This window comes from Colwellia sp. MB02u-10 (genome assembly GCF_014077185.1).
In the GTDB taxonomy this organism is placed as follows: Bacteria; Pseudomonadota; Gammaproteobacteria; order Enterobacterales; family Alteromonadaceae; genus Cognaticolwellia.
This window is the reverse complement of the sequence record NZ_JACGVK010000133.1, coordinates 57,672-115,342: the sequence shown is the minus strand read 5'-3', so window position 1 is coordinate 115,342 and position 57,671 is coordinate 57,672. Positions and strand designations below refer to the sequence as shown.

Annotated in this window: 53 protein-coding genes (1 of these 53 only partly in view); 39 read left to right on the top strand and 14 right to left on the bottom strand. The window is 40.4% G+C overall.

Annotated elements, in window-relative coordinates; genetic code table 11:
* Positions 1-174 precede the first annotated feature (174 nt).
* On the top strand, positions 175-702 hold the full coding sequence (locus tag H4J59_RS15415) for a hypothetical protein (RefSeq protein ID WP_182240833.1): 528 nt from the start codon (positions 175-177) through the stop codon (positions 700-702).
* 195 nt (positions 703-897) lie between these two features.
* Entirely contained in the window at positions 898-1,152 is a 255-nt protein-coding gene (locus H4J59_RS15410) for a PGPGW domain-containing protein (protein WP_182240831.1), read from the top strand.
* Positions 1,153-1,258: 106 nt separating this feature from the next.
* On the opposite strand, the gene H4J59_RS15405 is transcribed toward H4J59_RS15410, so the two are convergent.
* Positions 1,259-1,975 carry a DUF3581 family protein gene (locus tag H4J59_RS15405; protein WP_182240829.1) on the bottom strand — a complete coding sequence of 239 codons (717 nt, stop codon included), beginning with the start codon at positions 1,973-1,975 and terminating at the stop codon, positions 1,259-1,261.
* Between the two features lie 121 nt (positions 1,976-2,096).
* Entirely contained in the window at positions 2,097-2,357 is a 261-nt protein-coding gene (locus tag H4J59_RS15400; RefSeq protein WP_182240827.1) for a GIY-YIG nuclease family protein, read from the bottom strand.
* 172 nt (positions 2,358-2,529) lie between these two features.
* Between H4J59_RS15400 and H4J59_RS15395 the strand changes: the two genes are divergently transcribed.
* The 5 genes from H4J59_RS15395 (at position 2,530) to H4J59_RS15375 (ending at position 7,557) form a co-directional block, all read left to right on the top strand.
* Positions 2,530-3,330 (top strand): DUF2797 domain-containing protein, encoded by an 801-nt coding sequence (locus H4J59_RS15395; RefSeq protein ID WP_404852028.1) that lies wholly within the window; start codon positions 2,530-2,532, stop codon positions 3,328-3,330.
* Between the two features lie 113 nt (positions 3,331-3,443).
* Positions 3,444-4,292: an HDOD domain-containing protein gene (locus H4J59_RS15390; protein ID WP_182240823.1), complete on the top strand. Its 849-nt coding sequence runs from the start codon at positions 3,444-3,446 to the stop codon at positions 4,290-4,292.
* Between the two features lie 521 nt (positions 4,293-4,813).
* On the top strand, positions 4,814-5,152 hold the full coding sequence (locus H4J59_RS15385) for a P-II family nitrogen regulator (protein WP_182136611.1): 339 nt from the start codon (positions 4,814-4,816) through the stop codon (positions 5,150-5,152).
* A gap of 10 nt (positions 5,153-5,162) precedes the next feature.
* Positions 5,163-6,428 (top strand): ammonium transporter, encoded by a 1,266-nt coding sequence (locus H4J59_RS15380; RefSeq protein WP_182240821.1) that lies wholly within the window; start codon positions 5,163-5,165, stop codon positions 6,426-6,428.
* A gap of 205 nt (positions 6,429-6,633) precedes the next feature.
* Positions 6,634-7,557: a Dyp-type peroxidase gene (locus H4J59_RS15375; protein WP_182240819.1), complete on the top strand. Its 924-nt coding sequence runs from the start codon at positions 6,634-6,636 to the stop codon at positions 7,555-7,557.
* A gap of 104 nt (positions 7,558-7,661) precedes the next feature.
* Here the strand turns inward: H4J59_RS15375 and argR are convergent, their stop codons facing one another.
* Positions 7,662-8,135, bottom strand: a complete 474-nt coding sequence (argR, locus tag H4J59_RS15370; protein ID WP_182136608.1) for a transcriptional regulator ArgR — start codon at positions 8,133-8,135, stop codon at positions 7,662-7,664.
* Between the two features lie 589 nt (positions 8,136-8,724).
* On the opposite strand from argR, the gene mdh reads away from it, so the two are divergent.
* The 21 genes from mdh to lpxC all read left to right on the top strand — a co-directional run bounded on the left by mdh (position 8,725) and on the right by lpxC (position 32,918).
* Positions 8,725-9,660: a malate dehydrogenase gene (mdh, locus tag H4J59_RS15365; protein ID WP_182136607.1), complete on the top strand. Its 936-nt coding sequence runs from the start codon at positions 8,725-8,727 to the stop codon at positions 9,658-9,660.
* 337 nt (positions 9,661-9,997) lie between these two features.
* Positions 9,998-10,477, top strand: coding sequence for a YcxB family protein (locus H4J59_RS15360; RefSeq protein ID WP_182240817.1), 480 nt, complete (start codon positions 9,998-10,000; stop codon positions 10,475-10,477).
* Positions 10,478-10,674: 197 nt separating this feature from the next.
* Complete coding sequence (locus H4J59_RS15355; RefSeq protein WP_310733208.1) at positions 10,675-11,676, top strand: extracellular solute-binding protein; 1,002 nt, start codon at positions 10,675-10,677, stop codon at positions 11,674-11,676.
* Between the two features lie 24 nt (positions 11,677-11,700).
* The gene (locus H4J59_RS15350; RefSeq protein WP_310733207.1) at positions 11,701-13,329 is read left to right on the top strand and encodes an iron ABC transporter permease; all 1,629 of its coding nucleotides are present in this window, start codon (positions 11,701-11,703) and stop codon (positions 13,327-13,329) included.
* Positions 13,326-14,426 (top strand): ABC transporter ATP-binding protein, encoded by a 1,101-nt coding sequence (locus tag H4J59_RS15345; protein ID WP_182240813.1) that lies wholly within the window; start codon positions 13,326-13,328, stop codon positions 14,424-14,426. The genes H4J59_RS15350 and H4J59_RS15345 overlap by 4 nt, the downstream gene beginning before the upstream one ends.
* A gap of 311 nt (positions 14,427-14,737) precedes the next feature.
* Entirely contained in the window at positions 14,738-15,196 is a 459-nt protein-coding gene (gene mraZ / locus H4J59_RS15340; RefSeq protein ID WP_182183959.1) for a division/cell wall cluster transcriptional repressor MraZ, read from the top strand.
* A gap of 50 nt (positions 15,197-15,246) precedes the next feature.
* Positions 15,247-16,188, top strand: a complete 942-nt coding sequence (gene rsmH / locus H4J59_RS15335; protein ID WP_182240811.1) for a 16S rRNA (cytosine(1402)-N(4))-methyltransferase RsmH — start codon at positions 15,247-15,249, stop codon at positions 16,186-16,188.
* A 15-nt stretch (positions 16,189-16,203) separates the two neighbouring features.
* The gene (gene ftsL / locus H4J59_RS15330; RefSeq protein ID WP_182240809.1) at positions 16,204-16,518 is read left to right on the top strand and encodes a cell division protein FtsL; all 315 of its coding nucleotides are present in this window, start codon (positions 16,204-16,206) and stop codon (positions 16,516-16,518) included.
* A gap of 15 nt (positions 16,519-16,533) precedes the next feature.
* Complete coding sequence (locus tag H4J59_RS15325) at positions 16,534-18,297, top strand: penicillin-binding transpeptidase domain-containing protein (protein WP_182240807.1); 1,764 nt, start codon at positions 16,534-16,536, stop codon at positions 18,295-18,297.
* Entirely contained in the window at positions 18,290-19,903 is a 1,614-nt protein-coding gene (locus H4J59_RS15320; RefSeq protein WP_182240805.1) for a UDP-N-acetylmuramoyl-L-alanyl-D-glutamate--2,6-diaminopimelate ligase, read from the top strand. The genes H4J59_RS15325 and H4J59_RS15320 overlap by 8 nt, the downstream gene beginning before the upstream one ends.
* On the top strand, positions 19,900-21,300 hold the full coding sequence (murF, locus tag H4J59_RS15315) for a UDP-N-acetylmuramoyl-tripeptide--D-alanyl-D-alanine ligase (RefSeq protein WP_182240803.1): 1,401 nt from the start codon (positions 19,900-19,902) through the stop codon (positions 21,298-21,300). Before H4J59_RS15320 ends, murF begins: the two co-directional genes overlap by 4 nt.
* Complete coding sequence (mraY, locus tag H4J59_RS15310; RefSeq protein WP_182136598.1) at positions 21,300-22,382, top strand: phospho-N-acetylmuramoyl-pentapeptide-transferase; 1,083 nt, start codon at positions 21,300-21,302, stop codon at positions 22,380-22,382. The genes murF and mraY overlap by 1 nt, the downstream gene beginning before the upstream one ends.
* A 10-nt stretch (positions 22,383-22,392) precedes the next feature.
* Positions 22,393-23,787, top strand: a complete 1,395-nt coding sequence (gene murD, locus H4J59_RS15305; protein WP_310733205.1) for a UDP-N-acetylmuramoyl-L-alanine--D-glutamate ligase — start codon at positions 22,393-22,395, stop codon at positions 23,785-23,787.
* The gene (gene ftsW / locus H4J59_RS15300) at positions 23,787-25,049 is read left to right on the top strand and encodes a cell division protein FtsW (protein ID WP_182240801.1); all 1,263 of its coding nucleotides are present in this window, start codon (positions 23,787-23,789) and stop codon (positions 25,047-25,049) included. Before murD ends, ftsW begins: the two co-directional genes overlap by 1 nt.
* Positions 25,042-26,148, top strand: coding sequence for an undecaprenyldiphospho-muramoylpentapeptide beta-N-acetylglucosaminyltransferase (murG, locus tag H4J59_RS15295; RefSeq protein ID WP_182240799.1), 1,107 nt, complete (start codon positions 25,042-25,044; stop codon positions 26,146-26,148). Before ftsW ends, murG begins: the two co-directional genes overlap by 8 nt.
* A gap of 74 nt (positions 26,149-26,222) precedes the next feature.
* On the top strand, positions 26,223-27,629 hold the full coding sequence (murC, locus tag H4J59_RS15290; protein WP_259369560.1) for a UDP-N-acetylmuramate--L-alanine ligase: 1,407 nt from the start codon (positions 26,223-26,225) through the stop codon (positions 27,627-27,629).
* The gene (locus tag H4J59_RS15285; RefSeq protein WP_182240797.1) at positions 27,626-28,564 is read left to right on the top strand and encodes a D-alanine--D-alanine ligase; all 939 of its coding nucleotides are present in this window, start codon (positions 27,626-27,628) and stop codon (positions 28,562-28,564) included. The genes murC and H4J59_RS15285 overlap by 4 nt, the downstream gene beginning before the upstream one ends.
* A 15-nt stretch (positions 28,565-28,579) precedes the next feature.
* Positions 28,580-29,347: a cell division protein FtsQ/DivIB gene (locus tag H4J59_RS15280; protein ID WP_259369554.1), complete on the top strand. Its 768-nt coding sequence runs from the start codon at positions 28,580-28,582 to the stop codon at positions 29,345-29,347.
* Positions 29,348-29,352: 5 nt separating this feature from the next.
* Entirely contained in the window at positions 29,353-30,588 is a 1,236-nt protein-coding gene (gene ftsA, locus H4J59_RS15275; RefSeq protein WP_182240793.1) for a cell division protein FtsA, read from the top strand.
* A gap of 112 nt (positions 30,589-30,700) precedes the next feature.
* Complete coding sequence (ftsZ, locus tag H4J59_RS15270; RefSeq protein WP_182234188.1) at positions 30,701-31,864, top strand: cell division protein FtsZ; 1,164 nt, start codon at positions 30,701-30,703, stop codon at positions 31,862-31,864.
* A 136-nt stretch (positions 31,865-32,000) separates the two neighbouring features.
* Complete coding sequence (lpxC, locus tag H4J59_RS15265) at positions 32,001-32,918, top strand: UDP-3-O-acyl-N-acetylglucosamine deacetylase (protein WP_182240791.1); 918 nt, start codon at positions 32,001-32,003, stop codon at positions 32,916-32,918.
* A 616-nt stretch (positions 32,919-33,534) separates the two neighbouring features.
* Here lpxC and H4J59_RS15260 read toward each other — a convergent pair.
* Positions 33,535-33,996: a DUF721 domain-containing protein gene (locus tag H4J59_RS15260; protein WP_182240789.1), complete on the bottom strand. Its 462-nt coding sequence runs from the start codon at positions 33,994-33,996 to the stop codon at positions 33,535-33,537.
* A gap of 76 nt (positions 33,997-34,072) precedes the next feature.
* Between H4J59_RS15260 and H4J59_RS15255 the strand changes: the two genes are divergently transcribed.
* The 4 genes from H4J59_RS15255 to mutT all read left to right on the top strand — a co-directional run bounded on the left by H4J59_RS15255 (position 34,073) and on the right by mutT (position 38,551).
* Positions 34,073-34,795, top strand: coding sequence for a M23 family metallopeptidase (locus H4J59_RS15255; RefSeq protein WP_259369553.1), 723 nt, complete (start codon positions 34,073-34,075; stop codon positions 34,793-34,795).
* Positions 34,796-34,817: 22 nt separating this feature from the next.
* Positions 34,818-34,922: a hypothetical protein gene (locus H4J59_RS19505; RefSeq protein ID WP_259369559.1), complete on the top strand. Its 105-nt coding sequence runs from the start codon at positions 34,818-34,820 to the stop codon at positions 34,920-34,922.
* A gap of 139 nt (positions 34,923-35,061) precedes the next feature.
* Positions 35,062-37,740, top strand: a complete 2,679-nt coding sequence (gene secA, locus H4J59_RS15250) for a preprotein translocase subunit SecA (RefSeq protein ID WP_182240787.1) — start codon at positions 35,062-35,064, stop codon at positions 37,738-37,740.
* A 415-nt stretch (positions 37,741-38,155) separates the two neighbouring features.
* Complete coding sequence (gene mutT, locus H4J59_RS15245) at positions 38,156-38,551, top strand: 8-oxo-dGTP diphosphatase MutT (protein ID WP_182240785.1); 396 nt, start codon at positions 38,156-38,158, stop codon at positions 38,549-38,551.
* Between the two features lie 224 nt (positions 38,552-38,775).
* Here the strand turns inward: mutT and yacG are convergent, their stop codons facing one another.
* The 10 genes from yacG to H4J59_RS15195 all read right to left on the bottom strand — a co-directional run bounded on the left by yacG (position 38,776) and on the right by H4J59_RS15195 (position 47,728).
* Positions 38,776-39,012 (bottom strand): DNA gyrase inhibitor YacG, encoded by a 237-nt coding sequence (gene yacG / locus H4J59_RS15240; RefSeq protein WP_182136586.1) that lies wholly within the window; start codon positions 39,010-39,012, stop codon positions 38,776-38,778.
* A 173-nt stretch (positions 39,013-39,185) separates the two neighbouring features.
* On the bottom strand, positions 39,186-39,935 hold the full coding sequence (zapD, locus tag H4J59_RS15235; protein WP_182240783.1) for a cell division protein ZapD: 750 nt from the start codon (positions 39,933-39,935) through the stop codon (positions 39,186-39,188).
* A 100-nt stretch (positions 39,936-40,035) separates the two neighbouring features.
* Positions 40,036-40,665, bottom strand: a complete 630-nt coding sequence (gene coaE, locus H4J59_RS15230) for a dephospho-CoA kinase (protein ID WP_182240781.1) — start codon at positions 40,663-40,665, stop codon at positions 40,036-40,038.
* Between the two features lie 161 nt (positions 40,666-40,826).
* On the bottom strand, positions 40,827-41,708 hold the full coding sequence (locus tag H4J59_RS15225) for an A24 family peptidase (protein WP_310733204.1): 882 nt from the start codon (positions 41,706-41,708) through the stop codon (positions 40,827-40,829).
* Between the two features lie 145 nt (positions 41,709-41,853).
* Positions 41,854-43,110: a type II secretion system F family protein gene (locus tag H4J59_RS15220; RefSeq protein WP_182240779.1), complete on the bottom strand. Its 1,257-nt coding sequence runs from the start codon at positions 43,108-43,110 to the stop codon at positions 41,854-41,856.
* A 210-nt stretch (positions 43,111-43,320) separates the two neighbouring features.
* Positions 43,321-45,027: a type IV-A pilus assembly ATPase PilB gene (gene pilB / locus H4J59_RS15215; RefSeq protein WP_182240777.1), complete on the bottom strand. Its 1,707-nt coding sequence runs from the start codon at positions 45,025-45,027 to the stop codon at positions 43,321-43,323.
* 53 nt (positions 45,028-45,080) lie between these two features.
* Positions 45,081-45,512, bottom strand: coding sequence for a prepilin-type N-terminal cleavage/methylation domain-containing protein (locus H4J59_RS15210; protein WP_182240775.1), 432 nt, complete (start codon positions 45,510-45,512; stop codon positions 45,081-45,083).
* A 106-nt stretch (positions 45,513-45,618) separates the two neighbouring features.
* Positions 45,619-46,047 carry a prepilin-type N-terminal cleavage/methylation domain-containing protein gene (locus tag H4J59_RS15205; RefSeq protein WP_220469849.1) on the bottom strand — a complete coding sequence of 143 codons (429 nt, stop codon included), beginning with the start codon at positions 46,045-46,047 and terminating at the stop codon, positions 45,619-45,621.
* Between the two features lie 271 nt (positions 46,048-46,318).
* Entirely contained in the window at positions 46,319-47,206 is an 888-nt protein-coding gene (gene nadC, locus H4J59_RS15200; RefSeq protein WP_182240773.1) for a carboxylating nicotinate-nucleotide diphosphorylase, read from the bottom strand.
* Positions 47,207-47,728, bottom strand: a complete 522-nt coding sequence (locus tag H4J59_RS15195) for a TIGR02281 family clan AA aspartic protease (RefSeq protein WP_182240771.1) — start codon at positions 47,726-47,728, stop codon at positions 47,207-47,209.
* A 97-nt stretch (positions 47,729-47,825) separates the two neighbouring features.
* On the opposite strand from H4J59_RS15195, the gene ampD reads away from it, so the two are divergent.
* The 7 genes from ampD to H4J59_RS15160 all read left to right on the top strand — a co-directional run.
* The gene (gene ampD, locus H4J59_RS15190) at positions 47,826-48,407 is read left to right on the top strand and encodes a 1,6-anhydro-N-acetylmuramyl-L-alanine amidase AmpD (RefSeq protein ID WP_220469848.1); all 582 of its coding nucleotides are present in this window, start codon (positions 47,826-47,828) and stop codon (positions 48,405-48,407) included.
* 404 nt (positions 48,408-48,811) lie between these two features.
* Positions 48,812-49,687: a beta-lactamase regulator AmpE gene (gene ampE, locus H4J59_RS15185; protein ID WP_182240769.1), complete on the top strand. Its 876-nt coding sequence runs from the start codon at positions 48,812-48,814 to the stop codon at positions 49,685-49,687.
* A 425-nt stretch (positions 49,688-50,112) separates the two neighbouring features.
* Positions 50,113-50,883: a pyruvate dehydrogenase complex transcriptional repressor PdhR gene (pdhR, locus tag H4J59_RS15180; protein ID WP_182240890.1), complete on the top strand. Its 771-nt coding sequence runs from the start codon at positions 50,113-50,115 to the stop codon at positions 50,881-50,883.
* A 148-nt stretch (positions 50,884-51,031) separates the two neighbouring features.
* A complete protein-coding gene (gene aceE, locus H4J59_RS15175) occupies positions 51,032-53,707 on the top strand; it encodes a pyruvate dehydrogenase (acetyl-transferring), homodimeric type (protein WP_182240767.1) in 2,676 nt (891 codons plus the stop codon).
* Positions 53,708-53,732: 25 nt separating this feature from the next.
* Complete coding sequence (gene aceF / locus H4J59_RS15170) at positions 53,733-55,403, top strand: dihydrolipoyllysine-residue acetyltransferase (RefSeq protein ID WP_182240765.1); 1,671 nt, start codon at positions 53,733-53,735, stop codon at positions 55,401-55,403.
* A gap of 241 nt (positions 55,404-55,644) precedes the next feature.
* Entirely contained in the window at positions 55,645-57,075 is a 1,431-nt protein-coding gene (gene lpdA / locus H4J59_RS15165; protein WP_182240763.1) for a dihydrolipoyl dehydrogenase, read from the top strand.
* Between the two features lie 153 nt (positions 57,076-57,228).
* A protein-coding gene (locus H4J59_RS15160) for a S9 family peptidase (protein ID WP_182240761.1) crosses the window boundary here: on the top strand, positions 57,229-57,671 show its 5' portion. It continues 1,510 nt past the right edge of the window; only the first 443 of its 1,953 coding nucleotides appear in the window; its start codon is at positions 57,229-57,231; its stop codon lies off the right edge, out of view.

Below are 57,671 nucleotides of genomic sequence, written 5' to 3'. Positions count from 1 at the left end.
TCTTGGGAAGTTTTAAAGAGAGTATAGAAGCATTTCAGCATTTAGGGCTATTCGTTTGCTTACTTACTTAAAAAATACTTAAACAATACATTAGGAAAACAATTATTTAAGGTCGAAATTTCTTCAATATTGACTACACTTTTGCATAAAATAGAATTTAATGGATGATAGTCGATGAAACGGATAATGTTTTCTAGCCTAATGTTGATGCTTTTATGCGCTTCATTTTCGGCGACAGCGGGGAAAAAACACTGCCAAGACTATCGTCAAAAACTCGATAATATTCAAGCGCAACAACGCCAAGCCAATACACATAAACGCAGTCATAGTTTGTCGAGCAAAGAAGCTAAAGCACGCGATAGATGGTGGCGCTGTGAAACCGGTAAACTTAAAGTTAAGTCCAAATCCAAATCCAAGCGAGAGAAGAAATCAAAGCAAAAGCTAGCTAGTAAGAAAGCGAAAAATAAAAGCCGTAGTCAATCCGCCGCCCTTAAGCTATACAAAAATAGTAAAGCTTTAGTGCCTTTTGCTAGCAATAACCCTCTAGTGATGCGTTCGAAGTATCAAGGTGAACAGTTGCAGGCTTGGCTGGTATTTTATCAACCAGCGAAAAAGTGTGCTCGACCAAAATCTATACAAGATTTTGCTAAATGTATTGAAGACAAGCGTAGCCAACAAACTGCATTTGAAAAAAGCTATTAAGCTTGTGTTTGTAGTATTCACTAATTGGTTGTCTTTTACACCACTTGGGTATCATGACTTTAAGGTGTTTTGAATTTAGTTATTTGATAACTAATGATAATTATTTTTGGAACGGCTTTTGCTCTTAACTTGTTAAGTAGGATTGTTAAATAGACTTGTTAAATAGACAAGTTAACAGTAAAGAGGGCGCAAAGTATGCAAAAAAATATAGGGTTAAAAACAAAGCGCATCGCAAGCATTATGCTAGGTTTTTTATGCTTATTGCTCGGTATGGTCTTTATCTTACTGCCTGGCCCTGCGGTGATTTTTATACCGCTGGGTTTAGCGATGTTGAGTTTGGAATACCCGTGGGCAAAAATAGGATTAAAAAAAAGCCAAGGCTACTTTCGTCAAGCGGCAGTAAAAACAGATCAAGGTTTGTCTTGGTTGGGGAGGAAATTACGTTGTTAATCGCTGCTGAGATGTGATTGTAACCGCTTACATAGTGCTTAATTTAAGCGCTAATGGTGGTGAGTCATTAGCGCTAATCTTAATGACTCACTTTTATTATATAGCGTTAACTTTGTTGGGCGATATACTGGGCTTTAGTATTATTATATTGCGTGACAATACTATCAATGGTCTCTTGGCAGTAGTCTCGCAAGCCACTTAGTAGCATAAACTTTTTACCGTGGCCGATGATTTTTTCTTGTGAAACTAAATCAAATGATAAACAGGCTTTACCGCGTTTGCCTTCTATCGCTAAAGTGGTTGAAGATAAACGCAAGGTGATATCTTGAAAATCAAGATTATCCAGTTTAATAGACATACTTTCATACATAACCATAGGGCGAGTTGGGTTGATCATCACCTTATTTTTTTGCATTAAGTCGACCAGAATATGTGGAAAAGTATGTCCTGAAAATTCAACATAAGCGCGCGTTAACGCTTCAATCGATTGGCTGTTTTTTGTGTGATTACCGGCAACCGAGATATTCAAATATTCTTTTTGCTTATCGTCAGTAATACGCGCGGTTGTGCTGATTTCTGTTGGAATATTTAAGGTAGTTGCATCTGTGACCATACCAGAAAATCTAAAGCTCATTTCTTGGTGCAATCCTGCGCGCTCTAATATTAATGAAAACAGTAAGTCACCTGGAACACAAAAGCGTTTAGCGTTTATGTCATGTAGAGGATTAAAGTCGTCAGCAATTTGTTTAGCAAAATCACTCGCCTGTTGACGTGTGAAACTAATTTTATCATCCGAAATCCGGCAATAATTCTCTAAAAACATGGAGTCTTGTCATCACTTTAAGCTATTGAAATCGGTGCTATTCTATCAGTATGCTTAGTCAAAATCGAAGTTTATTAATATTTAACGGACAAAGCAGACCAGTAAAAGTAGAGCCTTTAAGCTACAGTTGCAGCGAATAGCTATAAACGACTTGTTCTTTATTCTGCTTGTTAAGTTGCTTAAGTTGATACTCGCGACGACTTGCTTGCTGTCGATTTGGTTGAGATTCAGCGTAAGCTAAAGTTACCGGACGGCGAGCTCGAGTATATTTTGCCGCTTTTTTGTTACATTCGTTGTGCTCAAGTACCCGTCGTTCAAGTGAGGTGGTAATACCTGCATAAAGGCTATTGTCGGCACAACGAAGAAAATAAACGTACCACATAGTAATAAAGTCTGATTAGAGAGCTAATAATTCATTCTCGCAATTTTATTGTTGAGATTCGAGATAAAAATGAATTAATGCTAGCTGCTAGTTGGCGATTTTTATACTATCAGTGCCTGAAAAAATAATAGGTTGAGATATGTTGCAAACAGAAATAGGTGCTTTACGCAAAATGCGTGCGGATTTAGCGGCAGATGGTACGGTAAATTACCGTATGGTGCTCGGTGAGCAAGAAGTTGAGTTAAACCCACTGATAGGCAAGCACCTAACGCTCAGTTTTAGTGGTCATATAGATTGTCAGCATTGTGGCAGAAAAGTCAAAAAAAGTTATGCTCAAGGTTATTGTTTTCCTTGTATGCAAAAACTTGCGCAATGTGACATGTGTATCATGAAACCAGAAACTTGCCACTTTGAACAAGGCACTTGTCGAGAGCCAGCATGGGGCGAAAGTAATTGTATGATCCCGCATTATGTCTATCTCGCGAATACTTCAGGTTTAAAGGTTGGCATTACCCGTCATACACAAATTCCAACGCGTTGGATTGACCAGGGTGCTACACAAGCATTACCTATCTTTAAAGTCAGCACACGCTTACAATCAGGGTTAGTAGAAGTTGCTTTAGCTGAATTTATTGCGGATAAAACCAATTGGCGGGCGATGCTTAAAGGCAGTGCAGAAGCGATAGATTTAAAAGTTATTGCTGAAGAACTTAAGCCTAAAATCGCCGAAAAATTGGCAAGTGTTAGCTTAAAATATGGTGCTGATGCCGTGACTGAGTTGGATGAGGATGTGGTTAACTTGCATTTCCCCGTTAAGCAATATTTAACAAAAATATCATCTTTTAATTTTGATAAAACGCCCGAAGTTTCAGGTGTTTTACTGGGAATAAAAGGGCAATATTTGATTTTTGAAACGGGTGTGATTAATTTACGTAAATTTACGTCATATCATGTGAGTTTGCAGGTAAGTTAATTATTGCCAAGGATAATCAATTTACCTAGGATAGATTATATTTTAACTATTACGGGGCGGTTTAATTTTACCGCTACGTGAGTTATAGCGATAAAAGAGATGTGAGGATCATTATGAAGAATGTGAACGATTATGCAAAAGCAGCCGGTGAAATATTTGTACTTTCAGATTCTTTTGTCCGCATTAAAGAGTTGATTGATGATGAACAGTCAACGATTGACGATATTGCTGATGTTATTCTTTTGGACCCGGCATTAGTGGCAACCATTTTAAAACTTGCTAATAGCTCATTTTTTAATTATCCAGGAAAAATTGATACTATTTCAAAAGCCTTACTCGTGCTAGGTATTAACGAAGTTTATAATTTAGTGATAGCTTTTTTTACTAACCGCACCTTTAAAAGAGTCAATGTTGAACAGGACTATTTAGATGACTTTTGGTGTAAAAGTGTTGATTGTGCGCTCATTGTTAAATACATCGGCAGCAAACTTAATATCCCCAATGCTGAACGCTTGTTTATTATCGGGTTACTACACAACTTGGGTGAGCTTGTTGTTCAGCAAATATCTCCAGAAAAAATATTAGCGGCTAACAATTTTTCTTCACCCCAGCTCCCTTGGGAAAAGCAACATCATGAACTTGGTTTTACTTACGGTGAATGCAGCGCTGAACTTTTAAAGCAATGGCAATTACCGTATAGCATTATCGAGCCTATTCGTAATCAAGACAATAGCGATTTCTCTTACAGCACAGATGACACTAAACTCTTATATCTAGCAAAACGCATTATGTTGAGCCAGTTTGATTGTAGCTCACACCCTATTGAACTGTTATTAAGCGAAGATGCCTTGCAGCAATTACCGATAGATGAAAACACGATACAAGAGGCGATCAATTTTTGTGACTTAGAGCGTTTAAGTATGTTGGCCATTATAAATCCAGGCACAGCAATGATTTTTTAATTGTTATGCCATTTAATTGTTTATAGGAGATTAACCACAACTTATATCGATACCTTTCATGCATCAATATAAGTCTCTAGTCATTAAGTAAGCGCTAGCGACGACATTTTTTTAATGGCATTTTGGTTTGAAAAAACCTCAACGCCTCCCTGAGCATCAGGTTTTAATACCTCACTGAAAACTTCAACCGAACTGCTTAATATCAGCCTTTAATACCTCACTGAAAACCTCACCCGTTAGCTTAATGCAATTATGTCTTTAGTTTTTACATTAATGCCTGATATATCAGTTTGTAGTCAAAGCTACCGATTAAGCCTTACTCATTTAGCGCTATTTTCATTGTCTGGGGCTAATTTCTCTGGCTGAAAATATTGCACCAGTAGCTGACAAATAAATTTCATACGCACTATCGTGGTGCGGCAGTATTAAGCTAATATTTCCTATCTACTTGTTTTTGTATGATATTTTAATTGGCATGAAGATTGATAAGTATTAGTTAATAATAATTAGGGAATAACAACATGAAACTAGTAAGTGCAATTATAAAACCTTTCAAGCTTGATAGCGTCAGAGAGGCTATTTCTGAAATAGGCATTGAAGGTCTAACGGTCAGTGAAGTAAAAGGCTTTGGTCGCCAGAAAGGGCATACCGAATTATATCGGGGAGCTGAATATCAAGTAGATTTTCTCCCGAAAGTGAAACTTGAAATTGCGGTCAATGATGATGTTGTGCAACGGTTAGTTGATGCCATCGCAGAAGCAGCACATACCGGTAAAATTGGTGATGGCAAAATATTTGTTTATGACCTTGAGCATGCCGTGCGAATTCGTACTGGTGAACAAGACGTAGAAGCGATATAGGAGCAAAATTATGGAACAAAATATTTTTCAACTTCAGTACGCAATGGATACCTTTTATTTCCTCATTTGTGGCGCCTTGGTAATGTGGATGGCGGCAGGCTTTTCAATGTTAGAAGCCGGTTTAGTTCGAGCCAAGAATACCACAGAAATTTTGACTAAAAATGTCGCGCTCTATGCGATTTCTTGCATGATGTACTTATTTGTTGGTTACGACATTATGTATGGCGGCGGCATGTTCTTATCAGGCATTGAAACGGTTGATCCCGCCAAGGTATTAGAAAACTTTTCAGCACGAGAAGATGGTTTTACCGGTGCAGCAATATATTCGGCGGCATCTGATTTCTTTTTCCAAGTAGTTTTTGTTGCCACTGCCATGTCAATTGTCTCTGGTGCAGTAGCTGAGCGCATGAAACTATGGGCCTTTTTAGCTTTTGCTGTAGTGTTAACCGGCGTTATATACCCAATGGAAGGCAGCTGGACTTGGGGTGGTAATGCTGTTTTTGGTTTATATACTCTCTCTGAACTGGGTTTTTCTGACTTTGCTGGCTCGGGTATCGTACATATGGCAGGTGCAGCCGCGGCATTAGCGGGTGTTTTACTGTTAGGAGCACGTAAAGGTAAATACGGTAAAAATGGCCAAATAAACGCTATACCAGGCTCAAACCTGCCAATGGCAACGTTAGGAACATTTATTTTATGGATGGGTTGGTTTGGCTTTAACGGTGGTTCAGTATTGAAGCTTGGCGATATTGCTAGTTCACACTCAGTCGCTATGGTGTTTCTAAATACCAATGCAGCAGCAGCGGCAGGTGCAATCTCGGCGTTAGTTTTAGCGAAATTACTCTTTAAAAAAGCAGATTTAACTATGGCGTTAAATGGTGCTTTGGCAGGACTAGTGGTTATTACGGCTGAGCCATCAACACCGACACCTATTCAGGCCACCTTGTTTGGCGCTATTGCAGGTATTGTGGTGGTGTTATCCATTATCAGTTTAGATAAAATAAAAATTGATGATCCGGTGGGTGCTATCTCAGTACACGGCGTGGTTGGTTTACTGGGCTTATTATTAGTGCCGTTAACCAATAGTGCATCAAGCTTTAGCGGGCAATTAATTGGTGCTGCAACCATTTTTGTTTGGGTGTTCTCTACTAGTTTGGTGGTCTGGTTTGTGCTGAAAAAAGTTATCGGTATCAGAGTCAGCGAAGACGAAGAATACGAAGGTTGTGATCAATCTGATTGTGGTATGGAAGCCTATCCAGAGTTTACTCGTGGCTAAATAACTTAAGTTAATAAAGCGATTAAAACATTAAAAGCCTGTGTCTTAACTTACACAGGCTTTTATTATTTTAATTACTCAATACTCAGCTTGATTATTTATAACAGAGCAAGGGTTTTAAATATTTATCAAACTTCTACTACCATTAGTCATAAAGTGTGTAAGATTAGGCTATTAACCGATATGTTTATGAGTGGATTGTTAGATGGCAAGAGAGCAGTTTGGTGTTTGTGCAGAGCCCAGTCTTCACGGATATTATTTATTATTTAATGCGTTAGATGATAAAAATTTATTTTTACGTAAAGCACTATCGCGTTTACCCGCCTTATTTGATAAATATGCAGATCGTTTTTCAGAAGCTAATTTAGCTGGCGTTATTGCGATTGGCACAAACTTTTGGGATGAACTTTACCCGCAAGGACGGCCTAAGCATTTACGCCAATTTCCAGAAATGGCGATAGAAGACCGCACCGCTCCAGCAAATAACTATGATCTTTATATCGAAATTCGTGGCGACCGAGCTGACGTAAATCATATTGTTGCGACAAAAGTTTGTCAGTTATTAGCGGATAGTGTTGAATTGGTTGAGCAAGTTCGAGCGTTTCGATTTTTAGACGGTCGAGACTTAACGGGCTTTGTTGATGGCACTGAAAATCCACAAGGCCATCACCGTCGTCGTGTTGCGCTGATTACTGACGCACAAGATGCCGAATTTTCTGCCGGTAGTTACCTGCATATCCAGCGTTATCGCCATAACTTAAATTTGTGGAACTCATTGGAAGTTAAAGAACAAGAAGACGTTTTCTCACGTACTAAAGTGAACAATGAAGAATATTCAGAAGAAAATAAAGCGCCATCTTCACATATTAAGCGGGTTAATTTAAAAGACAGTGCAGGCAATAGCCTTGAAATATTACGCCAAAGTATGCCGTATGGTGATATGAAGCTGCAAGGCTTGTTCTTCGTTGCTTATTGTCACTCGCCAGAGCCTTTTGAATTAATGCTAAAAAGTATGATTGCTGGTGATGCTCATGGCCATAGTGATCATCTACTCAAGTATACACAAGCGGAAACGGGGGCCGCATTTTTTGTACCTAGCTTAAATGTTTTGGCACAGCTTGGTAACTAACACTGGGCATTTTAGTGCCAACGCTATATTGCTTGGCAGATTAATATAGCGTTGAGCGACACTTAATGAAACCTAATCAGTAAACCCAACCCTGAATGAAAGACTTAAGTTAAGTTTTTCAAAAATAATGCTTCAAGTCTAACAATGGTTTGTTTTATTGCTTTAACGTCAGTCGGGGCAATAAAAATAGTATCATCACCAGCAATAGTGCCGAGTACACCATCACTTTTACTTAAACTGTCGAGTAAGCGCGCGATTAATTGCGCCGCACCAGGACTCGTTCGAATAATCACCATAACGTCATTGTGCTCAATATCGAGTACTAATTGTTTGAGTGGGCTTTTAGCCGTAGGCATACCCAATTCTGCCGGCAAGCAATAAACCATTTCTTGCCGGGCATTACGGGTTCGTACCGCACCAAACTTGCTTAGCATACGCGATACTTTTGACTGACTAATATTTTCAAAGCCCTGAGATTTTAAGGCTTCGGCAATATCAGCTTGTGAACTAAATTGTTCTTGCTTTAATAAATCTTTGAACGCTTGTACTAAAGCTTCTTGTTTTTGTTGTCCGCTCATATAGGTCCATTACTTGATAGAAATTAGGGTCGACTATTATTGATATATAATACCTACTTAAGACCTAAGTATTATTTCATAATTTTTATTATACGTTATCCTTATAAGGCAATACAGGTTAATAATTCTCAGTCTACCAACTCAATTAAGTTTGTTAAGCTTACTAAGTTAATTTAAGTTAATTTAATTTAAGTTAAGTCCGATCTGGCTAAGTTATTGAGCATGAAACGTTAGAGACACGGGTTTATAGTTCAAGATTGAAGCTGTGGCTGTGTGCGATCTTTATTAAAATTAATAATACCGAACATAAGTCTTATAAACTGGTCCTTTGGGTATTTAGTTGTAAACTTATAACCATTGAAAATAAATCTAATATACCGCTGAATTAATACAGTAGGTAAGGCGGCTTAGAGCGTAAATCCAAGCCTAATTATCTATAAAATATTTTGCTTGTGCTAAATTCATTCAGAGGCGATAAATTGTACAATTAATTAATCTGTTTGGTAAAATCATTGTTTTTTGGCCATTTTTACTATATCTTTTGGCCGACAAATTATTACGTAATTACTCAAATTTCTGGAGACATCGAATGAAAGTTGCTGTGCTAGGCGCTGCTGGTGGTATTGGCCAAGCGTTATCTTTACTATTAAAAACTCAATTACCTGCAGGTTCTGAGTTATCTTTATATGACGTTGCACCCGTTGTTCCAGGTGTTGCCGTTGACTTATCACACATCCCAACAGCAGTAAAAGTTGCTGGTTTTGGTGCTGATGATCTTGCCGGTGCCCTTACTGGAGCTGACATTGTTATTATTCCAGCCGGTATGCCGCGTAAACCTGGTATGGACCGTGCAGACTTATTTGCTGTTAATGCCGGTATTATTAAAACCTTAGCAGAAGGCATTGTTGCAAATTGCCCTAAAGCGCTAGTCGGTATTATTACTAATCCAGTAAACGGTACTGTGCCAATTGTTGCTGAAGTTTTCAAAAAAGCCGGTACTTACGATAAAAACCGCGTTTTTGGTGTTACAACGCTTGACGTTATTCGCTCTGAAGCTTTCATTGCTGAATTAAAAGGCTTGAACGTAAGTGAAGTTAAAATCCCAGTAATTGGTGGCCATTCAGGTACCACAATTTTACCACTGCTTTCACAAGTTCAAGGTGTAACTTTCTCTGATGAAGAAGTTGCGGCTTTAACACCTCGCATTCAAAATGCCGGTACTGAAGTAGTCAATGCTAAAGCGGGTGGTGGTTCTGCTACGCTTTCAATGGGCGCTGCTGCTGCTCGTTTTTGTTTATCTTTAGTTAAAGGTTTACAAGGTGAAGATGTTGTTGATTACGCTTACGTAGACGTTGAAGGCGGCGATGCGGCATACTTTGCTCACCCAATTCGTTTAGGTGTTAATGGTATTGCTGAAATATTACCTTACGGCGAGCTAAGTGCATTTGAACAAAAAGCAAAAGATGACATGCTTGCAACATTAAAAGCTGATATCAAAGAAGGTGTTGATTATATCAACGGCTAATTTGTTATAAATTTTGCTTTAAAAACCGCGTTTAACGCGGTTTTTTGTTGCCTAAATTTTGTCGATGGACGCTGTTATGCTAACAAAGTTATGTTGATAAAGTGGATGATAAATCAAAGCTTTAGTCGCGACTTTATTAATCATCCTTTATGCTGATTTCCTAGCCTAAATTCGACATTGGCTCCTGAAGTTGAACGGGATAAACTCCAGATTAGAAATAAAATGAACCGCCTAGATTTATTTTTCCTGCGCACAACAAAATCAGCAACTTAATGGCATTGGTATAATGTCAAAAAATTGGTAAAATGCAGATAACTTCATTAAACATAACTGTAATATGACTCAGCCCTTTAGTTACCAAACAACATTTATATTAGACAAATCTCATTTTAGTGAATGCTATAATGAATCGGTACCCGCGCCAACTTTCGCTGCGTTATATCGTAAAGGCGCATTTTTGCTACTGATAGGCGCATTGTTGGTGATGTTTTCTGAACTTAATCCGTATGCCGCTTGGTTTATTTTCTCTTTAGGCTTGTTAGAGATTGTCAGCAGTCGCTATAAAAAAGCCTGGTGGGTGGCACGTCAGATGTTAAGTAAAGTGGCAAAAGCTGAGGTGAGCTTAAAAATTGATGCAGACAGTGTGCATATATCGTCATTTTATAACGACAACAAGATGAAATTTAGCGATATAGAGCGAATAATACCCACAGATCATGGTTGGTTAATTAGTCATAATTCATTTAGACACTATATTTCTAATCGTTGCCTCAATGCATCAGCTCAGGCTTTTTTACAGGCTAAAGTTAGCCAATAGATAGGCTGTCATGCTGATGATTTTTCCTGAAGAACTTTTTATCTTTCTGGTTGAGTAAAATTTTAGTAAAAGCGCATGAAAGTTGAATGAGAATAATTCTCAAAAACCTTGACAGTGATCAGTATCTTGATTAGTCTGACGGAAAATATAAATTCATCAATTTTATGATTATTTAGGCGGGCTTCACGTTGAATAAAATCTTATTTTCTCCTTTGGTATTAGTTGCACTTTTAGCGGCAAGTTTTAATGTGTCAGCAACTGACGAGGTTAATGTTTACTCTTACCGTCAACCGTTTCTGGTTGAGCCTTTATTTAATGAATTCACTAAAACAAGCGGTATTAAGGTTAATGTAGTTTTTGCCAAAAAAGGTATGGCCGAACGCCTATCACGTGAAGGTGAATACAGTCCGGCAGATATCTTATTAACCACAGATATTAGCCGCTTAATTGAATTAAAAGATAATGGCTTATTACAATCGGCTCAATCTGCTGAATTAAGTGCGGCAATTCCTGCGCAATTTAAAGCGGCTGACAATACTTGGTATGCCTTAACTACACGGGTACGAAATATTTACTCAGCAAAAAGATTAGGTAAAATTGACTTTAATTATGAAGATCTTGCTGATGAAAAATACCAAGGTCGAATTTGTACACGCAGTGGTAAGCATCCTTACAATGTTGCTTTAGTGGCATCTATGATTGCAGAACACGGTGAAGCAGATACGCTGACTTGGTTACAAAAATTTAAAGCCAATTTAGCGCGTAAACCACAAGGCAGTGATCGTGCACAAGTGCAAGCCATTCACCAAAACTTATGTGACATCTCGTTAGGTAATAGTTATTACTTTGGTAATATGCTCAAAGATGAAAAACAAAAGCTTTGGGCTGAGGCGGTTTATATTAACTTCCCGAATCAAAGTAATCGTGGTGCCCATGTTAATATTTCCGGAATGGCGATGGCAAAATATGCGCCAAATAAAGTCAATGCATTAGCATTAATGAATTTTTTAGTGTCAGCGCCGGCGCAAAAAATGTATGCGGAAACCAACATGGAATATCCTGTACGCCCAGGGGTAAAACCCTCTGAATTAGTCGCTGCTTGGGGAGAGTTCAAAGCCGACAGTTTACCGCTAGAAACTATTGCTAAACACCGTAAAGCCGCTTTGATTTTACTGGATAAAGCAAAATTTGATTTATAGCGCTTATCATTAAGTTCTCGCCTCGTGCTCACCGGTAATAAAAACACCAGTTGGAAATTCTTCAGCTGGTTTTTTGCTTTAGCCTTAATGTCGCCCATTGTGGTGATGTTATTGGGCAGCATTAATGCGTCCAGCGATCTTTTTAGCCATTTATGGGCCACGGTATTACCTGAATATATCCGTAATACCCTGGTACTTGGGGTGTTGGTGGCCTTGTTATCATTTTGCTTTGGTGTGCCGGCAGCCGCTCTTATTAGCCAAACTAATATTGTTATGGGCAAGCAGTTAAGATGGTTGCTGATGTTACCGCTCGCAATGCCTGCGTATTTAGTCGCTTATCTATATACCGATTTATTTGATTATGCTGGCCCTGTGCAACGGTTATTGCGCGCGTGGTTTGATTGGCAATCACCCAATGATTATTACTTTTTTGATATTAGAACCATAGGTGGTGCAGCCGTTGTTATTGCCTTGGTCATGTTCCCTTATGTTTACATGTTGACACGCACCGCTTTTGAGCAACAAGACCGTAACTTGTTAAGAGCAAGTCGGTTATTGGGTTGTACTGAGCGACAAAGTTTTTTTCAGATGACCTTACCTTTAGCTCGTCCGGCTATTGCTGTGTCATTAGCGTTAGTCACCATGGAAACATTAGCCGACTTTGCCACTGTGCAATATTTTGCTGTCAGTACGTTAACCACAGCTATTTATGATACTTGGCTTGGCTACAATGATTTTGCCGCCGCTAACGCATTAGCCAGTGTGTTGATGTTATTTATTTTATTTATTGTCGTCGCAGAGCAACGCGCTAGAGCGGGGCAGCGACATCAATCAAGCCGGCCAAATACCCAACACCAGCGTAAGCAGCTTAGTGTTGCTCAGCAAATCATTGGCAGTATATTTTGTTGGTTTTTAGTTTTTGCTGGTTTTTTATTGCCGGTTATTTTATTGCTTGTGATGGTAATAGATTATGCCGATTACCAACAGCTTGTGGCATTAATTGCTACCGGTAAAAACAGTATTGAAATTGCGACTTATACCGCTACCATCGCCACGTTCATTGCCTTAATACTGGCTTTATTTCAACGTTTACATCAAAGCCGTTCTCGTATGTTCCCGGTGCAAATTTCTGGTTTTGGTTATGCTATTCCAGGTACTGTGCTTGCGATGGCCATGCTCGCCACTTTTGGCCCATTAGATCATGCTATTAACGACGTGGCTAAGGCGTTAGGTTTTGCCGCGCCTGGATTAATATTGTCAGGCACGGTTTTTGCTATTGTATTTGCTTATATCGTCAGGTTTTCAGCTATTGCCAACGGCACTATTAGTGCGGGTATAGACCAAATTCCAAAATCACTTGATTTAGCACCAGGGAGCTTAGGTGTAACCACCTTATCAGCTATTTTTCGTGTTCATCTGCCGTTATTAAAATCATCTATTTTGGTGGCTTGGTTGTTAGTTTTTGTTGAAGCCATGAAAGAGTTACCTGCGGTACTGTTATTGCGACCCTTTAACTTTGAAACCTTGAGTACGCAGATATATCAGCTTATCTCAGATGAACGTTTAGAGCAGGGCGCGTTAGGCGCTATCTTAATTGTCTTGTTTGGCTTATTGCCGATTATTATTCTCAACCGCCAGAAGGACACCCAGTGAAACCACTGATTAATATTGAAAATTTAACCGTTGAATTACAAACAAAAGTGATTTTAACGCAAGTTGATTTATCATTGGCTAAAGGTGAAATATTAGGACTGGTTGGCCCTAGTGGTTGTGGCAAAACAACCTTACTCAACACCTTAGCTGGTTTTGTCGCACAAAGTGCGGGCACCATTGAAATTAACCCCAGCAATAATCAGCAAATAAAAATCAGTACTGCAGACATGTTGCCGGCAGAACAACGTAATATTGGGATGATATTTCAAGACTATGCTCTGTTCCCTCACCTTAGCGTGAATGAAAATATTTGCTTTGGCCTGAAAAAATTAACGAAAATAGAGCAAAATAAACGCTGTAAAGAGTTACTGACTTTACTTGAATTAACTGAGTTTGGACAAGGTTACCCGCATCAATTATCTGGTGGCCAGCAGCAACGAGTCGCTATCGCCCGTGCTTTAGCTCCACAACCGAGTTTATTATTACTTGATGAACCTTTTTCAAATATTGATGCCAGGCTACGTAATGAATTAATGATTGAAATCAGGCGGTTATTAAAACGTTTGGGTATGACGGCTATTTTTGTTACTCATAATAAAGATGAAGTGTTCACCTTTGCGGATAAAATTGCCGTTATGCATCAAGGGAAGGTGCTACAAATTGGCTCTCCTGCTAACGTTTGCCAGCAGCCTAACAGTTGGCAAGTAGCTGACTTTTTACAACTGGGGAGTTGGCTGCCGGTAGCATTACTGGCGGATTATAATCACGCGCCAGTAACCAGCTTAATTGGTCAATTAGCGTCTAGTGCCATCGTTAATGCACCAGTAGATAATAAGAGTGACTCGACACTTAGTTACCAATTATTGGTTAAACCCAACAATATCGAGTTATGCGGACAACAGAGCAGTAATGTCATCGTTGAACATATCGGCGTAACCGAACAAGGCTATCACTATTTACTCAGCAGTACTGAGCAAAATAGCGCACTAGCCTTCTCAGAACTGAGCTTTTATAGCCAAGAACTGTTTGCCTTAGGTGATAAATTAGCGATAAAGTTAAAGGGCGAAGACTTTAACTTATACACTCGCTCTACTTAAATATGCAGATTTTTTCCAGTTGAAAGGATGGGTTTATTATTACTGGCATTAATTTTTGACACTAAAATGACTTTTTTAGTTACAAAAAAGTTAATTTTCAGTCTAAATTGGGCGTCAGATCCACAAAAGTGCACAATTTCATTCACTTCCCTCAAAGCCTTTATTTACAGGCATTCAGCGCTATGGATTTACAAAAACTTTACTTGACATAAGTTTACTTTTCTCACTAAACTGTAATAATGTGGTGAAAAGTGGGAATTAGTGGATCGCAGGTGATCCGAACACAATTAAAGTGGATAATAAAGTGGATTATGTTCAGAGGCACTAGTGCAATAACACTCGACAGCAAAAATAGAATCACTATACCTACTCGGTATCGTGAGGAGCTATTTGCTGATTGCCAAGGAAAAATGGTCTGCACTGTAGATATTCAACATCCGTGTTTATTGTTATATCCACTACCCGAATGGGAAGAAATAGAATTAAAGCTCTGTGAATTGTCGAGTATGAATCCACAAGAGCGTTTATTACAACAAGTGTTATTAGGTAATGCCTCAGATTGCGAAATCGATAAAAGTGGCCGTTTATTAATTAATGGCCCACTGCGCCAACATGCAGGTTTGAAAAAAAACTTGATGTTGGTAGGTCAGTTGAGAAAGTTTGAAATCTGGAATGATAGCGCTTGGCAAAACCAAATGCAGCAAGGCATTGCACAAATTCAGTCAGGTGAAATAGAGCTCACTGACCGATTACTTGATTTATCTTTATGATAAATCGTTCAATGAAAATAAGATAACTAGATGGCGTTGATAAATTTATAATGCAACATGATAATGCACATATTTCAGTTTTACTGGCCGAGTCAATCTCTGGATTGGCGATAAAACCAGAGGGTACTTATATCGACTGTACCTTTGGTCGTGGCGGACATTCAGGTTTAATTCTTGATAATTTGGGTCCTAACGGGCGCTTGATCGCGATAGACAGAGACCTAAGCGCGATAGAAGCGGCAAAAAAATATGCCGACGATAAGCGTTTTATTATCGAACATCACGGTTTTGCTGATTTACAGATGATTGTTGAGAAGCATGAGTTAACTGAAAAAATAGACGGCATTTTACTTGATCTTGGTGTGTCCTCTCCGCAACTTGATGAAGCAGAACGTGGTTTTAGTTTTATGAAAGACGGCCCACTCGATATGCGAATGGATACCACACGTGGGCAAACAGCTGCCGAGTGGATAGCAGTGGCCGACGTTGAAGATATTACTTGGGTGCTAAGAACCTTTGGTGAAGAAAAACATGCTTGGCGAATTGCTAATGCCATTGTTGACGAGCGTGAAGAAACGGCGCTGACACGTACCGGACAATTAGCGCAGTTAATTAAGAAAACAGCACCACAAAGAGAAATGAAAAAGCATCCTGCAACACGTAGTTTTCAAGCGATTCGCATTTATATTAATAGTGAGTTAGAGCAAATTGAAAAAGTATTGTCTGCGTCTTTATCAGTATTGGCCACCGATGGTCGTTTGGTTGTGATTAGCTTTCACTCGCTCGAAGATCGGTTAGTGAAACAGTTTATGAAAAAGCATTCGCAAGGTAGAAAAGTGCCACGGGGTCTACCCATTAGCGAAGAAGAATTGAACAAGGGTAAAAACTTGAGCTTAATTGGCCGCAGGTTAAAGCCCAGTAAAGATGAAGTGGAAGAGAATGTTCGCTCTCGCAGCTCAGTATTAAGGGTTGCACAGAGACTGGCGCGCTAATCATGGTGCGTTAGTATGGCAACCAAAAAAGTGGTGTTATTTTTTGATATCTGGCATGACATTCAACGCCATTTAGCCGTTTATGGCGTTTTATTATTGGTGTTGATATCAGCGTTTTCAGTTATTTATTTTACCCACTTAAATCGACAAACAACCAGTAAAATTGAAGTTTTATTAACCGAGCGTGACGCCTTAGAAATTGAATGGCGAAACTTAATACTAGAACAAAACAGCTTAGCCGAACACAGCGCGATAGAAAGCAGCGCAGCAAAGCAACTTAATATGACAAGGCCAGATGCAAACTCGGAAGTTATTATTAAATTACCATGATTTATTACCACGGGTATGGCAATGAAAAAACCAGCACAACTTAATCCAAACACGGTAGCATGGCGTTTTTACGTTGTGCTAGCTGCTGTTGTGCTTATTTATGCTGGCTTGATGGCCCGTACAGCTTACATTCAAGTGTTTGAACCTGACATGTTGAAAAAACAGGGCGACAATCGCTCGTTGCGTACTAATACTAAAACGGTGCAACGGGGCTCGATTGTTGACCGTAATGGTCATGAATTAGCCATCAGTGTACCAGTAGAAACAATTTGGGCTGATCCTAAAATTATTTTTGATACTAATGCCTTGTCTATGACAAAACATTGGCAGGCTTTGGCTGATGTCTTGGGCCAAGACGTTAGTGAATTAAAAGCAAGGGTAACTGAAAACCCAAGTAAACGTTTTGTTTATATTGAACGTAAAGTTGCTCCCGCTATGGCTGTTTACATTCAAGAATTGAAAATTCCTGGCATTCATTTGCGCAAAGAATCTAAACGCTTTTATCCGGCGGGTGAAATAAGTGCTCATCTTGTTGGCTTCACTAATGTTGATGATAAAGGCATTGAAGGGGTTGAGCGGGTTTATGATCAACTGCTGACGGGCGAAAATGGCGAGAAACAATATCGTAAAGACGCCAAAGGTCGAAAAATAGAAATATTATCAGTCAAAGCGGTTACGCCACCAGAAAAAATTACCTTGAGTATAGATCAACGTATTCAAACACTCGCTTATCGTGAATTAAAGGGCGCAGTGAAGGCTTTTAAAGCTACATCAGGTTCGGCAGTGGTCACCAATGTCAATACCGGTGAAGTTTTAGCGCTAGTTAACAGCCCGTCATATAACCCAAATAATCGCTCTGGTGTTGCCACTCATCGTTTTCGTAACCGTGCTATTACCGATATCTATGAGCCGGGTTCAACCATGAAGCCACTAACGGTATTAACAGCCTTGGAATTTGGCAGTATAAAAAAAGATAGCATTATTGATACTTATCCCGGTTGGATGCGCTTAGGTGGCAGTCGTGTCTCTGATCCACGTTATCTTGGCAAAATTACCCTCTCAGAATTATTAGTACACTCTTCTAATATCGGCACCACTAAGTTGGCGTTATCTGTACCAAAAAATTACCTTATCGATAAATTTTTTGACGCGGGCTTTTCTGAAGAAACAGGTACTGGCCTGGTCGGTGAAAGTTCGGGCATGATGCACGATAGGCCGCGTTGGTCAAAATTTGAGTTAGCTACTTTGTCTTGGGGCCACGGCGTAGCCATTACCCCTATTCAGTTGGCGCGTTTTTATACCACATTAGCCAATGGCGGTATTAAAATGCCCTTAACGATTTTAAAGCAAGATGCAGCATCGGTAGCGAAGCAAACACATGAACGTATTTTCTCAGCTGAAAATAGTCAAAATGTTATCGAGTTGTTGGAAAATGTGGTTAATCAACACTATACCGTTGCAAAAGTTGATGGTTATCGTGTTGGTGGTAAAAGCGGCACAGCGATTAAAGCCTTTGCTGGTGGTTATGGTGATGATTATGTTGGCCTGTTTGCCGGTATAGCACCGATATCAGATCCCGAAATTGCTGTGGTAGTGGTGATTAACGATCCAGGCGGTGATTTATATCACGGCGGTGAAGTGGCTGCGCCAGTTTTTTCACGAATTATGAAGGGCACACTACGACTACTTAATGTACCGCCTGATGACAACACTCGAGTATCGTCTGTGCAAGCAGAGCAAAAAGCGAAAAGTTCATCTAAGGAGCGTGACCATGTCTGATCACGCTTTAACGGTTTCAAATCAAGCTGTAAACCTTGAGGCTAAAAACTTTGCTGCTATAGAAGCAGTATTAAGCTTGGGTGAAATATCGCTAACAGCAAATGATTTAACCCAACTTAAAGCGCTTTTCAGTCAGCAAGCTAGTGCTACTAAGGCTAATTTAGTCAACGATACACGAGCACTTATTGCCGGTGATGTATTCTGTGCAGTTATTGGCAGCTTACGCGATGGCCGCGAATATATTGCTCAGGCGCTGGCCGAAAATTGTGCGATGATATTGCAAGAAACTACAGAGTCATCAGAACATGGACAACTCACTTGGTGTCAACAGGCATCAGGTAATGCGATACCCCTGTTAAGTTACTATCAACTTAACCATGAGTTATTCGAGCTAGCAAAAGCGTTTTATAACGCGCCCCAGCAATATTTAAATGTCATTGGTATTACCGGCACTAATGGCAAAACCAGTACCAGCCAAATTATTGCCAATCTATTAGATGCTTGTCAGAAAAATTGTGCGGTTATCGGCACTAATGGTGCTGGCAAGCTTGCGCATTTAAAAACCATTGAAAACACGACGCCAAGTGCGACAGAGCTGCATCAACTACTGGCGCTCTTTGTGGAAGAAAAAATTACCGATGTAGCAATGGAAGTATCATCACACGCCTTAGCGCAAAAACGCGTCAGTGCAAGCCTATTTAACACCGCAGTTTTCACTAATTTAAGCCGTGATCATTTAGATTATCATCAAACCATGACCGAATACGCAGCGGCTAAGCGAGCAATATTTACCTGTGATAGTAAGCAAGTGGCGGTTATTAATGGTGATGACCCACAAGCACAAAGTTGGTTAGCCCATTGGCCAAAATTACAGCCTGTTGTGCTTTATGGCCGAGGTAAAAATATCGCTAACTGTCCGCGCTTTGCCCAAGCACTTAATGTTGAGCATCACACTAAGGGTGTGAGTTTCACGCTCAACACTGAGCAAGGCCAAGTCGAAATTCGTAGTCAGTTGTTAGGTGACTTTAATGTTGAAAATCTATTAGCGGCGATTGCCGTATTGATGGTTGAAAATATAGCACTAACCACTATTGCTAGCGCGATTAGGCAACTAGTGCCGATTATGGGTCGTATGGAAGCCTTTTCGTCTGTGGGTAAAGCGACCACTGTGGTCGATTATGCTCATACCCCTGACGCATTATCTAGTGCGTTAGATGCCTGTCGCTTGCACTGCCATGGCAAGTTATGGCTAGTGTTTGGCTGTGGTGGTGATCGTGATGTGGGTAAGCGGGCATTGATGGCGAAGGTGGCAGAAAGTAAAGCTGATCACATCATAATTACCAACGACAATCCACGCAGCGAAGACCCTGAGGCTATTGCCGCCGATATTATTGCTGGCTTAGGAAAAACCGCTCGCTTTGAAAAAATATTAGACAGAAAAACCGCGGTATTAATGACATTAAAACAAGCCGATACTGATGATGTCATTCTTTGTGCTGGTAAAGGCCATGAAGACTACATCATTTTTGGCAATGAAAAACGTCATTATGATGAACGCGCCATTGTCAAAGCATTCTACTCACTAGAAAAAGAGCTAACGTTATGATCTCGTTATCCTTAATTGAGTTATCGCAAGCCGTTAATGGCCAGTTAATCGGTGAAAACCTCACCATTAATGCCATTAGTACCGACAGTCGAGCATTAAAGGCCGGTGATGTTTTCTTAGCCTTGCACGGACCAAATTTTGATGGTCACAAATTTTTAACTCAAGCCAGCGAACTTGGCTGTAGCGCTATTATTGTTCAGCAAGCTCAAGACAAGCTTAATATTGCGCAAATAGTGGTGAAAGACACCCATCAAGCACTAGGCGACATTGCGGCTTATGTTAAAGCAAAAGTGGCGCCAAAAACCGTGGCAATCACCGGCAGTAGCGGTAAAACCACGGTAAAAGAAATGGTGGCAGCGATTTTAAATCGTTTAGGCAATGTGCTAGCCACAAAAGGAAATTTTAATAACGATATCGGTGTGCCGTTGACCTTATTACGACTAGAGCAAAAACATGACTTTGCGGTGGTCGAATTAGGCGCTAATCATATTGGCGAAATTGCTTATACTGCGGCGCTGGTCAAGCCAGATGTTGCCATGATTAATAATATCGCCGCGGCCCATTTAGAAGGCTTTGGCGATTTATGTGGCGTCGCCCGAGCTAAAGGTGAAATTTTTTCTGGCTTAAGCGCCGGTGGTGTGGCGATTTATAATCAAGACACCCCGTGGGCGGATAAGTGGCAATGGCGCTTAACTGACAAAAAAGTACGGCGTTTTTCCTGTCAAGGCAGTGCAGATTGTTATAGTCATCAAGAAGTTTTAGATGATAACGGCTGTGCGAGTTTTCAGTTAATAACGCCAATCGGTAATACTTATATTGAACTCACTGTGCCAGGCCATCATAACGTTTGTAATGCGGTTGCGGCTGCAACGATAGCGTTAGAGTTTGGTGCCAGTTTAGATGATATTCGCTTGGGTTTAGCTGCTATGGCTGCGGTGAAAGGGCGTTTGAATCTACATCAACTGAGTAGCAAAATTAAGCTGATCGACGATAGCTATAACGCCAATGTTGAATCAATCAATGCCGCGTCAGATTTATTGGCGAGCTACCCAGGGCGCAGGATACTTATTCTCGGTGATATGGGGGAATTAGGTGGTGAAGCACGTCGTTACCATCAAGAAGTGGGTGAACATGCAAAAAGTAAAGAGATTGATGATTTGTTAACCTTAGGCGTATTAAGTCAAAATGCCTCTGACGCTTTTTATCGAGGGCGCAATACACAGGCACAACATTTTAGTAGCAAAGAAAAACTCATGTCACGTTTACAACAGTTACTTCAAGGTGAAGAACAGCAAGTGACATTATTAGTTAAAGGTTCGCGCAGTGCTCATATGGAATACGTAGTGGCTGATATTATTAAATGGCATAACAGTCAGACTATGCAGGAGCAGGCATAATGTTACTTTGGTTAGGTGAGTATCTCACCCCGTATTATTCATTCTTTAATGTTTTTTCTTATTTAACCTTTAGAGCGATCATATCAACGCTTACCGCCTTGATTATCTCGTTATATTTTGGTCCTAAATTGATCCGTGCCCTGCAAAATATGCAGATCGGCCAAACGATTCGTGACGATGGTCCAGAAAGTCATTTAGTAAAATCGGGTACGCCAACCATGGGCGGGCTCCTGATCTTAGCGTCAATTGTGGTCAGTGTTTTATTGTGGGCTGACTTAACCAATACCTATGTTTGGGTGGTGTTGTTTGTGTTGGTCAGCTTTGGCTTGATTGGTTTTGTTGATGATTATCGTAAAGTTATTCGCAAAGACTCCAATGGGTTAATTGCCCGTTGGAAGTATTTTTGGCAAACCGTAGTCGGCTTAGCCACCGCTATATTTTTATACCAGTTTGCTCAAGGCCCTGAAGAAACCACGTTATTAATTCCCTTCGTTAAAGATGTGTTGCCACAGTTAGGCTTGCTCTATATCGGCTTAGTCTATTTCGTGATTGTTGGTACCAGTAATGCCGTTAACTTAACAGACGGTCTTGATGGTTTAGCGATTGTGCCAACTATTATGGTGGCAGGGGCGTTTGCGATATTTGCTTATATGACAGGTAATGCCAATTTTTCTGAGTATTTACATATTCCACACATTGCTTTAGCCAGTGAACTTGTGGTGGTTTGTACCGCTATTGTTGGTGCTGGTTTAGGTTTTTTATGGTTTAACACTTACCCTGCGCAAGTTTTTATGGGTGATGTTGGCTCGCTTGCTTTAGGTGCTGCACTAGGCGTTATTGCTGTCTTAGTTAGGCAAGAGTTAGTGCTATTTATTATGGGCGGCGTTTTTGTGATAGAAACGCTTTCGGTTATTTTGCAGGTAGGCTCATACAAGTTGCGTGGGCAACGAATTTTTCGTATGGCGCCCATTCATCATCATTATGAGTTAAAAGGTTGGCCCGAGCCAAGAGTGATTGTGCGCTTTTGGATAATTTCTTTAGTCTTAGTCTTGGTTGGATTAGCAACCTTGAAATTAAGGTGAAAATAAACGCGTGAATAAACAATTGCACCAGTCGGTAACGACGCAATTAGCCAATAAGCGAATCGTGATCTTAGGTATTGGGATCACGGGCTTGTCGTGCGCGCGCTTTTTACATCGCCATCAAATTTCTTTTGCTGTAAATGACAGTCGGGCAATGCCTATTTCTCCCGGTGATTTTAAACAGCAATTTGCTGATAATACCTTAGTGCTTGGCCGTTGGGAGCAAGCATTAATAGCCCAAGCCGATATTTTGATTGTTAGCCCAGGCATTAATATGGCTGAGCCGGCTATTCGTAACGCCATGGCTGAAAATTGTGATGTTATTGGTGATATTGAATTGTTTTGCCGATTAAGTGATACGCCGATCTTAGCGGTTACTGGCTCCAATGGTAAATCTACTGTTGTTTCAATGTTAAATTATGTTGGTAATGCCTTAGGTTACCGCGTGCAGTTAGGTGGCAATATTGGTTTGCCCGTACTGGATCAGATAGATCAAGAAGTTGCCGATTTTATTGTGTTAGAGCTATCAAGTTTTCAGCTTGAAACAATAAAAAGTATGAAGGCACTGGCCGCCACCGTATTGAACTTAAGTGACGATCATTTAGATCGTCACTTAACCCTTGAAAATTATGGCGCAATCAAACAAAGCATTTATCAAGACTGTAGCTATGCGCTTTATAATCGTGATGACAAAGCTACTTTGCCTAAAGCCTGCTATAGCGATAGTCAGCGGTTAAGTTTTGGTAGCGAACCCGCACACAACGGTGATTTTGGTCTTGCAGACCATCAGGGTATCAGCTACTTAATGTTAGGTGAGCAGGCATTATGTTCTTTAGCTGAATTGCCATTACAAGGTCTTCATAATGCGTTAAATTATTTAGCCGTATTGGCGTTAGGAAAATGCGCTGGTTGGGATTTAAAAGCTATGTTGGCCAGTTTAATGACCTTTAAAGGCTTAGCACATCGTTGTGAATTGATTGAAACAAACGATGGTATTCGTTGGATTAATGACTCAAAAGCCACCAATGTTGGCGCCACACTGGCCGCCATTGAAGGATTAGCGCCCACCTTAGCCGCGAATAAACTGATTTTAATTGCCGGCGGTGATGGTAAAGGTGCTGATTTTTCTCCATTATCTCAAGCATTAACTCAACACGTAGATTACTTGATCACGCTCGGCAAAGACGGACCTGCTATTGCCGCGTTAAGATTACCAAGCCAAGGCGATAAAACCTCGCACGTTGATTCGCTAGCCGCGGCAGTAACACTGGCCAGAACACAGGCAAAGGCCGGCGATATGGTTTTACTCTCCCCCGCCTGTGCCAGTTTAGATATGTTTGCTAACTATGTTGAACGGGGCGTGGTATTTATCACCTCAGTATTAACGCATCAGGAGCAAAGGTAATGTCGTTATTCTTTGCTAATTTATCACAATGGGCCTTACCGCCATGGTTGCAAGCCGAGGAAAGAAGCGTAGAGACCTTTGACCGTAGCTACATAATGCTTGCGTTTAGTATGTATATCATAGGGTTAATTATGGTGGCGAGTTCATCAATGCCCATTGCTGAACGTTTATTTGACAACCCGTTTCATTTTATTGTCCGCCATATTATTTATATCATACTTAGTCTGGGTGTTGCCGGCTTTACCTTGCAAATACCTATGTATCGTTGGCATCAATATAGCAGTAAGTTGCTGTTAATCTCTGTTTTTTTACTTGTGGTTGTTTTAGTTGTTGGCCGAAATGTTAATGGTGCTACCCGTTGGATTAGCGTCGGACCGATAACGGTACAAGCCGCAGAGCCGGCTAAACTTTTTTTCTTTTGTTATTTGTCTGCTTACTTAGTTAGGCGCCGTAATGAGGTAATGGAAAATATTAAAGGCTTTGCCAAGCCTTTAATGGTTTTTGGCCTATTAAGCGGTTTGTTATTAATGCAGCCTGATTTAGGCACCATTATTGTGATGTTTGTTACCACGTTTGGTTTGTTGTTTTTAGCCGGTGCAAAATTATGGCAGTTTATTGCTATCTCAGGTGTGGGTATCACTTTATTGACCATGTTAGCGTATTTCTCGCCTTATCGTTGGGCACGGGTAACCGGCTTTCTCGACCCATGGAAAGACCCTTTTGGTAGTGGTTATCAGTTAACTCAATCACTGATGGCTTATGGTCGCGGTGAAATATTTGGTCAAGGTTTAGGTAATAGTGTACAAAAATTAGAGTATTTGCCTGAGGCACATACTGATTTTGTTATGGCTGTGCTGGCAGAAGAGTTTGGTTTTGTCGGTATTAGTGTTATTTTACTGTTAAGTATGACCTTGGTTTTTAAAGCTTTACTGCTAGGTCGAAAAGCGATTAATCAAGAAAAGTATTTTGAAGGTTTTTTTGCCTATGCCATTGGCATCTGGTTTTGCTTTCAAGCAGCGGTTAATATCGGCGCCAGTGCAGGCGTAGTACCAACCAAAGGCTTAACAATGCCGCTGATCAGTTATGGTGGTAGTTCAATGATTATTATGACTCTTGCTGTAGTGATTTTGATTCGCATTGACCACGAAATTCGCTTGCAAAGTATTCAAGCCACTAGTCGCACGACTGGTGATCATAAAGACACCAAAAAGAAACCCAGAAAAGTGCATCAAACAAAAATTATTGAGAGCGAAAATGACTGAACAGACAAGTCATGAAGTAAAGCGCCCAACACTGCTAGTGATGGCAGGTGGAACCGGTGGTCATATATTTCCAGGTATTGCGGTTGCGCAAGCCTTAGTAAAACAAGGCTGGAACATCCATTGGCTTGGCACCGCTGAGCGTATGGAGGCAGAATTGGTACCAAAAAATGGTTTTCCCATTTCATTTATCAATATGGCTGGCGTGCGTAATAAAAACTGGCAAACGTGGTTGAAAACACCGTTTAAAATTTTGCAATCTGTCCTGCAGTCAATTCAAATACTGCGCAAGGTTAAGCCTGATGTGGTGCTGGGTATGGGCGGCTATGCCAGTGCACCGGGTGGTGTGGCAGCATGGTTATTAGGTATTCCTTTGGTATTACATGAACAAAATGCCGTTGCGGGCATGAGTAATCGCTTTCTTTCGTACCTAGCCACCAGAACATTAAGCGCGTTTCCGGGCGCATTTAGCAATCGAGTCACCTCAAAGGTGGTCGGCAATCCATTGCGTAGCGATATTATCGCCATTGAAAATGTGATGCCTGAAAAACCGGCAACCAGCAAAAAAGTATTAGTGGTTGGTGGCAGTTTAGGTGCGAAAATACTCAACGATGTTGTGCCACAAGCGATGAAGCAAATTAAAGTACAAAGTATTGATGTGTGGCATCAAACCGGTGGCGGTAATGAAGAGTCAGTATTAAAAAGTTATCAAGATTACGGTTTACCAGAAGAGAAGGTTAAGGTAACAGAGTTTATTGATGATATGGCAGCAGCCTATAAATGGGCTGACGTAGTTATTTGCCGAGCGGGGGCACTCACTGTGTCTGAATTAGCGATGGCAGCAAAGCCCGCTATATTTGTGCCTTTGCCGCATGCGGTTGATGATCATCAAACCAAGAACGCTATGTATCTGGTTAACTGTGGGGCGGCAAAGTTAATTGCCCAAAAAGAATTTAACGGCACAACACTAGGACAAATGCTTAATAGTTTGTTTATATCCGATAAAGTGCTGCAGCAGATGTCTAGAGCTGCACACAACGCTGCCCATGCTGACGCCACTAACCTGGTGGCAACAGCTTGTATTGAGGTGGCAAAAACATGAGTAAAGCAATGACAACAGCAAGTAACAGCCATACAAAATTACGCCATACAGCATCAAATAATGCCAGTAACAGGATGCCGGAAATGCGTCGGGTCAAAACCATACACTTTGTGGGTATTGGTGGTGCGGGTATGGGCGGTATCGCTGAAGTTTTGTTAAATGAAGGCTATCAAATTACCGGATCTGACATTGGTGAAAACCAAGTCGTTAAGCGCCTAACATCCTTGGGTGCAAAAATCACCTTAGGTCATCATCAAGATAACGTAAACGATGCGAGTGTTATTGTGGTCTCAACAGCGATTAATGCTGAAAATCCAGAGCTACTTGCTGCACATCAACAACGTATTCCTGTGGTGCGTCGTGCTGAAATGTTGGCAGAGCTGATGCGTTTTCGCCACGGTATTGCGATTGCGGGAACCCATGGTAAAACCACTACTACGAGTTTAATTGCCAGTATTTTTGCTCAGGCAAATTTAGACCCCACTTTTGTGATTGGTGGCTTACTTAATAGCGCGGGTACCAATGCGCGTTTAGGCAGTAGCCGTTATTTGATCGCAGAAGCTGATGAAAGCGATGCGTCTTTCTTACATCTACAACCTATGGTTTCTGTGATCACCAATATTGACGAAGACCATATGGAGACTTATCAAGGTGATTTTGAGAAACTTAAAGACACCTATATCGAGTTTCTCCACAACTTACCTTTTTATGGTTTAGCCGTAGTGTGTTTAGATAATCCAGCAGTGCGAGAATTATTACCGCGCATTAGTCGCCAGGTTATTACCTATGGTTTTTGTCAAGATGCCGATGTAAGAGCCACGCAATATCAACAATCAGCCGGTGTTAGTTCATTTGTTGTTGAGCGCAAAGACCATGCACCCTTAGCCATTAGCGTTAATTTGCCAGGTGAGCACAATGTTTTAAACGCCTTAGCAGGTGTGGCGGTTGCCATTGATGAAGGTGTTGCCGATAACGCTATCCAGCAAGCTTTACAAAACTTTGCTGGTATTGGTCGACGCTTTGAACAATTGCCAGCTTTACGCACTGAGCAAGGCGAAATGATGTTCATAGATGATTATGGCCATCACCCAACAGAAGTTAAAGCCACTATAGCGGCAATACGAAATGGCTGGCCTGAAAAACGACTGGTGATGGTATTTCAACCCCATCGCTATTCGCGTACTCGTGATCTTTATGAAGACTTTGTCGAAGTGTTATCTGAGGTAGATTGCTTATTTTTACTTGATGTTTATGGTGCGGGTGAAACGCCGATTGCTAACGCCGATAGTAAAAGTTTAGCGCGCAGTATTCGTCAACGCGGCCAAATTGAACCGATTTATGTCAGCGACAGTGACAAATTAGCTGAATTATTGGCAGCACAGTTACGTGACAACGATATGGTTATTACGCAAGGCGCTGGAAATATCGGTGCTATTGCCGTTAATTTAGCGACAGATAAGATATTAACGGTGACACTATGATAAAGCCTTTAATAGAGCAAAAGTTAGCCGTCTTATATGGTGGTACATCAGCAGAAAGAGCGGTATCGCTAAATTCTGGTAAAGCGGTTGCAAAAGGCTTAACCGAAGCCGGTTTTAATGTGCAATTAATTGATACCCAAGATTATTGCTTAAGTGATTTAGCAACACTCGATATTGACCGTGTTTTTATTGCCTTACATGGTCGTGGTGGCGAAGACGGTTGTGTGCAAGGTGCGCTGCAATATATGAATATACCTTACACAGGCTCTGATGTGCTTGGCTCTGCACTATCAATGGACAAAATTCGTAGTAAGCAAGTATTTCAAGCGATGAACTTACCTACGCCTGCCTTTGCCATTGTCAGTAAGACTGACTATCAAACGGGTGACGCGGCAAAAATTTCACAGCAGTTAGGCGCTGTTGTTATGGTTAAACCTGCCAATGAAGGCTCAAGTATTGGCATGTCAAAGGCCAATAATAGCGAAGAATTGCATCAGGCACTTATGGCCGCGTTTAACTACGACCAACAAGTATTAGTAGAAGCTTGGGTGCAAGGCCCTGAGTATACCGTCGCCATTCTGGGCCAAACACCTTTGCCAGTGATTCATATGGAAACGCCGCACGATTTTTATGACTACGATGCGAAATATAAATCAACTAGTACGCAGTATCATTGTCCGTGTTCATTATCAGCAGATGATGAGGCAGAGGTACAAAATATTGCCTTGAGAGCTTTTAATGCAACTGGTGCAAAAGGTTGGGGCCGGGTAGACATTATGCGCAATGACCAAAATCAATGGCAGATATTGGAAGTTAACACAGTACCTGGTATGACAGAAACATCATTAGTACCCAAAGCCGCTAAAGTTCACGGATTAAGCTTTAGTGAATTAGTGACAGAAATTGTCGCTATAAGCGCACAAGGGGCTTTGTAAAATATGGTTGCGGCAATGGACAAACAACTGCCTTTAAAGGAAGAATTAGCAAACTTACACTGGTCATTTTGGCTAGGCGTTGCGTTTTTCGTTGCTGTTATTGTCGCTATATTATCCTTCGGTATCTTTCTGAACAAAAATTTAAGTTCAGAAGCGTCAGCGCCGGTTACCTCAATTGCGATTGCCGGTGAAATGCCATATACCACGCGTTTAGATATTGAACGTGCGATAGAACAAGTGAATTTAGGCAATTTTTTCAACTTAGATGTCAACGATGTTCAGCAAAAAGTGGCTAAGTTGCCATGGGTTTATTCCGTTTCAGTGCGGAAAAAATGGCCTGATGAATTGAAAATTTATGTTGTTGACCAAAAGCCTATTGCCCACTGGAATGGTGATTTTCTCCTTAATGCTAATGGCAACGCGTTTCAGGCTGATGTGCAGCGTCTAGTCAAACAGTTACCGGCATTTTTTGGTCCAGAAGGCAGTGAACAAATAGCCTTAAAAAACTTTAGAAACTTGAACAAGCTATTAGATTTTAGCCAACTAGCTATTGATGAATTAGTACTAACTGAGCGTTTTGCTTGGCAGTTAATCTTAAATGATGGTGTCACCATTAATTTAGGACGTGATAATCGTGTAGAACGCATACAGCGTTTTATGGACATTTATCCGGAAATTAAATTGAATAAAAAGCAGGGTCAACAAGTCGATTATGTTGATCTTAGATACGATACTGGTCTAGCCGTTGGTTGGAAAGCCGCGAATAATAAAGAAAGAGTTTAGCCTTAATGCCAAAAATAACTGAAAGAAATTTAGTGGTTGGATTAGATATTGGAACGTCAAAAATTTCAGTAGCGGTTGGTGAAATCACGCTTGACAACCAGCTGAGTATTGTTGGTGTTGGTAATCAACCGGCACGTGGTATGGATAAAGGTGGCGTTAATGATTTAAACCTAGTTATTCAGTCAATTCAACGGGCTATTAATGAAGCCGAATTGATGGCTGACTGCCATATTACCTCGGTATATTTGGGTATTTCCGGTAAGCATATTAGTTGTCAAAACGAGAACGGTATGGTGCCCATTAACGACAAAGAAGTTATGCAAGATGACGTTGATAACGTTATTCATACCGCCCGTTCAGTACCTATTTCTGCAGAACGTCGGATGTTACATGTTTTGCCACAAGAATACAGCATTGACTGTCAAGACGGCATTAAAAGCCCGATTGGTATGTCAGGTGTACGCATGGAAGCGAAAGTTCATATCGTGACTTGTGCCAATGACATGGCAAAAAATATTGTTAAATGTGTTGAACGTTGCGATTTAAAAGCTGATCAGCTGATTTTTTCAGCGCTGGCTTCTAGCTATGCAATATTAACAGATGATGAAAAAGAGCTGGGTATTTGTATTGTTGACATGGGCGCAGGGACCATGGATATCGCGGCTTTTACCGGCGGAGCTTTACGCCATACCGCGGTAATTCCCGTAGCGGGCAATCAAGTGACTAGCGACATTGCAAAAATTTTCCGCACGCCATTAAGCCACGCGGAAGATATTAAAGTTCAGTATGCTTGCGCATTACGCCAAATGGTCAGTATGGAAGAAAATATTGAAGTCCCTAGTGTCGGTGGACGTCCTGCGCGGTCTATGTCACGTCATACATTAGCAGAAGTTGTTGAGCCTAGGTATCAGGAATTATTTGAACTGATCCAAGAAGAATTACGTGAATCTGGTTTAGAAGATCAAATTGCTGCCGGTTACGTGTTAACAGGTGGTACAGCCAAAATGGAAGGTGTGGTTGAATTTGCAGAAGAAGTGTTTCAAATGCCAGTACGCGTTGCCAAGCCTTTTGATGTCTGTGGATTGAAAGAGTATGTAAACGACCCCACATATTCAACGGTGGTTGGCTTGCTGCATTATGGTATGCAGGCTCATCAGCAAAAAAATAAAGAGCAAAAGAAAAGTGAATCAGTCAAGAGCATCAGCTCTAAAGTACTTGCTTGGTTTAAAGGTGAATTTTAATTAGCTGCTTTGGCGGCTAGTTAGATCAGTGCCAATCATTTCATGGCATGGGTCTTAGAAAGTAAAAAGAGTTTTGGTGGAACAAAACGTAACAAAAATTGGAGATAATAAAATGTTTGAATTAATGGAAGATCATAACGAAGAAGCAATCATCAAAGTCATCGGTGTTGGTGGTGGTGGCGGCAATGCGGTAGAACATATGGTGTTACAAACCATAGAAGGTGTTGAATTTATCACCGCAAATACTGATTCACAAGCATTACGCAATTCGGGCGCCAATGTGACTTTGCAGCTAGGCCATAATGTTACCAAAGGCTTAGGCGCTGGCGCTAACCCTGAAATTGGTCGTCTTAGTGCAGAAGAAGATAGAGAAACCATCAAAGAAGCACTTAAAGGTGCAGATATGGTGTTTATCGCGGCAGGTATGGGCGGAGGTACAGGAACAGGCGCCGCGCCTGTGGTTGCTGAAATAGCGAAAGAAATGGGTATTTTGACCGTTGCGGTAGTGACTAAGCCATTTCCATTTGAAGGCAAAAAACGGATGAATTATGCCGACCAAGGCATTGAGTTTTTATCAAAAAGTGTTGATTCACTGATCACTATTCCTAATGAGAAACTATTAAAAGTATTAGGGCCTGGTACCAGTTTGTTAGATGCTTTTAAAGCAGCCAATGATGTTTTATTAGGCGCAGTTCAAGGTATTGCTGAACTTATTACTCGTCCGGGACTCATAAACGTTGATTTTGCCGATGTTAGAACCGTGATGTCTGAAATGGGCACGGCAATGATGGGCTCAGGTACAGCATCAGGTCCGGATCGTGCAGAAGAGGCAGCAGAAGCTGCAATTTCAAGTCCATTACTTGAAGACGTTGATTTGGCAGGAGCTCGTGGCATATTGGTTAATATTACAGCCGGTATGGATATTAGTATTGATGAGTTTGAAACTGTTGGTAATGCCGTTAAAGCCTTTTCTTCTGAAAACGCTACGGTTGTTGTTGGTGCAGTTATTGACCCGGAAATGACAGATGAACTACGAGTCACTGTTGTTGCTACGGGTATTGGTGCTGATCGCAAGCCTGATATTACGTTAGTTAACCCAACACCGATAGCAGAGCCACAAGTGGTTGGTGGTGATTATACACCAAGCGCTCAGCCAGAGTTATCGTCAAACCCGGTCACTATGCCAGAAGCAAATGCTCAAGCGCAAAGAGTGACAGCAACAGAGCTTGATGATTATTTAGATATTCCAGCATTTTTACGCAAACAAGCAGATTAGTACTTGTTAGTGAAGCTAATTTAATAATGCTAAAAATTTGGAATTTTGATTTTGTTAGGCTTTTTTGATATATTACGTCTCCGCATATCCAGTGGCGGCTAATTAATATAAAAATATAGGCTTAAGAAGGCTATTTATGATTAAACAACGTACGTTAAAAGAAAGTGTCTCTGCTATTGGTGTAGGGCTACATAAAGGTGAAAAGGTGCAGATTACTCTCCGTCCTGCACCTGCTAACACCGGTATTATTTTTCGCCGAGTTGATTTAGATCCCGTTGTCGATATCCCCGCGACACCGGAAGCTGTGGGTGAAACTACCTTATGTACGTGTTTAGTGAATGAGCAAGGTGTTCAGATTTCCACCGTCGAACACTTGCTTTCTGCTGTTGCAGGCTTAGGTATTGACAACCTTATTGTTGAGGTTGACTCATCTGAAATTCCAATCATGGATGGTAGTGCTTTACCCTTTGTTTACTTAATTCAGTCGGTTGGCATTGAAACGTTAAATGTTGCTAAACGTTTTTTACGTATTACAAAAGCAATACGTGTTGAAGAAGGCGATAAATGGGCAGAACTTAAGCCTTATGAAGGCTTTCGAGTCAATTTTGCTATTGAATTTGAACACCCTGTGATTGTAAATACTTGTCAATCGATGAGTATGGACCTTTCAAGCTGTTCATTTATCAAAGAAATTAGCCGTGCGCGTACTTTTGGTTTTATGAAAGACATTGAGTTTTTACGCTCTCACAATTTAGCCTTGGGTGGCAGCTTAGAAAATGCCATCGTGTTAGATGAATACCGTATGCTTAATAAAGATGACCTGCGCTATGACGATGAATTTGTAAAACATAAAATTCTTGATGCCATTGGCGACTTGTATATGGGTGGTGTGAGTATTTTAGGTGAATTAAATGCCTTTAAATCTGGCCATGCTCTCAATAACATGTTGTTACGCGAAGTATTTAAACAAGTTGATTGTTTTGAATGGGTTACGTACGAAGATACGGTTGAATCACCTATTGAATTTCAAGAGATTAATGCGGCTGCTTTTTAATAGCACCGCTTAATCGTAAAACCCCATAAATTAAACCAGTCATTGTACTGGTTTTTTTATGTTCAGATGTTCATAGCCATCTCGGTAATTACTTCTGCATCACTCTACTGACTTATATCCGTGTAAGAACCTAGCTCCACAACGTTAGTGCAGCCATTCACGTCGATGAAGGGTATGTCGCGTTGACATATCTGTGAAGGAGGCATAGATATGGCTAAATTTTACCAGTCTGACGACATAAATGCTGAGCTATGAATAGCTTTGATTTTTTAGCTGACAATGCCAACTAAAAGAAAACTGCTGTTATTTTACTGCTTTGTTGGATTTTTGAACATCAGTTTATGTGGTCACTGAACGGTTGACGGACTAAAGTCCGACCTACAAAAGCTCACTCAAGACTACAATATCACCTGCAAGATTCAAAATACCGAGTAGCCGTTCGTAGGCTGGACTTTAATCCCTCAGTTGATGTCTTAACGGTGGCAGCTGAACAGCCAATGTTACTGGATATAGGACAAAGAAATATAACATTTATTGCTTTTATCAGTGTTATTACTGCAACAAACTATGGCTAGAATACATTCCTAAAAGTGATGGCTAAGTTGCCTATATCAAACTATTTATTAGCGTGTGCAGCCAGTTTTTCGAGTTTTTTACGTAAACTCTCGGGCGCAGTTGCCGCTATTTTTAATAAATCTGCGGCAGTAGCGGCTGAAATTGTTGAATTAATAGCGTTGGGGATAACCGTTTTTTCAGGCACTTTATTCCGAAAAGGGGTGATCTTTATCTCTATTTGATTAAACTCATTATTGGTTACTTGGGTAAGTTCGCGGCAAATATTCATTCTTTCAAATTGTAAACGTTGGCTCCAAACAGCAGACTTTACCTCAATAATAATGGCATTGGCTTTGAAATTAGCTATTTTGAAGACATCGGCTGGTAGGTCGGGGCAAATTTGGCGTACAATGTCCGACAATACGGTTAAAGAGTTGGTTTTTGCGGCTATTTGTGCCAAAGTGCCTGACGTTGAATTAAACAGCGCTGACATGTCTGTGGGGATTCTAGATTTTCGTGCCATAAGTCAGCTCTGAACAAACGATAAATGAAATATGAGTTTAACATTACTATACCGCGGAAAGAACGTTAGATTTTCAATGAAGCTAAATAAGCAGCATTGGTTATCTGCTATCGTTACCCTTGCCTTGGTTTCTGGACTCATTGTGCATTTAATTTCTTCAGCAGATGATGTGCCACAAAATCCGGCTTATCTCCTGTCAAGTTTACCCACTATTGATAACCCTAAAGCCAACAGTCAAGTAACCGCAGTAACCATGAAATTGGCTAAATTACCAAGCCAAGTGTTAAGGTTAAATGCTTTAGGCGATCGCTTAGCAGAAGACGCTAGCATTCCAGGCAATGAGTTTAATTTTCAACAAGCGCCGCCTAGCAGTGGCCCAATGTATCAGGCCGATAGTGTTAAGCAAAAAAGTTTAGTCGAATTGAGCCAAGGTATAGACACATTAGCAGAAACACTCGAACATGAAGAAAAACAATTAAAAATGCTTGAATCTGTTAGTTTTGGACACCATATAGAGAATACTTGGTATTTATCTGGTCGACCAATGACTAAAGGTTGGTTGTCATCGTATTTCGGACTACGTAAAGACCCTTTTAATGGTAAACCTGCCATGCATGAAGGTGTTAATTTTGCGGGCAGTGAAAATGATGACATTATTGCCACGGCATCAGGTGTGGTAAGTTGGGCAAGTTCTCGTTACGGTTATGGTAATTTAATTGAGATTAATCATGGTGATGGTTTAAAAGCTCGCTACGATCATAATAAAACCATAGCAGTATCTTTTGCTGATAGTGGTTAACAAAGGTCAAGTTATTGCAAGAATGGGCAGTACAGGGCGCTCGATAGGACTGCACGTACACTACGAAATTTTATGTAATAACCGAAAGATAGATCCAAAAAAATATGTTTATCGCAAAGAAAAATAATGCAAAATAATAACTTTTGCTCTAATTTCAGTTGTTTAAAATAGAACTGGCATTACAATACTAAGCAAGTTTATGTGATCGGCTCAACCGATCATTTTATTTTCAGTTGAAGATATTCTTCTCAATATGGTTTAACACGATGTTTGTAAATATAATGACGAAACTGTTTGGTAGTCGAAATGATCGATTGCTTAAACAAATGCAGAAAGAAGTAAGTAAGATTAATGCCCTAGAACCGGTTTTTGAAGCACTCAGTGATGAAGAACTAAAAGCAAAAACACCTGAGTTTAAAGAACGTATTGCACAAGGCGAAGAGCTTGACGCTCTTCTTCCTGAAGCTTTTGCGGTAGTACGCGAAGCGAGTAAACGGGTATTTGGTATGCGTCATTTTGACGTGCAAATGATCGGTGGCATGGTGCTAAATTCTGGTAAAATAGCGGAAATGCGTACCGGTGAAGGTAAAACACTTACCGCCACCTTACCGTCTTATTTAAATGCACTAACCGGTAAAGGTGTGCATGTAATTACGGTCAATGACTATCTTGCTAAGCGAGATGGCGATTGGAATCGGGCATTATTTGAATTTTTAGGTATGACGGTTGGTTGTAATGTCGCGGGTATGGCACCAGAAGATAAGCAAGCCGCTTATAATTCGGATGTGACTTACGGTACTAACAACGAATTCGGCTTTGATTATCTGCGTGATAACATGGCCTTTTCACCAGAAGAGCGGGCACAAAAACCGTTAAATTTTGCGGTTATCGATGAAGTCGACTCGATATTAATTGATGAAGCACGTACACCGCTCATTATTTCTGGCCAAGCAGAAGATGGCTCAGCGCTTTATCGTAATATCAACCTCGTTGTACCCACACTAGTACAACAAGAAGAAGAAGATAAAGAAGGTGAAGAAAGCACCGGCGACTTCACTATCGATGAAAAAGCCAAGCAAATTTATTTAACCGAGCTTGGTCAAGTTCATATCGAAGAAATTATGCTCGAAAAAGGCTTGATGCAGCAAGGAGATTCACTTTTCTCAGCGGCAAATATCACCTTATTACACCATGTTATGGCCGCGTTACGTGCACATAAGCTCTTTCAAAGAGACGTAGATTACATCGTCAAAGACGGCGAAATTGTTATTGTTGACGAGCATACCGGACGTACAATGGAAGGTCGTCGTTGGTCAGAAGGTTTACATCAAGCCGTTGAAGCAAAAGAAGGTGTAGATATTCAAAATGAAAATCAAACACTGGCGTCAATTACCTTTCAAAACTTTTTCCGCATTTATAATAAACTGTCAGGAATGACAGGTACTGCCGACACTGAAGCGTTTGAGTTTAATCATATTTATGCTTTAGAAACCGTAGTTATCCCAACAAACCAGCCAATGGTACGTAAAGATTTACCTGATTTAATTTACTTAACAGGTGAAGAAAAGTTTGAAGCCATTTTAGAAGACATTAAAGATTGTGTTAAACGTGGCCAGCCAGTGTTGGTGGGTACCATCAGTATTGAGACCTCAGAATTTCTGTCGTCATTCTTAAAGAAAGAAAAAATTAAGCACAAAGTACTTAATGCTAAATTTCATCAACAAGAAGCTGAAATTGTTGCTGATGCCGGTAAAATTTCCGCAGTAACTATTGCCACTAACATGGCGGGTCGTGGTACCGATATAGTACTGGGTGGTAACTTGACCACTACGCTTGAAAAGTTAAATAATCCAAGTGAAGATAAAATTGCTGAAGTTAAAGCGGCTTGGCAAGTAGAGCATGATAAAGTATTAGCAGCCGGTGGTTTGCACATTGTTGCGACAGAACGTCATGAATCTCGTCGTATTGATAACCAATTGCGTGGTCGTTCGGGTCGCCAAGGTGATGCGGGTTCAACACGTTTTTACCTGTCAATGGAAGATAGTTTGATGCGAATTTTTGCTTCAGAGCGTATCGGCAACATGATGCGTAAACTTGGCATGGAGCACGGCGAAGCTATTGAACACCCTTGGGTAACTAAGAGCATTGAAAACGCGCAGCGTAAAGTAGAAGGTCGTAACTTTGACATTCGTAAACAATTACTTGAATTTGATGATGTTTCAAATGATCAACGTAAAGTTATTTACGAACAACGTAATGAATTAATGGATGAAGCCGATATTGCTGACGTGATTACCGCGATCCGCGCTGACGTAGTTAATGGCCTAATTGGACAACATATTCCGCCACAATCGTTAGAAGAAATGTGGGATATTACTGGCTTAGAAGAGCGCTTTAAAGGCGAACTTACGCTTGAACTACCGATTGCAAAATGGCTAGAAGAAGACAGTAATTTGCATGAAGATACTTTACGTGAAAAAATCTTAGATACAGTTGATGCAAGTTATGCAGCCAAAGAAGAAATGGTGGGTGCTGAGGTTTTACGTCAATTTGAAAAAGCTGTTATGTTACAAAGCTTAGACTCGCATTGGAAAGAGCACCTAGCGGCGATGGATCATTTACGTCAAGGTATTCATTTACGTGGTTACGCGCAAAAGAACCCGAAACAAGAGTTTAAACGTGAGTCGTTTGAACTGTTTGCTGAGTTGCTTGATAACTTAAAATACGACGTTATTGGTATCTTAAGCAAGGTGCAAATTAGGGCAGAATCTGATGTTGAAGCCGTTGAAGAGCAACATAGAAAAGCCGATGAATTGCCAAAAGAGTTTAAGCATGAATCAGCTTCAGCGCCAGAACAAGCAACCTTGCCACGTGTGGGTCGAAATGAACCTTGCCCATGTAACTCAGGTAAAAAATATAAGCAGTGCCACGGTAAATTAACCTAAGCACTCAACAAGTAAATTGTTGATAAATGCCAGTCACTTGACTGGCATTTTTATTTTCAGGATGAAGGGTATGTCAGGATCATATGGCCGTTTCTAGCCATTCATAGCTGCACGGCATAAGTGTATGCTTGCAGGTCAGGTGAAAGAGTGACAATGTGCAGACATCCTATTTTTTGAGGTATGGTTGTTTTGTGTTGGGCCGTTTCTTTGTAGGTCGGACTTCAGTCCGTCAACTATTAAGCTGGCGATCAAGATGATGTGCTTGCAAGTATCTGCAGCGGGTATAATCTTTTATACACGTTTGATTAATTAAATGAGCTAGTTTTTACTTCAGCCATTAAAAATGCGCAGATAATAAATTAACCTAGTATTAGATAAGTATTAGATAGTATTAGATAAGTATTAAGGATAAATAATGACAAAAATTGTGCATGTTGCGGTTGGAGTGATCAAGCAAGACCATAAGTTTTTTCTCACTAAACGATTAGCTGATAGTCATCAGGGTGGCAAGTGGGAATTTCCTGGTGGCAAAGTGGAAGAAAATGAAACTGTCCATCAAGCGCTTCACAGAGAACTAAAAGAAGAAGTCGCCATAGAAACCTTGACGTGTACACCATTAATGCAAATCAGCCATGATTACGGCGATAAAAAAGTGTTACTAGAGGTATTTGTTGTTGATAACTTTAACGGCCAAGCAAAAGCTTTAGAAGGGCAGCAATCAGGTTGGTTTAGCTTAGCAGAGTTCGCTACTTTACACTTTCCGGCGGCTAATCAAGCCATTATTGAAAAGCTGCTAAAAAATTATCAATAATATTTTATCGCTGATTCACTCTAACGGTAGTATTAACAGCGCTTATGTTAAATAGGCCATATTATACTAAGTTGATTAATGGCCTGTGCATTTTTAATGGATAAAATGAAAAACTACGGCGTTATAAAATTTATAAGGTGAATAACGCCATATTAAATATTATGCCTAGTATCTAGCCATTTTTTCACATGAAAAAGGTGATCACTTAATTAATCAAATAGCTATTACTCAGGTTCAACAAAGAATTTATTATGTTGTAAAAACTCCGCTTCTAAAGCATCGAGCATCTCTTCATTTAACTCAACAGCACCTTGCACGGGTTGGCTAATTTTATGATTCTCGTCAGCCCAATCACCAATATCAATTAACTGGCAACGTTTACAACAAAATGGACGGTATTGACTTTCTTCTTGCCAAATGACTTCTTTTTTACAAGTGGGACAAGCTACTTTTAGTGTCATAAGAATTACTATTAACTTAAAATTGTTATGCCATTATAAGAGAATTTTACTTAAGCGGCTAGGGGCAGCGATAAGCTTTCAGTTTGAAGCCGTCAGTTAGAAACTCCAACTGACAACTATGTCTACTGATAGCTGACAGCTTAAAACTATTAACTAATCACTATTAACTATGTTTATTTACACCGAGCCAACTGAAAGTGGGTTGTTTGCTTGGAGTATTTACGGCCGCTTTCATTGCAGGGCGTCATAAAGCGTATTGAGTAGCGAAAACGGTTACCACTAATGATGGGATAAAAAGGTAGATGCTCCGCAATCTTGATACGTAATAATATTAATCCTTCGCCATTGTCTTGGTAAAAGCCACTATCGGTTGTTACTTCCTTGAACTGCGTCCGTTGACGAACAAACTTTAGCACCAGTGATAAAGCGGCACTAATTTGCGCCAGTAGCGACAGCCAATGGCGGCATTGTGCTTCAACTTTAACGCTTGGTTGGCTTAACCAAAACTGTAATTGTGGTAAATCAAAGCGCGAACTGCCGCCCTGAATCGCGAAACGCTGCTTTAACGCCACCAAAAACTTATCATCTTTGAATTGCAGCCACTTAGGGTTAGGGCCTTTTAATTGGCTGGAGAGGGCAAGCGTTTTTTTTAGGTTATCTTCGAGGGCGGCGCTATTAATATCTGGAATTTTTGACCAAACCACTAAATTTTGTTCTATTTTTTCTAAGTCCTTAATCAAGTCACCACGTATATCATTACGATCAACGGTATCTAGAATGGCAAATAAAGCATTAAAAAACACGCTGTAACTAGTGGCCATGTTGTATTGTAAGCAATCTGAAGCCTGGAAAAATAATTGCTCAAGTTTTAAATAATTTCGAATACGCTCATTGAGCGGATGTTCATATAGTATAGCGGTCATTAATTAGAAACTTTTTTTTAAAATTAGCGAGTAATGTCTTTATAGTATGCATAGCTTGGTAAAATGGCGAATTATTTTATCAAAAATACTGGCCAAAGGCTTACTTATCAAGGCTAGGGTGGAAAGTGCTGGCAGATAATAACTGATACTTTTGATCTAAAATTATCACCTGTTGACGAATATCTTCTAGACTTTTATGCTGATTATTGATGATGTCATCAGCAAAGTTTAGGCGTTGTTCACTCGGCATTTGACTCGCTATAATACGCTTGATTTCTGCCGCTGAACTTGGATCACGTGCTAGGGTGCGTTTAACTTGGCTTGCTTCGTCAACATTAACCACCAAAACACGGTTGACCATTTTATGTAAATTATTTTCTAGCAGTAAGGGCGCCACTAGTAGGCAATAGCTGCTTTTGGCCTGCGCTATTTGCTTGACTATTTCTGCTCGAATTAACGGGTGTAATAAATTATTTAACCAAGCTTTATCTTGAGGCTGACTAAAAATTCGGCTGCGCAGTTTAGCTCTGTTAAGTTCACCATTATCATCAATATAGTCAGCGCCGAAATGCGCTTCAAGCGCTAATAGTGCTTTACTGCCAGGCTGTACAACAATACGTGCCGCGATATCTGCATCGATAATGTCGATGTTTAACTCGGCGAAAATATCACTGACGGTGGTTTTGCCACTGCCAATGCCACCGGTTAAGCCTACAATAAATTCAGACATAAATAATTCCTGTTTAAGCTTTAAGCTTTAAGCTTTAAGTTTGAAGCTGTCAGTTTGAAGCTATCAGCTATCAGTTCCACCTAACTTGCTAGAGGCGATTGTTTTTACTGAAAGCTTCTTTTACTGACAGCTGACAGCTTTTTCCTGTCTTTGAAAGCTTTTTAAGTCAATGTACTTAAATACCACGACCAAATGCCATTACCCCAGAGTAGTGTTATCCAACCTGCAACCGCTAAATAGGGGCCAAAGGGGATCACTTGCTCTCGCTGGTGATTCTTAAATATTATTAGGCTAATGCCAATAACAGCGCCAACGGCTGAGGCCATTAAAATCAGTAAGGGTATTAACTGCCAGCCTAACCAAGCGCCAAAAAGCGCCACCAGTTTAAAATCACCATGGCCCATACCTTCTTTGCCGGTAAGTAACTTAAATAACCAAAATACACTAAACAAGCTCAAGTAACCGGCCACCGCGCCAATAACCGCCTCGTTTAATGGCACAATACTGCCATTAATGTTAACCAATAACCCTAGCCATATTAATGGTAGCGTTATTTGATCAGGTAATAGCATGTGATCAAGATCAATTAAGGTTAAACAAATTAAGCCCCAAGTTAATACTAATAGCATGAGTGTGGTGAAGGTAACGCCATAATGGGCGGCAATAACCACACTTAAGAACGCAGTTGTTAATTCAACTAACGGATAACGCAGCGCTATTTTTTCCTGACATTGACTGCATTTACCGCGTAAACATAACCAACTTATGACAGGAATATTTTCGTAAAAACGAATTTTATGTTGGCAAGATGGGCAACTAGAGCTTGGCGTTGACAGGGTAATAATCGCTTCTACAGGCTTGACAGGTTTAGCGAGTTCATCAGCTAAAAACTCACGACATTCTCTTTTCCAACCTTGTTCTAGTATTTTAGGTAAGCGATAAATAACTACATTTAAAAAGCTCCCTATCAGTAATGAAAAAACGATGACAACACCATAGAAAAATGCGGGAGAGTTTGTCATTAGTGCAATAAATTCAGTCAAAAGAATAGGCCTCAAAATGTAGGTGATGTATGTTAATGGCTTTGATTAAATAATGCCAAGTAAACAAAAAAACGATGACAAGCATCGCTTTAATTTCATTGTGTTAAGTAAATGGCAATGTCTATGGCCAGTGCTTTTAGGTAACTTAAACCACCATACCAATTTGAAAAATAGGCAAATACATGGCAATAATTAAGCCCCCGATAACCACACCCAGCACCGCCATAATCATCGGCTCAAGCAATGTGGTTAAATTGTCCACCGCATTGTCAACTTCTTGCTCATAAACCGTAGCAACTTTCGCTAGCATATCGTCAACTGAGCCAGACTCCTCACCAATGGCGACCATTTGCACCACCATATCAGGAAAAATAGCACAATTGCGCATGGCTAAGTTCATTTGCATACCTGAAGTTACTTCAGCGCGAATCTCTAAAATAGCCTCACGAAATACCGCATTACCTGAGGCACCAGCAGCAGACTCTAACGCATCGGGTAAAGGTACACCAGCGGCAAAGGTGGTTGATAAAGTTCTGGCATAACGAGCAACAGCTGCTTTTTTTAGCACACTACCAATAACAGGAATTTTTAATATTTTTCTATCAACACTATCGCGAAAAGTCAGACTATTGGCATGAGCTTTTTTAAAGAAGAAACTGCCAATAAATAGCCCAGCAAGACCAAAATACCAATAGGCCTGCATAAATTCTGATATCGCAATAACCAGTAAAGTAAAACCGGGTAGCTCTGCACCAAAACTAGCAAAAATGTCTTGGAATACAGGCACCACAAAAATCAATAAAACAGAGGTAACAATAAAGGCGATAACTAAAACAGAAATAGGATAAGTCATGGCTTTTTTTATTTTTGCTTTTAGTGCTTCTGCTTTTTCTTTATAGGTAGCAATACGTTCATAGATAGTTTCAAGTGAACCCGATTGTTCGCCTGAGTTAACTAAATCACAATATAACTCATCAAAATATTTTGGGTGCTCACGCAAGCACTCAGACAGGGGGATACCCGATTGTAATTTTTGACCGATAGTGGCGAGTAATTTTTGCATATTGCCATTGTTGTTGCCAGAGCCGATCATTTCAATAGTTTGCACTAAGGGTACGCCAGCCGATAACATGGTGGCAATTTGGCGAGTAAGTACCGCAATATCAACCGGCATGATTTTTTTATCGCCGCCCAGCCCAAATAAAGGTTTAGCTTTTTTGCTGACTTTACCTGGGGTTATGCCTTGCTTACGCAGCTGGGCTTTAAGCTCTAATATGCTGGTGGCATTAAACTCACCATTGATTTTTTTACCTTTGCGGTTGAGCCCTTGCCATTTATAAACATCAAGCGCTTTAACCTTACTTTTTTTGTTTTTTACTTTTACTGTTGAAGAAACAGCCATGGGCTTAACCTAATTTTTTATTGTTTAGTTATTGTTATTGTTATTGTTACATTGAACTTATCGCTATTGGCTACACTACACTTGGCAATTTTTAGCCAAGGATCAGTAGTATAGCGAACAGCACTTATTGGCTAAAGGGTAATAAGCAACGCTGACCGTTTTCAATTAACCCGTGATATTATAATGCTAAGCGGTGCGGCAGTAAAATGCTTAGGCATTGGTTACTCGATTAACTTCTTCTAAACTGGTTACCCCTAAAGCGGCTTTTTCTAGCCCTGACTGGCGTAAATTATTGTAGCCTTCACGCTGGCATTGGGCGGCAATATCTAAGGAATTAGCGCCGTTCATAATTAAATTCGCGGTAATGTCACTAATTTTTATCACTTCATAGATACCCACTCGACCTTTATAACCGCCGGTGCAAAAATCACAACCCATGGGTTTAAATAATTTTATCTCGCTAACTTGCTCAGGTAAAAAACCTTGTGCGAGCAGTTCACTTTCAGGTATGTGTTCTTCTGCTTTGCATTGGGTACATAATCGTCGAGCCAATCGCTGAGCGATAATAATGGTGACTGAACTGGCCACGTTGTATGACGGCACACCCATATTTAATAAACGGGTTAAGGTTTCTGCGGCTGAGTTAGTATGTAATGTTGATAAGACTAAGTGGCCAGTTTGCGCGGCTTTAATGGCAATTTCTGCAGTTTCTAAGTCACGAATTTCACCCACCATGACAATGTCGGGATCTTGGCGTAAAAATGAGCGTAATGCGCTGGGAAAGGTTAAACCGGCGCGGGTATTAATTTGTACTTGGTTAACGCCTTCAAGGTTAATTTCAACCGGATCTTCGGCGGTAGAGATATTTCGCTCTTCGGTATTTAAAATATTTAAGCCGGTATAAAGTGAAACCGTTTTACCTGAGCCGGTTGGCCCAGTGACTAAAATCATACCTTGTGGTTGTGCTAAGGCGTCCATGTAAATTTGCTTTTGCTTGGGTGCATAGCCCAGCATGTCGATGCCTAACATGGCACTTGACGAGTCAAGAATACGCATAACCACTTTTTCGCCCCACATAGTGGGCAGGGTACTGACACGAAAATCAATCGACTTCTTTTTAGATAAGGCTAATTTAATACGGCCATCTTGTGGCACACGACGTTCAGCAATATCTAATTTTGACATCACCTTTAAACGTGCGGCCATGCGCGCGGCTAGTGATACTGGAGGCCTAGCCACCTCGTTTAAAATACCGTCAATACGAAAACGAATGCGGTAAGACTTTTCATAAGGTTCAAAATGTAAATCTGACGCGCCTTTGCGAATGGCGTCGAGCAGTATTTTATTGATATAGACCACAATGGGTGCATCTTCTTTATCGCCAAGACCAATGTTTTCTTCTTCTTTTCGATCTTCTTGAACATCCATGCCAGCTAATTCTTTCGCGTCGATATCAGAAATATCAAGCGCATCACTGTCGGCTTCTAATAGTTTTTCAATGCAATTGCTTAAAGCGGTTTCGTTGGCAATTACTAACTCGGTTGCATAGCCGGTATTAAACTGAATTTCTTCTAGGGCATCAAGGTTAGTGGGATCCGACATGGCAACAAATAACACTTTGCCACGTAAATATAACGGTAGGGCGTTGTGTTTACGGATCAGTTTTTCGTTACGTATACCCTCAGGAATTAGCGAGGTATCAAAATGATCTAAGTCGATTAATGGACAACCAAAACTACGCGACAAGGTGCTAGCAATATCTTTAGCATTAATCTCTTGATCTTCAACTAAATAGCGTAAAAAAGGCTTGTTCTGCCGAATAAAGTCAGCACTAATTGTTCCTGCTTTTTCAGTAGGAACAACGTTATGCTTAGATAGCGCAGATAGTAGGCTAGATTGTTGATGCAGACCTTTCATAAATCTCTAAAACTCAGTGAGTATGTGTAAAATAACAGTAAAATTATTTAATGTTAACAGTAACTTTTGGCAAAACAGGTTCCACCTTGTTCCCACTTGACAGGGCTTGTAATTCCGTTTGCCTTTAAAGTATAGGTAATACCCTGAAGAGAAGAACCATCGCTTTTCCAAGTAATTGTAATTATGGCGTTACTGACTGTTGAACCATGCTTATTTGCAGTAGCCATAACATCTACCGGTATACCAAAAGCTCCGCCCTTAAGTGCAGCTGTATTAATAGGTTTTTTTGTTTGAACCGCGACTTCAACAGCTGATTTAATTGAAGTTGTTGCTAATATAGCTTCTGAAAATTTTGAACGATCGAAATAAGTTTGATATGCGGGCAATGCTACTGCAGCCAGTATTCCAACAATAGCCACCACAATCATCAGCTCTATGAGCGTGAAGCCTGATGAATTACTAAATTTTTCATGTTTATTATTCATTAATTTGCACCAGCAGCGTAATTTTAACAAAATCTTAAAATAAAAAAGAGCTCTAATGAGCTCGTTTTTTAATATACTGAGCATTGTAGATTAAATACTTTCGCTATTAACAGTACCCACTAGTTAGGCACGTACCGCCTTGCGTCCAAACTACCGGTGCATCAACACCGTCTGGTGTTAATGTGTAAGTAACTCCAGCAAGATCAGTACTATCACTCCGCCACTCGATAGTAATTACACCATTGAGTACACTTGAACCATGAAGTGCTGCAGTTTTAGTTACAGCCGTTGGAATACCAAAAACTCCACTGTCTAAAGCTGCTAGATTTGTAGGGCTTTTAGTTTGTATTGCCACTTCAAGTGCTGATTTTAGTGGTGTTGCAGCCAGTACAGCTTCAGAAAATTTGGCTCTATCTGTATATGTTTGATAAGCCGGCAAAGCCACTGCGGCTAAAATACCGATGATCGCAACCACGATCATTAATTCAATTAGGGTAAAACCTTGTGCTTTTTTGATTGTATTTAGTTTTTTCATTATTATTAATTCCATAGATTATTATGTTAGCAAAATTTATATTGCGGTAAAAATGACTAAATGTAAAATATTTGTGAATTTTTTTTTGAAATATTTGCTCCTTAATGCTTTGTGGTTAATTTTTAGGCTATTTAATGACTTATAAATATATTTTTAAGCTATCAGCTTTCAGTTATTAGCGCTTAGCGGTATTTGCTAGCGATTAACTTGGCTTTAGTTTTAAACTGACCGCTTTGAACTGAAAGCTTGACTTGATTTTACTTTTTCGTTTTTAACAAAAGCGCATTGACAGATCAACCGCTTGTACGTGTTTGGTTAATGCCCCTACCGAGATAAAGTCGACACCTGTTTTTGCATAATCTGTTAGTGTTGCCAGTGTCATATTACCCGACACTTCTAACTTGGTTTTACCGGCCGATATGTCTGCGGTTAATTGCACGGCTTGTTCAATCATCTGCGGGCTAAAGTTGTCTAGCATAATGATATCGCTACCGGCATTTAATGCTTGCGTTAGCTCTTCAATGCTCTCAACTTCCACTTCTACTGTTTTATCACTATGGTTGATGCGGGCTGTTTTGATGGCTTTTTCAATACCGCCACAAGCGGCAATGTGATTTTCTTTAATTAAAAAGGCATCAAACAAGCCAACTCTATGATTGACCCCTCCACCGCAAGTTACGGCGTATTTTTGTGCACTACGCAAACCAGGTAAGGTTTTACGGGTATCAAGTAGCTTAGTGGTAGTGCCTGCTAAGTGTTTAACAAAGCTACTAGTAACGGTTGCGGTACCTGAAAGGCTTTGTAAAAAGTTTAAGGCGGTGCGCTCACCGGTTAATAAAATACGTGCGTTACCCGTTAATTCAAATAAGGTGGTATTGGCTTTTACGCTTTCGCCATCATTAACAAACCAAGTGATTTTGGTGGTGGTGTGGTAAATGTTATCAAGTTGTTTAAACACTTCATTTACCCAAGCAACGCCGCATATAACACAGGCATCGCGACTAATAATGTTAGCTACCGCTTGGTTTTCTAATGGAATAAGTTCGGCGGTTATATCACGGCTAGCGGCGAGTTCTTGGTAGGTATTAACGCCTAGGTCTTCACATAATGCCCAGGTAACGGTTTTGCTGATGTCGTGTAATAATGAGGCTGGTAACATTTAAAGCTGCTCTCGTAAAATTAGTTGTTTTCCGGTTTGACTAAATTCTACTCTTTTTAGCGCGCTCATGCCCAATAGAATTTCATCAGCCGCCATGCTGGGGTTAATATTTGCCGCTATATCATACAAATAAATATTACCTATGCGTAACTCGTTTATTTGCGTGGTAAAGACGGTAATAATGCCATTAGCGGTTTGCACACGTTGTTGTCCTTGCGCTTGCAGGGCTAGGTTTTCTGCAATATGGGCCGGAATTGACACTTGTGTTGCGCCAGTATCAAGTAAAAATGTAACCTCGCGGCCATTAATGGCACCGTTTGTTACATAATGCCCTTGGCGGTTTTGTTCTAAGGTAACGGCGGCTTTACCATTGGCTTGCATTGAAAGCTTAGGGTTTTGATTGGGATTATATTGTCCGTCTAACAAGTCTTGAAAAATAAAAACCAATAAGGCAATGCCAATAACCCAAGCTACCCAGACAAAACCTTTGCCAAAATTTGCTGTTGTGTCATTTTCATTCATTTATGTCCAACCTTGGGTTAATCTGTTTGGTATATCTTGTTCTGTTGTCCACTTTACTATGTAATAGTACTAGGATAAACAATCGGTGAATTATTGTATGTCATTTTTGCCAAATAACCGAAAAAAGAGCACTGAACTGATCATTAAAAAGGGTTGGCTTAGTGGCGTTGAAATTCAACCGTCGAGCCACTTTGAGCCTAGAGCCGAAAATGAAGCCGTAAGTTTATTGGTTGTGCACAATATTTCATTGCCACCGGGGCAATTTGGCGCTGACCACATCACTAATTTTTTTCTGGGTAATTTAGACCCAAGCATAGATCCTTACTTTGAAAGTATATACCGGCTACGTGTATCCGCGCATTGCCTTATTCAGCGTGACGGCAATATTGTGCAATATGTTTCGTTTAACGATAAAGCTTGGCACGCTGGCCTGTCGTGTTATCAAGGTCGAGAAAAGTGTAATGACTTTTCAATTGGTATTGAGCTAGAAGGGACTGACGATATTCCTTATACTGAAGTACAATATCAACAGCTTAGCCGCGTGAGTCAGAGCTTAATTGGCACCTATGCGGGCTTAGAAAATAACATTGTGGGTCATTGTGACATTGCACCTGGACGTAAAACAGACCCTGGACCTGCGTTTGATTGGCCAAGTTTTAGAGCATTATTGATAAGATAGCGGTCAGTTTTAAGCTATCAGCTGTCAGTAAAAACAAACACCAACTGTGAGTTGTGAGTACTGATAGCTAAAAAATAGCGGTCAGTTTGAAGCTGTCAGCTGTCAGTAAAAACAAACACCAACGGTGATTTGGGAGTACTGATAGCTCAAAAATAGTGGTCAGTTTGAAGCTGTCAGCTGTCAGTAAAAACAAACACCAACGGTGAGTTGGGAGTACTGATAGCTAAAAAATAGCGGTCATTTTGAAGCTGTCAGCTGTCAGTAAAAACAAACACCAACGGTGAGTTGGGAGTAACTGATAGCTGACAGCTTAAGACTTACAGCTAAAAAGGTAGCTTAGACTTACAGCTAATAAAACGTAGCTGAAGAGCTGAAATTTTTTTAAAAACATAGGATAATTAAACATGAGCTTGATTAGTTTGTTAATTGCATTAGTTGCTGAGCGTTACTTGTCGTCAAGTGCTTGGCAATTTAATACCTTGTACCAACGATATATGGCGGTAATTAAGCAGACTAAGTTGCTGGCTAATTATCGAAGTTCTGCACTGTTAAGCTATGTAGTGATTTTTATTCCTGTACTAGGTTGTCATTTTTTATTGGCACAAGTGGATAACGCTTTACTGTATTTAATTGCCTCAACCTTAATATTGATTGTTTGCTTTGGTTGCATGAAAACGCGCGAGGTCTATAAAAGCTATTTACAATCAGCTTTTAAGGGGGAATTAACCAGTTGTGAGTTACATCATCTGCAACTACAACAAGATAAAAACATTGCTAACATGGGCTTTGGTCAAACAATGGTTTGGTTAAATTATCGCTACTTTATCGCGGTTATGCTGTTTTTCGTTTTATTCGGTGCCGCAGGTGCATTGTTTTATCGCTTATTAACTACGGTAAATGAAAGTGTTAACGCAGAAAGCTCTGCTGTGGATGTTGAGGATGAAAATAGCGAAGAGCTGGCTAATGGCGATGACGGTGATAAAGCAACGCAACAATTATTATTTTGGGTTGATTGGCTACCGGTTAGGCTTGTTGCTTTTGGTTATATGTTTGTTGGCCATTTCTCAAAAGCCATGCCGGCTTGGATAGATAACTTATTTGAGTTTGAAAAAACGCCAAGCCAAGTCTTAATCAGTGTTGCTCAAATGTCGGAAGACTTTATGGTTGACGCTGATGACTATACTGCAGAGCCTTGTTTATTAGTGAAATTAGCCAAACGTACCTTGTTACTGTTTCTAGCGGTAATAGCGGTATTAACCTTAACGGGTATTATTTCCTAGTTTTAACTTAGACTAAATTAAAGAAAAGAGAAAAAAGAGAAGTTTTAAGCTGTCAGTGCTCAGCTGTCAGCTTAAAACCAAAGCCAAGTTTAATCGTCTACCCACACAGCTAAACTTTTGTTACTGATAGCTGACAGCTCAAAACTTACCGCTTAGAACATAAAACTACCTATTATAATTTTCATCTCCACGAAATGAAATCGAAAGCGTTTATTCACGCCTCTACACTGATATCACAAAAATCCTTAAGTAAGTAATTGATTATAAATCACCCACAGTGTTTACAACGCTATAAGCATTTGTTACATTATATTCGAAATTATTAAATTGGTAAGACCAATTGACCAAGGTATTTGAAAATAAAGCCAGAGGATTTAGATACCTAATAGCGCAATAATAAAGGATTTTATATGTCGATTCCGAGTATTAAAAAGCCGGTGAAGCAAGCTAAGTTGTCAGATATTATTTTAGCTCAGCTTGAGACTATGATCCTAGAAGGTAGTGTGAAGCCGGGCGAAAAATTACCGGCAGAGCGAGAACTGGCTAAACAGTTTGATGTTTCGCGTCCTTCGTTACGTGAAGCTATGCAAAAGTTAGAAGCAAAAAATTTAGTCACCCGTCGTCAAGGTGGCGGCACTTATGTTAGTGACAAAATTTTGAGTGGACTGTCAGACCCACTATTTGCCCTAATGGCGAACAATAAAGAATCGCAATTTGATTTATTAGAGTTTCGCCATGGTATTGAGGGTATGTCAGCCTATTATGCCGCAATGCGTGGTACGCAAGCTGATTTTGAAGAAATTCAACGTAAACATGACAGTATTGGCACTGCACAATTAGATGACAATTACCGGCTTGAAGCTGAAGCGGTTTTTGGTTTTTACATCGCTATATGCGCCGCGAGCCACAATGCGGTTATTCTGCATTTAGCCCAGAGTATGGCGCCATTGTTGATTGACAACATTGAGAAGAATTTAACTATACTGGCTAAGCGACCTGACGTGTTTAGCCAAATATCTGATTATCGCACACGTTTAATGAGTGCGATTGTCAGTGGCAAGCCCCAAGTTGCTTGGGGAGCTAGCCATCGCCATTTAGCCTTCATTGAAGAAGTGCTATTAAAAATGTCGCAGGAAAATAGTCGTATGGAACGCTCAATACGCAGAATTAAACGACCGAAAACTGTCAGCAATTAAAAGTGAATGCTTGCCAAGTGCATGATGCATTAATTGAACGGTATAGGTGTGATAAAAAATTACTACGCATTAACGTTATCTGTTTAATAACAGCTATCTTTAAACAATTAAATCTACTTAACAAACAACAACTGGAGACTAAGTAATTATGTCTGAGCTCCCAAATCTAGATATTGATTCAATGGAAACCCAAGAATGGTTAGAATCAATGGAGTCTGTGTTAGAAAACGAAGGGCCGGAACGCGCTCATTTTCTACTTGAAAAGTTAATCGATAGAGCCCGTCGTAGCGGTACACATTTACCCTTTGACGCCAAAACAGCTTATGTAAACACCATTCCTCCAGGTTTAGAGCCGCATATGCCGGCTGATCAAACCATAGAGTCACGTATTCGTTCTGCTATTCGTTGGAATGCGTTAGTCTTGGTATTGCGCGCCTCTAAAAAAGATTTAGACTTGGGTGGTCATATTGGCAGCTTTGCGTCTTCTGCTATGTTATACGATGTTGGCTTTAACCATTTCTTTAGAGCCGCTTCTGAAAAAGATGGTGGCGACTTTATTTTTGCCCAAGGTCATATCTCTCCAGGTATTTATGCTCGTGCTTTTATGGAAGGACGATTAACCGAAGAGCAAATGAATAATTTCCGCCAAGAGTGTGACGGCAAAGGCTTATCGTCATATCCTCATCCGCATTTAATGCCAGACTTTTGGCAGTTTCCTACGGTTTCAATGGGCTTAGGTCCACTACAAGCTATTTATACCGCACGTTTTCTTAAATATTTAACTGACCGTGGTATTAAAGACTGTTCAGAGCAACGGGTTTATTGTTTCTTAGGTGACGGTGAAACAGATGAGCCTGAATCATTAGGTGCTATCGGTTTAGCGACACGTGAAGGTTTAGATAACTTAACCTTTATTATCAACTGTAACTTACAGCGCTTAGATGGCCCTGTTCGTGGCAACGGTAAAATTATTCAAGAGCTTGAAGGCACATTTCGCGGCGCAGGCTGGGAAGTGGTAAAAGTTATTTGGGGTTCTTACTGGGATGCGTTAATTGCCCGTGACACTTCAGGTAAATTATTACAGTTAATGAGTGAAACCGTTGACGGTGAATACCAAAACTGTAAAGCCAAAGGCGGTAAATACACCCGCGAAAACTTCTTCAATAAATATCCTGAAACTGCTGCACTAGTGGCAAATATGTCAGATGAAGATATTTACCGTTTAAACCGCGGTGGTCATGATCCAGTGAAAGTTTATGCGGCTTATAAAAAAGCCCAAAACACTAAGGGTCGCCCAACCGTTATCTTAGCTAAAACGGTTAAAGGTTTTGGTTTAGGTGCTTCAGGTGAAGCCTTAAATATTGCCCATAACGTGAAGAAAATGGATCTTGATTCGCTTAAACATTACCGTAATCGTTTCAATATTCCAGTCAGTGATGAAAATATTGCTGACTTACCTTTCTTCAAGTTCCCAGAAGAAAGTGAAGAATTTCAGTACATGAAAGCACGCCGTGAAGCCTTAGGGGGTTCATTACCTGCACGTCGTCAGCAAGCCGAAGAGTCACTTGATATTCCAGCATTAAAAATATTTGAGCCGATTTTAAAAGGCTCAGGTGAACGTGAAGTATCTTCAACCATGACTTTTGTTCGGGTACTTAACAGCTTATTAAAAGACAAGAAAATCGGTAAGCGTATTGTGCCTATTATTCCTGACGAAGCGCGTACTTTTGGTATGGAAGGTTTATTCCGCCAAGTAGGTATTTATGCTAGCGAAGGTCAAAAATATGTGCCACAAGATGCTGATCAAGTCGCTTATTACCGTGAAGACAAGAAAGGCCAAGTGTTACAAGAAGGGATTAACGAGCTAGGTGCTATGGCGTCTTGGGTTGCTTCAGGTACTTCTTATTCAACGTGTAACGCGACCACTATTCCATTCTACATTTACTACTCAATGTTTGGTTTCCAACGTGTGGGTGATTTAGCATGGGCCGCGGCTGATAGCCAAACGCGCGGTTTCTTATTAGGTGCTACTGCCGGTAGAACCACGCTTAATGGTGAAGGTTTACAACATCAAGATGGTCATTCACACGTGCAAGCGGGCTTAATTCCTAACTGTGTGACTTACGACCCAACTTACGGTTATGAAATTGCCGTTATTGTGCGTGAAGGTTTACGTCGTATGTATGAAGAAAATGAAAATATTTTCTTCTACTTAACGCTAATGAATGAAAATTATCAACATCCGGCCATGCCAGAAAACAAAACGGTTGAAGATGAAATCATTAAAGGTATTTACCAACTTGAACGCGTTGAAGCTAAAAAAGCTAAAGCGAATGTGCAATTAATGGGCTCAGGTACTATTTTACAAAAAGTGCGTCAAGCGGCACAAATTTTGTCAGCAGACTATGGTGTTTCAAGTGATGTTTATTCAGTAACTTCGTTTAACGAATTAGCCCGTGAAGGCCAAGCCGTAGCGCGCTGGAATATGTTACACCCAGAAAGTAAGCAACAAACAGCCTATATTTCTCAGGTAATTACTAGCGATAAAGGCCCAGCGATTGCCGCAACTGATTATGTTAAAAACTACTCTGATCAAGTACGTGCTTATATCAATACTGAGTATCGTGTTTTAGGTACTGACGGTTTTGGTCGTAGTGACAGCCGTGATAACTTGCGTCAACACTTTGAAGTGGATCAAAACTACATTGTTGTTGCTGCACTTTATGAATTGGCTAACCGTGGTGATATTAAACACGCTGTGGTAAGTGAAGCGATTAAACGCTTTAATATTAACGCTGACAAACTTAACCCGCTTTACGCGTAATTAAGACTAGATAAGGAATTAACAAATGTCTGATATTGAAAAAATTCTAGTCCCAGATGTCGGTGGCGATGAAGTAGAAGTTATCGAAATATGCTTTGCAGTCGGCGATAGTTTAGAGGCTGACGAAGGTATTATTACGGTTGAAACAGATAAAGCCTCAATGGATATTCCAGCTCCGTTTGCTGGTGAACTTGTTGCCCTGTCAGTTAAAGTGGGCGATAAGATCAAAGAAGGTGATGTTATTGCTGAGATGAAAGGTACGGCAACAGCATCGACTGAAGCACCAGCAGAAGTTGCAGCTGAGCCAGAAGCTGAAGCAGCAAAAGCAGCAGCACCTGCAGCCGAGCCAACGCCAGAAAAAGCGCCTGTTGCGGCTGCCAGTAGTGAAGTTATCGACATCCTAGTACCTGATATTGGTGAAGATGGTGAAGTTGACGTTATTGAAGTTTTGGTGGCTGTTGGTGATGTTATTGAAGCTGAAGATGGCTTGATCACCCTAGAAACTGATAAAGCGACTATGGATGTACCGTCACCACATGCCGGAACGGTAAAAGAAGTTTTCATTAATACCGGTGATAAAGTTAAGCAAGGCTCTATTGTTATTAAACTTGAAACTTCATCGGGTGCATCGGGTGCACCTGTTGACGTTGATGAGCCTGTAGCAGAACCAGTAGCGGCTCCAGTGGCCGCTCCTGTAGCACCAGCACCGGCGGCTAAAAAGCCAGCGCCAGTGCCACATCATCCACAAGTGGGGCTAACCAATGCGGGTGCTATTTATACTTCACCTTCAATTCGTCGTTTAGCACGTGAATTTGGTGTTGATTTATCATTAGTTAAAGGTACTGGCCGTAAAAACCGTATTTTAAAAGAAGATGTGCAGTCATATGTTAAATATGAATTGTCTCGTCCAAAAGCAAATGCGGGTAGTTCAGTAGCGGCTGGAGAAGGTGGTTTACAAGTTGTTAGCGCGAAACAAATTGATTTTTCTAAGTTTGGTGAAATTGAAACGAAAGCACTAACACGTATTCAGAAAATCTCTGGACCATTTTTGCATCGTAACTGGGTCACTATTCCACATGTAACCCAATTTGATGAAGCTGATATCACGAATGTTGAAGCCTTCCGCAAAGAGCAAAACGTTATTTGTGAAAAGCAAAAGCTGGGTTTTAAAATTACGCCACTGGTGTTTATTTTAAAAGCAGCGGCAGATGCACTGCGTACTTTCCCGGTATTTAACTCTAGTTTGAGTACAGATGGTGAAAGCTTGATACTTAAAAAGTATATTCACATTGGTGTTGCAGTTGATACACCTAATGGCTTGGTTGTGCCCGTTGTACGTGATGTTGATCAAAAAGGTATTCACCAGTTATCACGTGAATTACTTGAAATCAGTATGAAAGCACGAGACGGCAAGCTAAAAGCAAATGATATGCAAGGCGGCTGTTTTACTATTTCAAGCCTTGGCGGTATTGGTGGTACAGCATTTACGCCAATTGTTAACGCGCCAGAAGTAGCGATTTTAGGTGTTTCTAAATCAGAAATGAAACCTAAGTGGAATGGTAAAGACTTTGAGCCTAAGTTAATGTTGCCATTGTCTATGTCCTACGACCATCGTGTAATTGACGGCGCGTTAGCGGCGCGGTTTACTGTGCACCTAGCGGGCGTAATGAGTGATATCAGAAAACTCATTTTATAAGTTACCTGAATAAGTCAGTGAGATAAGATAAAGTGGGTAAAGTAATTAATTTTCACTTTACCCACTTTTTGCTATTATTTACTGATTTAAAGATGGCGATCTATGTGCGCTTTAAGTAAGATCGTAAATAAGTATAATAGAGTAATATGCTGAAAATATTAACGGTTAACGCTGTTAATAAAAGCTCGGCAAATATAGGCTGGCAACGCCAGCAATAAACACATCAATTTTTGAGGTTAGCATGAGTAACGATATTAAAACTCAAGTAGTAGTTTTAGGTGCAGGTCCTGGCGGCTATTCAGCAGCATTTCGCGCAGCAGATTTAGGTTTAGATGTAGTGATAGTTGAAAACCGTGAAACGCTTGGTGGCGTGTGTTTGAATGTGGGTTGTATCCCATCAAAAGCACTTTTACACGTAGCTAAAGTTATTGACGATGCAGCAGCAATGGCATCTCATGGCGTTACTTTTGGTGCACCTAAAATTGATTTAGACAAAATTCGTGGCTGGAAAGAAAGTGTTGTTGGTCAATTAACCGGTGGTTTAGGCGGTATGGCTAAAGCACGTAAAGTTAAAACGGTATTTGGTTACGGTAAATTTACTTCAGATAAAACCGTTGAAGTAGAAGGCGCTGATGGCAAAACGACGATCACTTTTGATAATGCGATTATTGCTGCAGGTTCATCAGTGATTAATTTACCTTTCGTCCCTACTGAAGACCCACGGGTTATCGACTCAACCGGTGCTTTAGAGCTGAAAGAGATACCAGGTGAAATGTTAGTACTTGGTGGCGGTATTATTGGCCTAGAAATGGGTACAGTTTATAGAGCCTTAGGCTCAAATGTTTCAGTGGTAGAGTTTGCTGACCAGTTAGTTCCAGCGGCCGATAAAGATATTGTTCAAGCTTACACTAAGTTTAACAGTAAAAAATTCAACATCATGTTGTCAACTAAAGTGGTTGCTGTTGAGGCGAAAGATGATGGTTTATATGTTACTTTTGAAGGTAAAAAAGCTCCAAAAGAACCAGTACGTTACGACAAAATTTTAATGGCTGTTGGCCGTAAGCCAAACGGTCACTTAGTTGCTGCAGATAAAGCGGGTGTTAATGTTGATGAACGTGGCTTTATCAACGTAACTAATGAGTTACGTACTAACGTTGCTCATATCTTCGCTATTGGTGATGTTATTGGCCAACCTATGCTTGCGCATAAAGCGGTACATGAAGGACATTGCGCTGCTGAAGTTATCTCTGGTAAGAAACATACCTTTGAACCGCGTTGTATTCCTTCAGTGGCTTATACCGACCCAGAAATGGCTTGGGCTGGCGTAACAGAACGTGAAGCAAAAGAGCAAGGTTTAAATGTTGAAGTGTCTAACTTCCCTTGGGCTGCTTCTGGTCGTGCTATTGCTTCTGCGCGTACTGAAGGTAAAACTAAGATGATTTTCGACAAAGAAACTGGCCGTGTTTTAGGTGGTGCTATTGTCGGTATCAACGCCGGTGAAATGTTAGGCGAAATTTGTTTAGCGATTGAAATGGGCGCAGATGCTGAAGATGTTGGTTTAACTATTCATGCTCACCCAACCTTAAATGAATCAATCGGCCTAGCGGCAGAAATTTTTGAAGGTTCAATCACTGATTTACCGAATGCGAAAGCATTGAAAAAGAAAAAATAAGTTTTTTTAACTTATTGATTAACTTATTGATTAACTTATCGTTTAAGTTAATCAAGTGAAAAGCCAGCAACTCTGCTGGCTTTTTTGTGTCCAAATGATGTATAAATGTATTGTTAAATTAACAAATAAATAACAATAGCTTGGATGCAAAGAATGAAAAAAATAATACTAACACTTTTCTTAAGTCTCGTAGCGTATCTCGGGTACGCAAAAACACCAGCATTAAATTATGAGCAATTTGGTAGCTTGCCTATGATTCAGTACCCGAGTGTGTCACCTAATGGCGACTATATCGCGGCAATTTATAATGCTAAAGATGGTCCTAGCATCGTCATTAGTGCGTTTGGTTCGGCAGAAGTGACGACCATTGTGCAACTTAAAAAGAGCCAAGATCGCATTGAGCTTATCTCATGGGTTAATTCTACTCGCTTGCTGATTACTGCGAGTTATTCAGAAAGTATCGGTAACAAAAGGTTTAGACGTGACCGTATTTTTTCAGTTAATTCTGATGGTACCGACCTTGTTGAGCTTAAGACTAAAATGCCAGAAAGCGCGGCATCTTGGGAAAGAATAAATGCCGCTAGCGTGAGAGTAGT

Excerpts from the sequence above, each read along its gene's own strand:
- H4J59_RS15415 (WP_182240833.1), top strand. The coding sequence starts at position 175 with ATGAAACGGATAATGTTTTCTAGCCTAATGTTGATGCTTTTATGCGCT.
- H4J59_RS15410 (WP_182240831.1), top strand. The coding sequence starts at position 898 with ATGCAAAAAAATATAGGGTTAAAAACAAAGCGCATCGCAAGCATTATG.
- H4J59_RS15405 (WP_182240829.1), bottom strand. The coding sequence starts at position 1,975 with ATGTTTTTAGAGAATTATTGCCGGATTTCGGATGATAAAATTAGTTTC.
- H4J59_RS15400 (WP_182240827.1), bottom strand. The coding sequence starts at position 2,357 with ATGTGGTACGTTTATTTTCTTCGTTGTGCCGACAATAGCCTTTATGCA.
- H4J59_RS15395 (WP_404852028.1), top strand. The coding sequence starts at position 2,530 with ATGCGTGCGGATTTAGCGGCAGATGGTACGGTAAATTACCGTATGGTG.
- H4J59_RS15390 (WP_182240823.1), top strand. The coding sequence starts at position 3,444 with ATGAAGAATGTGAACGATTATGCAAAAGCAGCCGGTGAAATATTTGTA.
- H4J59_RS15385 (WP_182136611.1), top strand. The coding sequence starts at position 4,814 with ATGAAACTAGTAAGTGCAATTATAAAACCTTTCAAGCTTGATAGCGTC.
- H4J59_RS15380 (WP_182240821.1), top strand. The coding sequence starts at position 5,163 with ATGGAACAAAATATTTTTCAACTTCAGTACGCAATGGATACCTTTTAT.
- H4J59_RS15375 (WP_182240819.1), top strand. The coding sequence starts at position 6,634 with ATGGCAAGAGAGCAGTTTGGTGTTTGTGCAGAGCCCAGTCTTCACGGA.
- argR (WP_182136608.1), bottom strand. The coding sequence starts at position 8,135 with ATGAGCGGACAACAAAAACAAGAAGCTTTAGTACAAGCGTTCAAAGAT.
- mdh (WP_182136607.1), top strand. The coding sequence starts at position 8,725 with ATGAAAGTTGCTGTGCTAGGCGCTGCTGGTGGTATTGGCCAAGCGTTA.
- H4J59_RS15360 (WP_182240817.1), top strand. The coding sequence starts at position 9,998 with ATGACTCAGCCCTTTAGTTACCAAACAACATTTATATTAGACAAATCT.
- mraZ (WP_182183959.1), top strand. The coding sequence starts at position 14,738 with ATGTTCAGAGGCACTAGTGCAATAACACTCGACAGCAAAAATAGAATC.
- rsmH (WP_182240811.1), top strand. The coding sequence starts at position 15,247 with ATGCAACATGATAATGCACATATTTCAGTTTTACTGGCCGAGTCAATC.
- ftsL (WP_182240809.1), top strand. The coding sequence starts at position 16,204 with ATGGCAACCAAAAAAGTGGTGTTATTTTTTGATATCTGGCATGACATT.
- H4J59_RS15325 (WP_182240807.1), top strand. The coding sequence starts at position 16,534 with ATGGCAATGAAAAAACCAGCACAACTTAATCCAAACACGGTAGCATGG.
- H4J59_RS15320 (WP_182240805.1), top strand. The coding sequence starts at position 18,290 with ATGTCTGATCACGCTTTAACGGTTTCAAATCAAGCTGTAAACCTTGAG.
- murF (WP_182240803.1), top strand. The coding sequence starts at position 19,900 with ATGATCTCGTTATCCTTAATTGAGTTATCGCAAGCCGTTAATGGCCAG.
- mraY (WP_182136598.1), top strand. The coding sequence starts at position 21,300 with ATGTTACTTTGGTTAGGTGAGTATCTCACCCCGTATTATTCATTCTTT.
- ftsW (WP_182240801.1), top strand. The coding sequence starts at position 23,787 with ATGTCGTTATTCTTTGCTAATTTATCACAATGGGCCTTACCGCCATGG.
- murG (WP_182240799.1), top strand. The coding sequence starts at position 25,042 with ATGACTGAACAGACAAGTCATGAAGTAAAGCGCCCAACACTGCTAGTG.
- murC (WP_259369560.1), top strand. The coding sequence starts at position 26,223 with ATGCCGGAAATGCGTCGGGTCAAAACCATACACTTTGTGGGTATTGGT.
- H4J59_RS15285 (WP_182240797.1), top strand. The coding sequence starts at position 27,626 with ATGATAAAGCCTTTAATAGAGCAAAAGTTAGCCGTCTTATATGGTGGT.
- H4J59_RS15280 (WP_259369554.1), top strand. The coding sequence starts at position 28,580 with ATGGACAAACAACTGCCTTTAAAGGAAGAATTAGCAAACTTACACTGG.
- ftsA (WP_182240793.1), top strand. The coding sequence starts at position 29,353 with ATGCCAAAAATAACTGAAAGAAATTTAGTGGTTGGATTAGATATTGGA.
- ftsZ (WP_182234188.1), top strand. The coding sequence starts at position 30,701 with ATGTTTGAATTAATGGAAGATCATAACGAAGAAGCAATCATCAAAGTC.
- lpxC (WP_182240791.1), top strand. The coding sequence starts at position 32,001 with ATGATTAAACAACGTACGTTAAAAGAAAGTGTCTCTGCTATTGGTGTA.
- H4J59_RS15260 (WP_182240789.1), bottom strand. The coding sequence starts at position 33,996 with ATGGCACGAAAATCTAGAATCCCCACAGACATGTCAGCGCTGTTTAAT.
- H4J59_RS15255 (WP_259369553.1), top strand. The coding sequence starts at position 34,073 with ATGAAGCTAAATAAGCAGCATTGGTTATCTGCTATCGTTACCCTTGCC.
- H4J59_RS19505 (WP_259369559.1), top strand. The coding sequence starts at position 34,818 with ATGGGCAGTACAGGGCGCTCGATAGGACTGCACGTACACTACGAAATT.
- secA (WP_182240787.1), top strand. The coding sequence starts at position 35,062 with ATGTTTGTAAATATAATGACGAAACTGTTTGGTAGTCGAAATGATCGA.
- mutT (WP_182240785.1), top strand. The coding sequence starts at position 38,156 with ATGACAAAAATTGTGCATGTTGCGGTTGGAGTGATCAAGCAAGACCAT.
- yacG (WP_182136586.1), bottom strand. The coding sequence starts at position 39,012 with ATGACACTAAAAGTAGCTTGTCCCACTTGTAAAAAAGAAGTCATTTGG.
- zapD (WP_182240783.1), bottom strand. The coding sequence starts at position 39,935 with ATGACCGCTATACTATATGAACATCCGCTCAATGAGCGTATTCGAAAT.
- coaE (WP_182240781.1), bottom strand. The coding sequence starts at position 40,665 with ATGTCTGAATTTATTGTAGGCTTAACCGGTGGCATTGGCAGTGGCAAA.
- H4J59_RS15220 (WP_182240779.1), bottom strand. The coding sequence starts at position 43,110 with ATGGCTGTTTCTTCAACAGTAAAAGTAAAAAACAAAAAAAGTAAGGTT.
- pilB (WP_182240777.1), bottom strand. The coding sequence starts at position 45,027 with ATGAAAGGTCTGCATCAACAATCTAGCCTACTATCTGCGCTATCTAAG.
- H4J59_RS15210 (WP_182240775.1), bottom strand. The coding sequence starts at position 45,512 with ATGAATAATAAACATGAAAAATTTAGTAATTCATCAGGCTTCACGCTC.
- H4J59_RS15205 (WP_220469849.1), bottom strand. The coding sequence starts at position 46,047 with ATGAAAAAACTAAATACAATCAAAAAAGCACAAGGTTTTACCCTAATT.
- nadC (WP_182240773.1), bottom strand. The coding sequence starts at position 47,206 with ATGTTACCAGCCTCATTATTACACGACATCAGCAAAACCGTTACCTGG.
- H4J59_RS15195 (WP_182240771.1), bottom strand. The coding sequence starts at position 47,728 with ATGAATGAAAATGACACAACAGCAAATTTTGGCAAAGGTTTTGTCTGG.
- ampD (WP_220469848.1), top strand. The coding sequence starts at position 47,826 with ATGTCATTTTTGCCAAATAACCGAAAAAAGAGCACTGAACTGATCATT.
- ampE (WP_182240769.1), top strand. The coding sequence starts at position 48,812 with ATGAGCTTGATTAGTTTGTTAATTGCATTAGTTGCTGAGCGTTACTTG.
- aceE (WP_182240767.1), top strand. The coding sequence starts at position 51,032 with ATGTCTGAGCTCCCAAATCTAGATATTGATTCAATGGAAACCCAAGAA.
- aceF (WP_182240765.1), top strand. The coding sequence starts at position 53,733 with ATGTCTGATATTGAAAAAATTCTAGTCCCAGATGTCGGTGGCGATGAA.
- lpdA (WP_182240763.1), top strand. The coding sequence starts at position 55,645 with ATGAGTAACGATATTAAAACTCAAGTAGTAGTTTTAGGTGCAGGTCCT.